Origin of the sequence: Bacteroides faecis MAJ27 (assembly GCF_900106755.1) — a bacterium.
Taxonomy (GTDB): domain Bacteria; phylum Bacteroidota; class Bacteroidia; order Bacteroidales; family Bacteroidaceae; genus Bacteroides; species Bacteroides faecis.
Genome location: NZ_FNNN01000002.1, coordinates 115,344 through 173,014, shown reverse-complemented (window position 1 = coordinate 173,014; position 57,671 = coordinate 115,344). Strand labels below are relative to the sequence as shown.

The window sequence follows — 57,671 nt, the reverse complement described above, 5'->3', positions numbered from 1 at the left end:
AGGAAACGTGTACCCTGCCCATCAAAGTAGTGGATAACTACGAAGATATAAATCTGATTCGCAACTCTATACGTCCCAACATAGACAAGAATCTCCTGCCCGGCATCGACGACATCTTTCTCATCAGCAACGCTGCCCGGGACGCTTACTTCTTCAAACAAGGAAAGCAAACTGCCTTTTCATCAGGACTGGAGTTAATCACCAAGGGAAGTTATGCATTGGAACAAGGAACGGAGGATAGACTGACATTAAGCCTTACTTTTTCGCTGGACGCAGCACCGCCCTCAGAACATAAATTCATCTTATGGGGAACTCCCTACTTATCTCACCGACTGGACAAGAACCTGCAACTGAACTGGGGGACACCGCCTCTCGAAGATACCCGGACATCGCCCGAGCCGCCTCCATCCTATACATTGGAAGAAATTACGGAAGGAGGAGAACCGGGAACAGGCAGACAAATCGGTTTCATGCTGAATTATAAGGAAATACCTACCGGAATACTTCCTTAAGAATGAACTAAATGAAGAATGATGAATGAAGAATTACTGTGCAGCGTGATAGCGCAGCCCATTCTTCATTCAAAACTGTACAGAAATGAACTAAATTATAAATTGAGGATTAGGCACGGATTACACGGATTTCACGGTTTTAGTGCTATGATTACGTAAAACAACCGTGTTAATCCGTGTAATCCGTGCCTAAATATATTCTTTTCTGATAAAGAATGAACTAAATGAAGAATTACTGTGCAGCGTGGATAGCGCAGCCCATTCTTCATTCTTCATTTTAAAAAGTCCGTATTTCCTCCGGCAAATACCCGCTACGGATGCGCCATTCCTGCGGATAAAGATTATTGGCCCGATTACCGATATTCTTCACAAATCCGAGAGGAATATTCCGGTAAGTAAGCAATACATAACCGCGAGGGGCTGTTTCCGACAAGGCGATAGCCTCTTTTCGTAAATAAGCGATAGCTTGTTCATAACTCACTTCTTCCGTATCAAAAGCATCCTGCCGCAAAAGTGAAGCACTCATAGCCAACGCATGAGCAGGACTCAGATCCTTTCCCTTCACCTCACCTATCAGTACACCTGCCTGCACCACTTTCAAATACTGCTTCATGGCAGCCAGCTCATCCATATATTGCTGCGGAAAGGCTTTTACCTCTTTTTCTTCCGCCAACAGAGCATATCTTTCAGCATTTTCACTGTTCAGCCAACTGCCTGCCAACGTCCTATTTTCTTTCGAAACAGGAGAAGAAGTCACCGCCCCTCCTTTCTTATCTTTCTTCTTTGCAGCCTTCACTTTGGAAAAAGAAAATACAACATTCTCCTCCTCTTCCACTTCCGGTTTGCGAAGTGCGGCCAAAAAGAAACCTTCGCCTTTTGTCTTATGGGGAAGGAAATGATAGACAGGAAAACCCTTCAGAGACTCGCCCTCTCCACCGAGTAAATTCCCCGTTATATTCCACTCTTCCCGGACATCCAAAGGCAGCAGTTCGGCACCAAATTCTTCCTGAATCCAGCGTACGTTCTCTTCATCTTCTTTGGTATTATAGGTACACGTACTATAGATCAATATACCTCCCGGTTTCAGACAAGGCCAAATGTCCGCAATAATCCGCCGCTGACGCTGCCAGCAGATTTCTACGTTTTCCGGGCTCCACTCCTCCACAGCTACGGGATCTTTACGAAACATTCCCTCACCCGAACAGGGAACATCAGTCAGAATGACGTCAAAGAAAGACGAAAGTGCCGAGAAATCAGCCGGATCATTATTGGTTACGACCACATCCGGATGTCCCCACTTAGTCAGATTCTCCGCCAGCACCTGAGAACGGTTTCGGATCACCTCATTCGCCACAAGCAGACTTCCTTCGGGAAGCACACTACGCGCATGAGTAGACTTCCCGCCGGGCGCCGCACAAAGATCGAGCATCATCACCGGAGCACTGACATATTGCCGCAACACCTGCTCCACAAACATGGACGACGCCTCCTGCACGTAATAACAACCGGCATGAAACAACGGATCGAACGTAAACGTCAGACGCTCATCAAGGTAGTAGCCGCCGGATGCCCAAGGAACTTTGTTTAATGAAGAATGATGAATGAAGAATGAAGAATGGGCTGCGCCGGCATTTTGTGAAAGTGCTCCCAACTTTTCATTCAATCGAATGCTGACAGGAGGTTCTTGCTGCAAGGCGACAGCCAGTTTTTCATATTCTTCGTTGCCCAACAAGGCGCGGGTGTAGTCGATAAAAGAAGCGGGTAAATTCATTTTTCATTTATTAATTCCTGCAAATATCAAAAATATTTCGTCTCTTTGCAACTTTCTGACATACGAACTACGTCTAACAGACAAAGAAACAAATAAAAAATAATCATATGAAACGAATTGTAATTGCTTTACTGGTCCTGATGACCATTTTTTCTCTGGCAAATGCCCAGAAACAGACCACTGTTATCAACGATTCTACCGGAAACGTAAAAGTGACCGTAACCAAGGACAAAGATGCAAAAACAAATGCCGGCAATACTGCCGTGACAGTAGTCGGTATGGATGACGAAGACGCCGATACCACCCATGTAAGTACAAGCAAAGCGAGCACCCCTCGCGGACCGCACGGAAAAGCAAGTATCTCCATCGTTTCTGACGATGACGACTTCCCGTTCAATAATTTCGGAAATGCAGTCGGAGGAGGCATTCTGGTAGCCATTATCAGCATCATTGCCATTTTCGGAATGCCGGTATTCATCATATTTGTAGTCTTCTTCTTCCGCTACAAGAACCGGAAGGCACGTTATCGCCTTGCCGAACAGGCACTTGCAGCCGGACAGCCGCTGCCGGAAGGATTCATCCGGGAAAGCAAACCGACGGATCAACGCACGCAAGGTATCAGAAACACCTTCACAGGCATCGGACTCTTCATATTCCTCTGGGCGATTACCGGCGAATTCGGAATCGGAGCGATCGGACTGCTCGTTATGTTCATGGGAATCGGGCAATGGCTGGTCGGCTACAAACAACAAAATAACCAAGAGTCCACCTACCGGACCTCATTCACAGACAGAGAGAAAAACGGCAGGAACACCGGAACCGGCAATTTCAACACTCGCTTCACCGAAGAAAAAAACGAAGCTGTCAATACAGAGTCAGAGTCCGCCACCGAGAGGAACGAAACAAGAATCCCGGAGAAAAACGACGAAGAGAAGAACGAAGAAAATAAATGAGCCAACTCAACGATATATCACTAGTCGCACAGGTCGTGGTGTTCAAAAACACCAGGGCCTTCGACCAGTTGGTGCAAAAGTACCAGTCGCCTGTCAGACGTTTCTTCCTGCATCTGACCTGCGGTGACAACGAATTGAGTGACGATCTGGCGCAAGATACCTTCATCAAAGCATACACCAATCTGGCTTCTTTCCGAAACTTGTCGAGTTTCTCTACGTGGCTGTATCGTATTGCTTATAATATATTTTATGACTATATTCGCAGCCGAAAGGAGATGGCGGACCTGGATACCAGGGAAGTAGACGCTGCCAACTACACGGAACAAGCGAACATAGGGCAGACAATGGATGTTTATCAGTCACTCAAATCGCTGAAGGAAGTGGAACGAACCTGCATCACGCTGTTTTACATGGAAGATGTAAGCATCGACAAGATTGCAGGAATCATGGGAATACCGGCAGGAACAGTGAAAAGCCACCTGTCGCGTGGAAAAGAGAAATTAGCAACGTATTTAACAAGAAACGGTTATGACGGAAATAGATAATGATAAACTTCTGAAAGATTTCTTCGCAGAGAACAAGCGGGAAATAGCCGACAACGGATTCAGCCGTCGCGTCATGCACCAACTGCCCGATCGCAGCAATCGACTGGCACGTCTTTGGACGCTATTTGTAATGACAGTAGGAGCAGTGCTCTTCATCACTCTGGGCGGACTGCAAGCTGTATGGGAAACACTGAGGGAAGTACTGATCGGCATGATCAACCACGGTGCAGCCAGCCTCGATCCGAAATCAATCATCATTGCAACGGTCGTCCTGCTTTTCATGGCCGGACGGAAAGTAGTATCGCTGGCATAACAAGCATTGCCGTACCTTGTGCCAACGGCTTGTCACAGTTGTGCCATTGCATTGGCACAGCAGTGCCATCGCGGTGGCACAACTGTGACAGCCCGTTGGCACAACCCTGACACCCGAAGGGAACAGCCGTGACAAACCTTGGCACTGCTGTGACACTACGACGGAAGCAGAAACAGAAAGCTTTGTAAACAGGTAAAGAACTTATTGACACCTATTTACAAAGCTTTTACCGGATCAATCTGAAACCCCGGTTGTTTTCTGATTGTTTCTTTCTGTACGGAAATGAACTAAATTATAAATTGAGGATTAGGCACGGATTACACGGATTAACACGGTTGTTTTACGTAATCATAGCACTAAAACCGTGAAATCCGTGTAATCCGTGCCTAAATATATTCTTTTCCGATTCGTTTTGAATCGACTTTAGACATAAGAACAAAAGAACATATTTCCTGCATAGCTTTTATAGCAAATTTGTTCTTTGGGGCTTATGTCTAAAAAAAGAATCATTAGTTCATATCAGCACAGTATGGAGTTCAAACAGGGTTTCCGGACTGCCCCCTTTTACCTTTTCCTTTCCCCCCCAAAAAAAGGAAAAAACAGACGAGTGCTTATTACATCGGACTCAAGTTATCATTGAAGAAACATTAGAATAGAGAGCAGTCTGATCAGCTCCTATTACACCGGGCTCCGTTATTATTGAAGAGATTCCCTGTTGTTTTTTCTGTTAAATTATAATAAATATATCCTTATCTCCCGATAGCTCCAAACATAGATGTTGTATCTTTGTTACCTTGTAAACTAAAATAGCGAGAAGAGTTTTGAAACTACGTATATTTATTTTATTCCTGTTTTTGTCTTTATTCCGTGCTCAAGCGGATGTCATCGACAGTTTGATGACACACCCCAGAGACTCTATAGCCCTGACAAGCGATTCCCTTGTATTACGTTTCTTGTCAGAGTCGGGGATTCCTATATCCGACAATAACAAAGTCAAGCTGCTAAAAAGCGGACGAGAGAAGTTTATCGATTTATTCAGCGCCATCCGTGAGGCCAAACATCATATCCACCTGGAATATTTTAATTTCCGCAACGATTCGATAGCCAATGCGTTATTTGCCCTACTGGCCGAAAAAGTGAAAGAAGGGGTGGAAGTACGGGCCATGTTCGATGCGTTCGGCAACTGGTCGAACAACAAACCGCTCAAAAAAAAGCATCTCAAGAAAATACGCGAACAGGGAATCGAGATTGTCAAATTCGATCCGTTCACCTTCCCATATATCAACCATGCGGCCCACCGCGACCACCGGAAAATAGCCGTTATCGACGGTGAAGTCGCCTATACGGGAGGAATGAACATCGCCGACTATTACATCAACGGACTCCCCAAAATCGGTACATGGCGTGATATGCACATGAGAATCGAAGGGGATGCTGTCAATGATCTGCAAGAAATATTTCTCACCATATGGAACAAAGAGACTAAACAAAACATCGGTGGCGAAGCCTACTTCCCCCTCCACAAGGGGCAGTCGGACAGCACCCAGGTAGTAGTCGCCATTGTCGACCGTACACCGAAGAAAAACAGCCGCATGCTCAGTCATGCTTATGCGATGTCCATCTATTCGGCACAAAAGAACGTGCACATCGTCAATCCGTATTTCGTACCGACTTCCTCCATCAACAAAGCGCTCCAGCGCACGATCGAACGTGGTGTAGATGTGACAATCATGGTTTCTTCCGCCTCCGACATCCCGTTTACACCGGATGCCGCCCTCTACAAACTCCATAAACTGATGAAGAGAGGAGCCACTGTATATATGTATAATGGCGGCTTCCATCATTCTAAAATAATGATGGTCGATGACATTTTTTGCACAGTAGGCACCGCCAACCTGAACAGCCGCAGCCTCCGGTACGACTACGAAACGAATGCTTTCATCTTTAACAAGGAAATCACAGGGGAACTGAACGAAATGTTCCGGAACGATATAGAGCATTGTACGCAACTGACACCCGAGTTCTGGAAAAAGCGCTCACCGTGGAAGAAGTTCGTCGGATGGTTTGCCAATTTATTCACTCCATTTTTGTAATTTTGCATCGCACCCATTTATTGGAAAATTATTCGCTATGAAACAATATTTAGATTTACTCCATCGCGTACTAACCGAAGGAACGGAAAAAAGTGACCGCACAGGAACCGGAACGATCAGCGTATTCGGGCATCAGATGCGTTTCAACCTCGACGAGGGTTTCCCATGTCTGACGACTAAAAAACTACATCTGAAATCAATCATCTACGAGTTGCTCTGGTTTCTGCAAGGGGATACGAATGCGAAATATCTGCAAGAACACGGCGTGCGCATCTGGAACGAATGGGCGGACGAAAACGGTGACTTAGGACATATCTATGGCTATCAATGGCGTTCGTGGCCCGACTACGACGGTGGATTCATCGACCAGATCAGCGAAGCCGTAGAGACCATCAAGCACAATCCCGACTCCCGCCGTATCATTGTAAGTGCTTGGAATGTAGCTGATTTAAAGAACATGAATCTCCCTCCTTGCCATGCCTTCTTCCAGTTTTATGTGGCAGACGGTCGGCTGAGTCTGCAACTTTATCAGCGCAGCGCGGACATATTTCTCGGAGTTCCGTTCAACATCGCATCATACGCGCTCCTGTTGCAAATGATGGCGCAAGTAACAGGACTGAAACCGGGAGACTTCATTCATACACTCGGTGATGCCCATATCTACCTGAACCATCTGGAACAGGTTAAATTACAGCTCAGCCGCGAACCACGCGCATTGCCTCAAATGAAGATTAATCCGGATGTGAAGAGTATTTACGACTTTAAGTTCGAAGACTTCGAACTGGTGAATTACGACCCGCATCCACATATTGCCGGAATAGTAGCGGTATAAAAAAGACATGAGTAAAGTATCAATCATCGCCGCCGTAGACCGTCGAATGGCTATCGGCTTTCAGAATAAACTGCTTTTCTGGTTGCCCAACGACTTGAAACGTTTCAAAGCATTGACCACCGGAAACACGATTATCATGGGAAGAAAAACCTTTGAATCGCTCCCGAAAGGGGCGCTGCCCAACCGCAGGAATATTGTGTTATCCTCCCGACCGGAAACAGTATGTCCCGGTGCAGAAGTCTTTCCATCACTGGAAGCAGCCTTGCAAAGTTGCAAGGAAGACGAGCATATATATATCATCGGAGGCGCAAGCGTTTATAGACAGGCACTTCCCTTTGCCGATGAGCTTTGCCTGACGGAAATAAATGACCTTGCTCCCGAAGCTGATGCCTTCTTCCCGGAAGTATCTCCCGCTCAATGGCACGAAAAAAGCAGAGAGGCTCATCCTGTGGATGAGAAACATCTCTGCCCGTATGCTTTTGTAGATTACGTGAAACAGTAAGTCTGTTATTTAATACAATTAATCTTCATCTTCTATGTCGACCATAATGGGCATCTGCCGCTTTATGGCTTCATGGAAGGAGATCAATGTTTCAGTACGCGCCAACCCCAGAGGCTGCAACTTATCATGGATGATACTCAGCAAGTGGTGATTGTTCTTCGCGTAAATCTTGATAAACATATCATATTTACCTGTAGTGAAATGACATTCGACTACTTCCGGAATTGCTTCCAAAGCTCTTGTTACCGAATCAAAGGATTCCGGATCTTTCAGATATATACCGATATAAGCACAAGTTTCATATCCTATCTTCTCAGGATCGATGACATATTCCGACCCTTTCAATATTCCCAGATTAGTCAACTTCTGAATGCGCTGGTGGATAGCCGCCCCGGAAACGTTACATGCTCTGGCTACTTCCAGAAAAGGAATACGCGCGTTCCCTGCTATTAATTTCAGAATTTGCTCATCTAAAGCATCTAATTGATGATGTCCCATTTTTGAATCAAATTGTTTTAATCAATGAATCTTTCATGCAAAGTTAGCTATTTTTCGGCAACAAATACTATGATTTATTACTTTTATTTGCAAATATCGAATAAGTCAACAATAGTTCGTACCTTTGTGAAAAACATAAATATACTATTTATATGAAACAAATTTGCAGTATTCTTCTTTTTTTCCTGGCATCAGCAGGAAGTTATGCGCAAAACTTTGCAGATTATTTTCAGAATAAAACGCTGAGGGTGGACTACATTTTCACCGGAAACAATAAACAGCAAGCCATCTATCTGGATGAGTTATCACAACTTCCTTCCTGGGCAGGTCGTGAGCATCATCTGTCCGAGCTTCCGCTGGAAGGCAACGGGCAGATCATCGTAAAAGATCTCGCTACGGGACAATGTATTTATAAGCATTCCTTTTCTTCACTGTTTCAAGAGTGGTTGTCCACCGATGAAGCCAAAGAAACGGCACGGGGCTTCGAAAACAGTTTCTTACTTCCCTATCCCAAACAGCCGGCAGAAGTAGAAGTTGTTCTATTTACTCCCCGCAAGGAAGTGATGACCAGTTTTAAGCATATTGTCCGCCCGGAAGATATTTTGATTCACAAACGCGGAACAACACATGTCACCCCACATCGATACATGCTTCGCAGCGGTAACGAAAAAGAGTGCATAGATGTAGCTATCTTGGCAGAGGGATATACGGAAAAAGAAATGAATGTATTCTATCAGGATGCGCAGAAAGCCTGTGAAAGCCTGTTTTCTCATGAACCATTCCGGTCAATGAAAAACAAGTTCAACATAGTGGCTGTAGCCAGCCCGTCTATTGACAGCGGAGTCAGTGTGCCCCGCGAGAATCAATGGAAGCACACGGCTGTTCATTCCCATTTTGATACTTTTTACTCAGACCGTTATCTGACTACAAGCCGGGTGAAAGCCATCCATAATGCCTTGGCAGGTATTCCTTACGAACACATTATTATTCTTGCCAATACAGATGTGTACGGTGGAGGAGGAATCTACAACTCATATACGCTGACTACTGCTCACCATGCCATGTTCAAGCCAGTAGTAGTCCACGAATTCGGACATAGTTTTGCGGGCTTGGCGGATGAGTATTTTTATGAAGACGATGTAATGACGGACACCTATCCGCTGGATGTAGAACCATGGGAACAAAATATCAGTACGCGGGTAAACTTCGCCTCAAAATGGGAGGATATGCTTGCACCGAATACACCTGTCCCCACCCCTGCCACACAGCACCAAAGCTATCCGGTAGGTGTATATGAAGGCGGTGGTTACTCAGCCAAAGGCATATACCGTCCCGCATTCAATTGCCGTATGAAAACGAACGAATATCCCGAATTTTGCCCGGTCTGCCGGCGTGCTATCCAACGGATTATCGAGTTCTATGTTCCTTAGTCACAGGCAGTCATAAGAATTCGATCAGAAATCTTATGTATCCGATATAAAAAAACAACCGATATAAAAACAACCGGCATCATAACAACTGGTATAAAAACAACTAATATAAAAACAACTGATATAATAACAGAAAAGCAATATTGTCAAACTTAAAAACCCAAACCGTATGATCAGATTTCAACCGATTACTACATCGGACGTGCAACATTACAAATTTATGGAAGAACTTCTTGTCGAATCGTTTCCACCGGAAGAATACCGCCAACTGGAGCATCTTCGTGAATACACAGACCGGATAGGCAACTTCCATAATAATATCATTTTTGATGATGACCTGCCTATCGGCTTTATCACATATTGGGACTTCGACAGATTCTACTATGTAGAGCATTTCGCCACCAATCCGGCATTGCGCAACGGAGGTTACGGCAAACGCACTTTAGAGCACCTGTGTGAACACCTAAAATACCCCATTGTTCTGGAAGTGGAACGCCCGGTAGAGGAGATGGCTAAACGCCGTATCAATTTCTACCAACGCCATGGATTCACACTTTGGGAAAAAGATTACTATCAACCACCCTACAAAGCAGGAGATGACTTCCTGCCCATGTATCTGATGGTGCACGGTAATCTGGATGCAGAAAAGGATTATGAAGAAATAAGACATAAACTTCACACAGTAGTTTATGGAGTCAAAGAATAAAGCAACTTGAAATATAAGTTCAGGCAAAACCTGACAAAATACAAACAGCATCAAAAAAGAAAGGGTGTCCAATTGCTTGGACACCCTTCTCTTATATATCAAATTAACTGTTTATTTCTCACCACGTTTAGTAGACGAATAGTTAATCTTCAAAGCGTAAGATTTTCTAAGAGCATTCTTCACGTCAGTGATAATACCCATTTTTGTTTTTTGGTCTACTTTCAGAGACACAGTCATCTTAGCTTGGTCACCCTCATTCATACTTGCGCGTTCCTGGAAAATGAAGTCTTGTACTTCGCCCACTTCAGCGTAGCTGTCGTTGAGCTGAATACGACTTTCAGTACCCATTTTCGCACGATATTCCTGAGTCGGTTCACCCACATAAATGAATGTTACCAGTGATTTCTTCTCCAGTTTTTCGAGCTCAGTACCTTCCGGAAGTGTGAACTGTACTTTTAAAGTAACCTCACGCATTGTTGTTACAATCATAAAGAAGAACAACAAAGTAAAGATAAGGTCAGGCAATGAAGAAGTATTCAATGCCGGCATTTCACGTTTACCAGTTTTATTAAATTTTCCCATTACTTACCTCCTTTCTCCGTATTTTTTAGGTTCTGCCTCAGAAATTCTCTGCGGATAGATTTCACGAATTGCTTTTTGCTGTTCGTCATTCAATTCCTCATAAGGTCTCTGCCATTTCTGAAGAGCTAATTCATTTCTCAATTCATTGTATGCAGCAACAAGTTCGTTCTGCACGCTGATATATGCCTGATAAGAAGACCCGCGGTCATTCTGCAAAGAAATTACGTGCTTGTCGTTAACGAGAGTCGTACCAAAAAATTCCACATTCTTCTGTGTCTTTTCAGGCATATGCTCCGCATTACCGGCATTCGCAATAAATTCTTTAGCTCTTTCTCTCAGCTGATCAACACCGATATAATCATTACCGCACATCAAAGCATCATCCTTATTCAAGTATACCTGCAAAATGTTACGTTCTTTAATCTTATCCGTATTCTTTTGATCTTGATCTTCGGGTGGTGGAGGCAAAAGTCTTGCCAAACCACGGTCTGTATCCATTGATGTTGTAATCAAGAAGAAGATCAGCAACAAGAAAGCGATATCCGCCGTAGAACTTGAGTTAATATCAGGAACTTTTCTTTTTCCTCTTGCCATTGTTATTACTTATTAAATTGAGTATCCTCAATTGATTATGATATTTTTTTCTTTATGCCACTCGCGATGATTGCAACGATTGTTACAAACAACAGGATGTAGATGGAATAAAGGAACATATCAGTTATTTTCAGCCAGAAAGGAACGTTGTCACTACCATCATAACCAGGAATATTCATCGGTGTTCCGTCACCCATAGCCCAAGCTACAACTAAAACAACAACCAAAAGAACCAAACCAAGCAAAGACTTGATAGCGCCTGCCGGATTATCTTTCAAAGCTGCACCAAATTGGAATACAGCAGCAATAATAGTGGCTGCAACAGCTAAACCAAACAAAACATACATCAAGTAGAGTAAGGCATCTGTTTGAGCCGGCTGCCACATTTCGGGATCTACTCCCGGAATTACTGCATCGCCTGTAGCGTCTCCTCCGAAGAAGAAGATACCCATTACGATCAGTATGATGGCAAACATCGCATACAGCGCGTAGTACGATGCTTTATATGTTAACTTACTCATTTCGAATTATTTTTTGTATTTCAGATCATATTTGATTACCATGTCAAGCAAAGAGATAGAAGAATCTTCCATTTCGCTTGTAAGAGCTTCAATCTTAGCAAGTACGTAGTTGTAGAATACCTGAAGAATCAAAGCAACGATCAAACCGAAGATAGTTGTAATCAAGGCAACTTTCATACCACCTGCAACAACCGTCGGAGAGATATCACCTACCTGCTGGATCTTATCAAATGCCTGCACCATACCGATTACAGTTCCCAAGAATCCGAGTGACGGAGCCATTGCGATAAACAGTGTGATCCATGAACATCCTTTTTCAAGGTAACCAGCCTGTACACCACCGTAAGATACTACTGACTTCTCAACTACGTCGATACCCTGGTCGATTCTCATCAAACCCTGATAGTAGATAGAAGCAACAGGACCTCTGGTGTTACGTGCGATGTCTTTAGCAGCTTCAACATCACCTTTTTCCAAAGCAGCTTCGATAGATGCCATGAATTTTTTTGTGTTGATTTCAGCCAAGCTCAAATAGATGATACGTTCGATACAGAAAGCCAAACCGATTACCAAAGCAATAGCAACCAAACTCATGAAAGATGCAGTACCTTCGATGAATTTAACTTTGATTTCTTTGTGAATACCACCTTCTTCTGCAGCAGGGGCAGCAGCCGGAGCAGCTTGAGCAGCAGCAGGAGCAGCTTGTTGTTCAGTTTGTTCTGCTGCAGGAGCGTCTTGAGCCTGAGCAAGTTGAATTGAGCCAAATGTAAAGGCCCCAATCACAGCAACAATTGCAAATAACTTTTTCATTGTGTGTCTAATTTTTAAGATTAATTAATTGATTATTATTTATTGTATTTACTTCACGTTTCAACTTTTGTTTTGCGGAGAGACGGGGATTCGAACCCCGGATACACTTTTGGCGTATACACGCTTTCCAGGCGTGCCTCTTCAACCACTCGAGCACCTCTCCTTATGAGTTTTCCGCATTTTCAGCTACAAATGTATCCTTTTTTTTCTTTTCCTAAAGCATTATCCCTTTTTTATCTTAAATAAATACTGCAAATTAATATAATTTAAAACCTTTGGAACCTTATTTGACCATTCCGAACACTTTTAGTGCATTTTCGGAAGTGGCTTGTGAAAGGTACTCCGGGGTGGTCTGATATATTTCAACCAGCTTCAGGAAGGTATCGCGCACATTCGCGCTTTCATTTCTTTTTCCCCGATTGGGTACAGGGGTCAGATAGGGGGAATCCGTTTCAAGCACTATTCGCTCCAAAGGTACCGTCAACAAGGCTTCCGGCAGAGAGGATTTCTTGAAGGTGACCACTCCGTTGATTCCCAACATAAAACCGTCAAACTCCAGTAATCGGGCTGCTTCTTCCGCACTCCCGGTGAAACTATGAAAAATACCGGTCAAAGCTGTGTTTTTATAAGGTTGCATCACCTTATATATATAGTCGGATGCTTCCCGCGAATGGATCACAATAGGTAATTTATATTCGAGCGCCCACTCTATCTGTTTCTCAAAAACGTACAATTGTTCGTTCAAAAATGTTTTATCCCAATACAAGTCAAGTCCGATTTCTCCAATGGCCACAAAGTGATGAGGGGCTTCCAAACGCTCCCGGACAATTGCCATCTCCTGTTTATACGACTCGTTCACCGAAGTAGGATGGAGCCCGATCATCGGATAACAATATTCCGGATAATCCGCGCAGACCGACAGCATCGGTTCAATTGTCGTACTGTCAATATTGGGCATGAAAATACGCGAAACGCCGGCTTGCCGCGCACGCTCCATTACCTGTGGCAGGTCATCGGAAAATTCTTCTAAAAACAGATGGGAATGAGTATCTATTAACATGATAATTCGCTTTCTTCTTTCACTTTCTCATTGGAGCGGTAATAATATACCAGCCCATAGTCACGACATTTTTCCAATCGGGTTTCATTGGGATTTATTCCCTGAAACTTGGCTTCCACCTGATTCCATATATCCAGAATCAGTTCATCAGCACGGTCACGCATCGAGGCCAACTCATCCAAGCTCCGGTTTGTTGCGGACTGGTATCCTTTCTGACGTTCATAGCTATCCAGAAAAATATCGTAATGCACTTTTACGCGTGCAATAGTCGGGTTATAAATGGGGATTCCCCCTTGAGAGATTCGCCGCTGCTCGCCATCAATGATTTTCCTCCCCCACTCTACCAAAGATGCTTCGCTTAATAAATCCGGCACCACATTCGCTTCGGGAAGCCCATACAGTTCTTTATGCACCGGTTTGATCTCATCACGGAGCACTGCAAGATTGAGCACCTGAATAAAGTGAGAAATATACAGCCGTGCCATTCTCACATTCGCCTGATGCTTGCGACTGGCTCTCGACTGATTATCATAACATTGTGTATAGTAAATTTGCGCAGCTTCAAACTTCAACAGAAAATTACGGGCATCAAATAATGTTTTCAATGAGATAGCCAGATCCCGCACATTATACACATCACCCTTCTCGACCGCTGCTTTCAGCGCCCGTACTCTGGCTTGATCCGTATTTGGCAATCGTCTGTAAGGCATTTCTCTCCCACTTTACTACATTTCCCGATACATTAGCAATTTCACTAAACTTTTAAGTTCTTTTTTCTTCTCTCCGGCAACCGCAACTGCCTCAAGGCTTTCCATAGCAAGTGTATAATACTCACGCATTTTGTTTTCACAAACGCTGCGGATAGCCAGCTGATTATAGATTTCGGTAACTGCCGCTATTTTTTCTGCCGGCTGACAATTCTCTGCATTCAGCCAACCGTTCAGTTCTTCCTGCTGCTTTCCATCTGCGCGTTCCAGTGCTTTGATCAGCATGTATGTCTTTTTATTGCAAAGGATGTCTCCACCGATTTTCTTTCCGAACACTTCCGGATCGCCATAAACATCCAGTAAATCATCCTGCAACTGGAATGCAACTCCTATTTGTATTCCGAAATTATAAAGATTCTCCGCGTCAGCGGCAGATGCTCCTGCCAGAATCGCGCCAATCTTCAGGCTTGCGGCAAGCAATACAGCTGTTTTCAAACGAATCATCTCAATATATTCGTCCTCTGCAACATCGCTGCGCGACTCAAATTCCATATCCAACTGCTGTCCTTCACAAATCTCCAATGCAGTCAGACTAAATAAGTCAACAACTTCTTTCAAGTGCTCCGGTGCACAGCCGGCTATATACCGGAAAGCCAATATTAACATGGTATCGCCCGACAAAATAGCAGTATTATCGTTCCAGACTTTATGCACAGTCGGCTTTCCCCGACGCATATCCGAGCGATCCATCAAATCATCATGCAACAAAGTGTGGTTATGATAAACTTCGATACCAGTAGCTGGGTCATAAATAGACGAAATATCTTCCTTATACAGATTATATGCCATCAGCATCAATACAGGACGTATCCGCTTCCCCCCCAAAGAAAGGATGTATTCGATTGGTTCATAGAGTCCTTTCGGAGTCCGGGTTATCTGAAGTTCAGAAATATGGTTATTTATTTTATCAAGTAATTGAGATGCTGTAAACATGATGAAAATGAAGATTAATGAATAAAAAGAGGCTGCATTCGCAGCCTCTTAAATGTATTGGTGTTACAAATTACTGCAATCTGAACATTACAGGAACTGTAAATTTAACGCGAACCGGTTTACCACGCTGCATACCTGGTTTCCACTTCGGCATCGTGTTGATCACACGGAGAGCTTCTTTATCCAGATACGGGTCTACACTACGTACAACTTTTGCATCTACGATACTACCGTCTCTGTTCACAACGAACTGTACGATAACACGACCTTGAGTACCATTTTCCTGTGCGATAGTCGGATATTTAATGTTTTTAGCCAGATACTGCATCAATGCTGCTTGTCCACCCGGGAAGTCCGGCATGTTTTCTACCACTTCAAAGATAGTCTGTTCTTCCGGCTCTTCTTCAACTACTTGCACCGGTACGTATTTTACTTCTACTTTCGGTGTGTTATCCTCATTAAGAATGGTAGTTGATTCTTCAATATCTGCCTTATCATCGACAATTTCCAGCAATTCGGCCACCTTCGGAGCCTCGGGTGGTGGTGGTGCTGCTTGTTCAGGGGTTTCGGTAATAGGAATGATTTCCTCTTCAAAAACGACATCAGCTACTGCCTGGCTTGTATCGATTTTCACATCACGCTGGGTCCATTCGAACGCCACGAACATAAAAGCCAATACCACCACGTAACCGATCAGCAGCCATGTGGACTTCTTTCCTTCCAGGTCTGCCTTGGGTGATTTTTTAACTTCCATAATTTTGTTAATATAATGATTAATAAAAAAAAGTGTCTTCCTATGTGTCTCTGGGCAAATATAGTACATTTTCAGATAACCGTCCGTCTCTTCGTCTCTTTTTATCCGGCTTTTTAACTTTTTTAATTCTTTCATACTCATTCAGTTGCTTTTACAGTCAAATCTATGGCGGATTTTCAAAATAAGCGTATCTTTGGCGAGTAAAATAAGAACCAGATAAATATGAAAAAGATAACAATCGCAATCGACGGTTTTTCGTCCTGCGGAAAAAGTACAATGGCCAAAGACCTCGCCCGCGAAGTAGGATACATTTATATAGACAGTGGAGCCATGTACCGCGCAGTCACCTTATATAGTATTGAGAACGGGATATTCGACGGAGATGTCATCGATACGGAGAAGTTGAAAAAAGCAATCAAGGATATTCAGATTTCCTTCCGTCCGAATCCGGAAACGGGACGCCCGGACACTTACCTCAACGGGGTGAATGTGGAGAATAAAATCCGTACAATGGGGGTTTCGTCAAAGGTCAGTCCTATCAGTGCGCTTGATTTTGTACGCGAAGCGATGGTGGCACAGCAGCAGGCCATGGGAAAAGAAAAGGGAATTGTGATGGACGGACGTGACATCGGGACCACCGTTTTTCCGGATGCGGAACTGAAAATATTCGTAACGGCTACTCCGGAGATTCGTGCCCAACGCCGTTTTGACGAACTGAAAGCAAAGGGACAGGAAGGCAGTTTTGAAGAAATTCTGGAAAACGTAAAGCAACGGGATTATATCGACCAGCACCGCGAAGTGAGCCCATTGCGTAAGGCAGATGACGCTTTACTGCTCGACAACTCCAATCTGAGTATTGAGCAACAGAAAGAATGGCTGTCGGAACAGTTCGGGAAAATTGTTAATAAGTAGAGGACAGAAGTTGAGTGTATGATAAAAGTAGAGATAGATGAAGGGTCCGGCTTCTGCTTCGGGGTGGTCACAGCCATCCACAAAGCGGAAGAAGAACTGGCAAAAGGAGAAACCCTCTATTGCCTGGGGGATATTGTACACAACAGCCGGGAAGTAGACAGGCTGAAAGCGATGGGACTGATTACCATCAACCGCGATGAATTCAGACAATTACGCAATGCCAAAGTGTTGCTCCGTGCGCACGGAGAGCCACCGGAAACTTACCAGATTGCCCAAGAAAATAACATTGAAATCATCGATGCTACCTGCCCGGTTGTACTGAGACTCCAAAAGCGCATCAAGCAAGAGTTCCGAAAAGAAGACTTTGAAGAAAAGCAAATTGTTATCTACGGCAAAAACGGTCACGCGGAAGTGCTGGGACTGGTGGGACAAACGGGTGGCCAAGCCATTGTCATCGAAAGTGCGGAAGAAGCCAAAAAGCTTGATTTCAGCAAAAGTATCCGGCTTTTCTCGCAGACCACCAAATCTTTGGATGAGTTTCAGGAGATTGTGGAATACATCAAACACCACATTTCACCGGATGCCACTTTCGAATATTATGATACGATTTGCCGCCAAGTTGCCAACCGTATGCCCAATCTCAGAGAGTTTGCGGCTACACACGATCTTATCTTTTTCGTCAGCGGAAAAAAGAGTTCGAATGGGAAAATGCTTTTTGAAGAATGCCTGAAAGTGAATGCGAACTCACACCTGATCGACAATGAGAAAGAAATCGACCCTTCTTTGCTTCAGAATGTGGAATCTATCGGAGTATGCGGGGCGACTTCCACTCCCAAATGGCTGATGGAAAAAATACATGACCATATCCGGCTATTAATAAAAGATTAACAATGTGTCAAAGGACCGGTATTTTCTCCCTCCCAAAAGAATAAAAAGAAAGAAAGAAGGAACAATTTGAATATTTTTAATGGTTTCGACACACGAAAAAAAACTTATGAAACACCGCTTTCAACTTTTTGTTGTACATTTGCCACGTCAAACTAATTAATGAAAGATTGTTATGGGAACAGTTAAATGTATCGGTATTTTGACTTCCGGAGGTGATGCCCCGGGTATGAATGCGGCTATCCGCGCAGTAACACGTGCGGCTATCTACAACGGACTACAAGTAAAAGGTATATATAGAGGATACAAAGGTCTGGTGACAGGCGAAATCAAAGAGTTCAAGAGCCAAAACGTAAGTAATATCATCCAACTGGGCGGAACGATTCTGAAAACAGCCCGTTGTAAGGAGTTCACTACACCGGAAGGTCGCCAGCTGGCTTATGATAATATGAAGAGAGAAGGCATTGATGCTTTGGTCATCATTGGTGGTGACGGTTCACTGACAGGTGCCCGAATCTTTGCGCAGGAATTTGACGTTCCGTGTATCGGACTTCCGGGAACGATTGACAATGACCTCTATGGCACAGATACCACCATCGGATACGATACAGCATTGAATACCATTCTGGATGCAGTAGATAAAATCCGCGACACCGCCACTTCACACGAACGTCTGTTCTTTGTAGAGGTGATGGGACGTGATGCCGGATTCCTCGCACTGAATGGTGCCATCGCGTCGGGAGCTGAAGCAGCCATCATACCGGAATTTAGTACGGAAGTCGACCAACTGGAAGAATTTATCAAGAACGGATTCCGTAAATCAAAAAACAGTAGTATCGTGTTGGTAGCGGAAAGCGAACTGACAGGTGGTGCCATGCACTATGCGGAACGTGTAAAAAATGAATATCCGCAATATGACGTACGTGTAACGATCCTGGGACACTTGCAGCGCGGTGGCAGTCCTACAGCTCACGACCGTATTCTGGCAAGCCGCTTGGGTGCCGCTGCTATCGACGCTATCATGGAAGACCAGCGTAATGTAATGATAGGTATCGAACATGATGAAATCGTTTATGTACCATTCAGCAAGGCTATCAAAAACGATAAGCCAGTCAAGAGAGATCTGGTCAATGTACTGAAAGAACTTTCTATTTAATAGAGACTGTCAATAGAACAGAAGCTTATTTTTATAAAGGTAATATAAAGAACGGTGGACGAATTGAGCTATTCAATTGTCCACCGTTCTTATTTCAATCCATCCTATATCCGGATCAATCCGAAAACCCGGTTGTTTTCAGTTTGTTTCTTTCTGTACAGAAATGAACTAAATTATAAATTGAGGATTAGGCACGGATTACACGGATTTCACGGTTTTAGTGCTATGATTACGTAAAACAACCGTGTTAATCCGTGTAATCCGTGCCTAAATATATTCTTTTCCGTACAATATGGAGCTCAAGCCGGTTTTTCGGACTGACTCCTATATCCATGCCACAGATTCCAAGCGGTTTCTTTTTCTCCGGCAGAAGACAGAACAGTCATTTTTTCTTACTCATCATTTGCGCTGTATCAAACGGATAACGATCAGATGCACGTGCGATCTCCCAAATGATTAAATCATGTGAACCATTGCGCCAGCAATTGCTCCGTTATTTCCCATAACTGTTCTTTCTGTACATGATGAACGTAGTTGTCCGGCAACTCTTTCCGGTGATTGCCAGCATACAGTTGACCGGTCACTCCAGTTTCCTTCTCATCAAGCAAAAGACCGATGGCAGTAGAAGCCCCCTTCCGTGGCGTACGAATAAAAGGACGGAAAAAGAGATCCGTCAGTGGATCGAACCATTGATGCATAGTAATCATATTGGTAGAAACAATTCCGGGATCGGCAGCATTGACCGTGATTCCTTTCCCGCGAAGACGTTCCGCAAGTTCCATTGTAAACAGCAGCAGAGCCAGTTTCGTATTGCTATAAACAGGGATACGCCAGAAACCTCCCTTTCTTCCCTGCAAGAAGAAATCCGGAAAATCGAGACGGCCAATCGCGTACGTGCAGGAAACCATATTTACAATACGCGCTCCACGCGTCATTACCGGAAGGAGTTTCCGGGTAAGCAAATACGGTCCCAGATAATTGACGCTCACCGTACGTTCGAAGCCGTCAGCGGTGATGTGAAGTCCGGTTTCCATCGTTCCGGCATTATTCATCAGCAAAGAAACGGGGAGATGACGTTCCAAAATCTGATCGGCCAAAGAGGCTGCCGATGACATGGAAGACAGATCGACTGCCATGACTTCCAGTTTTGTGTTTCCCGTCTCGTTCACTAAACGTTGCCGTACCAACTCTGCTTTTTCTGGGTGATAGCAAGCCATTATAACGTGGTAATCGGCTGCGGCTACGGCACGGGTTATTTCCGTTCCCATGCCACCATCGGCGCCGGTGATGATTGCCCATTTCTCTTCACTCATCGTTTTTCCAGTTTTTCAATCTCCCGTTGCAGGCAGGGAGGCAGTTTTTCTTTCAGATGTTGGTGGCACGCCATCTCAATGGTATACATGCGACCAATGCAATAGTTGCTGTGTCCACAGCTACAACGCGCCTGCTCTTCCCGCCTCATCCGATTGACAAACCCTGGCTCGTTGAGCAGAGCACGTGCCATCTGAACGGCATCAAAGCCGGCATCCAAGACTTCATCTATCTTTTTACGGGACACCAGTCCCCCCACATAAATCAACGGAGCTTCCGGAAGTGCTGCCCGAAACTTCAGCGCATCTTCCAGAAAATAAGCTTCCCGAAAAGGAACAGTCGGAATCATCCACTTTCCAAACATCCGGACTCCATATTTCAGCCACCAGCAATCCATGTAATAAGCCATCGAACGAACAGGCATGGCCCCCCGCATCACGTACATCGGAGCTCTGCTGACAAAACCTCCACTCAGGACCAGCGCGTGTACTCCCAGTTGCAACAGGCGTTTTGCTACTTGCAGGGTTTCGTCGATCTCCATTCCTCCTTTGAAGCCATCACGCATATTCATTTTCACAATGACAGCCATATCGGTTCCCACCGCTTTCATCACCTCATCCATCACCATTCCCATAAAGCGCATCCGGTTTTCGAGCGAGCCGCCATATTCATCTTTTCTGTGGTTGGTATAGGAAGATAAGAACTGGCTGATCAGATATCCGTGTCCGGCATGTACCTCAACAGCATCAAAGCCGGCTTCGCGTGCCAAGTTAACAGCCTGTCCGTAGGCTTTCGCCATCTCCGGCAATTCTTCCCTTTTCATGCCGCGTACAAATGTGGGAGAATATAAATTGAAGCCGGTAGAAGCTGAAACCGGGGTGGTCCCGCAAATCTTTTTATGAGACATATTTCCACAATGCCCTATCTGGATGCCGGCAGCCGCCCCTTCCGCATGTATCGCCCCGGTCACTTCACGCAAGCCGGAGATAATTTCCGGACGCAGCCACAACTGACGGTCAAAAGAAAGTCCGCTTTGCGTCACAGCTGCATAAGCAACAGTCGTCATCCCGACTCCGCCGGCAGCTACCGAACGGTGATAGTCGAGCAACATCTGCGAAGGAGCATTCCCCGGACACATGCTCTCAAAAGCGGCAGAGCGGATAGTACGATTCCGCAGCGTCAACGGACCGAAAGTGACAGGAGTAAAAAGTTTAGATTCCATAGTACGCTATTTTAAGTCAATATATAAAAGGAAATACACGTTTGCGCGCTCCCACCTCCGAACCGAATTCTTCGCGGTAACGATGCCATATCGCATTGGCGCGGGGAACGAGGTTGGCCATTGTCCACCAAAAGAATACAAGTCCGGAAAGCGAACAGGTAAGTATTGCCCAGCCTGCCCATTCGATAATCTCGCCCAGATAGTTGGCGGAAGTAACATAGCGGTACATGCCCTTTTGAGGCAGATAATGACGGGTGTCACCCGGCTTGCGCAAGTGACGGATGATATAGTCCGAATGCCAGTTCATAAACATGCCTGCAAAAAAAAGCAGACTGCCCGTTATAAACCATGCAGAAGTAAACCACCCGGAGTGATACATCCCTTCGGGTGCCAGATAAAAAATCCATTCACCTTGCATATAGCCATTCAACAAATTAAAAAGAATTCCCATCGACATGATTGCCAACGGCATCTTGCTCTTTCCGGTCAGCAACAGAGGGAAGACGAAAGCACGCTGAAAATAATGAATCTGAAAAAATACAAAGAATGTTAGTATGACCGGATCAAAACGACGTTCCGAATGCATCCACATCCAGCACATGACCAGAAATACGGGAGCTTCCATCAGCACCCAAGCCAGCTTGTTGGAAATAGCGGCTCCCCAGGAAGCGGTGCGAAATATCCCGTAACCGGCTTTCACAAAGTAGAGGGCAATGAAAACAATCAGAGCTATCAGACTCATGACGCCCAAAAATAGATTAAAGGCAGCTATACTCATCTTGATTTTCTTTTGAGATTCACAAAAATAACAAAAAAAGAAAAGAATGGCCACAAAAATAACTCAAATAAAAAACAAATCAAACGACAACAGACTTCCGGCATTCTTTGTTTATTCATTAAAAATCAGCTATCTTTGCAATTGGTTATGAACTAAATAAAAAGAAAAAGCAATGGCAATGGAAATTAAAGCCATACCGACCTTAAAAGGAAAAGAAGCGGAACACTTCGTTAAGGCAGCGGACAAGGCTTATAAAAATCAAAACAAACAAGACTTCAGCAAACATGTGCTGGAAGCCCGTGCTGTGCTCAAAAAGGCTAAAATGTTATAAAACATGGGATTTCTTTTTGAGAAATGTACTTTTGCCGTACTTGATGAGGATACGATTAAAGAATGTGACCCTTTCTCATGTGGGCACCAAGACTTAGACGACTTCTTTCATAACGATGCTCCTCTCTATAATGCACAACTATTAGGAAAAAGTTACTGTTTTCGTTCAGATAAAAATCCTTCGGACATAGTGTGTGCCTTCACTGTTTCTAACGATAGTATCAGAGTAAATATCCTCCCCAACAGCAGGGAAAAGAAAGTTCAGAAAGACATTCCCCGAGCCAAACAAATGCGCCGCTATCCGGGTGTATTAATCGGCAGACTTGGAATCAATAAAGAATACAAGCATCAGGGTATAGGTAGTGATCTGATGACTTTCATAAAATCATGGTTCATTGATGCGGGAAACAAAACAGGGTGTCGCTTTTTAATTGTTGACGCTTACAATGAAAATATTCCTCTGAACTATTATCTGAAAAACGGTTTCAAATACCTTTTCTCTACGGAAGCGCAAGAAGTGGAATATACAGGCTTTGAAACCGGAACGCATCTAAAAACACGCTTAATGTATTTTGATTTAATAGACATTATGCCTTATCCCAATAATAGCAGCAAAGACTCAATCGACGGTAATTATTAAAATAACAAGTTTGTTCTCAACAGGTCACCTGTCCATAATCTCTCCTCCAGCAAAGGGAAAGATCATAGTTCACTGATATACAAAGAAATAGAATATATAATTCCTCGTATGTAGAAACGCCCTTTTAACGCTGTGTTAAAAGGGCGTTTCTACATACGAGGCTGCGCCTTTTCTACCAACGATAAATGCCTTAGCCTCCATCGGGAGAGAAACACGACAGCCGCAAAGTGTTAAATGTTAATAGAACATCGGATGTTCTTTCTAAAAACAAGCCATTATTGCATAAAAAGGATTTGTTCTTATCAGCGTTTCTTAATGGGAATATAAGCCAAATCATCAAGAACATTTTTATAAGCCGGACGGATAATGCGTTTGCCTTCGAAGTTCAATTCTTCATTGCGGTGCGCACACCAGCCCACGATACGGGCCATGGCAAACAGCGGAGTGAAAATCTCCTGCGGCAAGCCGATCATCTCATAGACAAAGCCCGAATAGAAATCGATATTGCTGGACACCGTCTTTCCGTTGTTCTTTACCCGCCCGAAGGTAGCGATAGCACGCTCTTCAAGTAGTTCGAGGAAAGCAAATTCTTCTTCTTTCCCTTTTTCACGGGCGAGGTCGCGAGCCAGTTCTTTCAGCAGCAGCGCGCGAGGGTCAGAAATCGTATAGACAGCATGACCGATACCGTAAATCAGCCCGGTCTTATTATATACTTCTTTATTCAGCATCCGTGTGAAATAAGTATCTATTTCGTCCACGCTTTTCCAGTCTTTGATGTTTTCCTGCAAATGATGGAACATGTCGGCAACCTGAATATTCGCGCCTCCATGAAGCGGACCCTTCAACGAACCGATACCTGCGGCGATTGCCGAATACGTATCCGTCCCTGTGGAAGAAGTAACGCGAACCGTGAAAGTCGAGTTATTACCACCACCGTGTTCCGCCTGTAGAATCAACAGCAAGTCGAGCGTACGGGCATCCAGTTCCGTATAGTCTTTTTTAAGCATATAGAGGAAATTCTCAGCGATGGACAGCTTTTCCTGCGGATGGCGGATGTGCAGCGAACGTCCGAATGTAGCATGGCGAAGCATATTATAAGCATACGCAATGATAGTGGGGAACTTGGAGATAAGGTCAATGCTCTGACGCATCAGGTTATCCCGCGAAGTATCATCGGCATCGGGGTCGAAACGGTACATTTCGAGCACACTACGCGACAGGATATTCATGATATTATTTCCTTCCAGCTCGATAATATTCATTTTCGTCTTCTGTTCGAGCGCCATATTGTCGTTAATCAGTTCGCCGAATGAAGCCAGCTCTTCCTTGTCCGGCAGGCGACCGGAAAGCAGCAGATAAGCCACTTCTTCGAAGCCGAAACGTTTCTCTTTGATGATGGCATGAGAAATATCCTCCACGTCGTAGCCCCGATAGAACAACTTTCCCGGAATAGGTTTCAGTCCACCGCCGGGGACCCGTTCGTAACCTACTACATTACCTATTTTAGTGAGACCTACCAACACGCCGGTGCCATCTTCATTACGCAGTCCACGTTTCACATCAAACTTGGGGAACAATTCATTGTCGATCCGGGTAGCCTCTTTCATCTCCTCGGAGAGTTTGTAAATCAAATACTCTTTCTTCATAATACTTCGTTTTTAATCGTTACATTTACTTTTCGATTCTTTCCACAATTTCGCGTGTGAAAGCGGTAGTAGACAGGGAGGTACCTCCCGGCATAAAGCGAGCCAGATCGTGCGTGGCACGGGCATCGAGGAAACTTTGTTCCAAAGCCTTTTCGATAAGGACAGCCGCTTCTTTCCATCCCAGATATTCAAGCATCATCACTGCCGAAAGAATAATAGAACAAGGATTCACGATGTCCTTTCCGGCAATGTTCGGGGCAGTTCCATGCGTCGCTTCAAAAATGGCATGCCCCGTTTTATAGTTGATATTTGCTCCCGGAGCAATGCCGATGCCGCCTACCATTGCAGCCAACTGGTCGGAAACGTAGTCTCCGTTCAGGTTCAGGGTAGCTATCACGGAATATTCCTCGGGAATCAGTAACGTATTTTGCAGGAAAGCGTCGGCGATGCAGTCCTTTATCACCAGTCTGCCGTCTGCCAGAGCATCGCCAAACTCACGTTGCGCCAGTTCATAGCCCCATTTTTTGAAGCCTCCTTCGGTGAACTTCATAATGTTTCCCTTGTGCACCAAAGTCACAGAAGGCAGGTGATGGTCGAGGGCATACTGACAAGCGGCCCGCACAAGGCGTTCCGTGCCTTCACGGGAAACAGGTTTCACTCCAAAAGAAGAGGTCTCCGGGAAACGGATTTTCGTCACTCCCATCTCATTTTTCAGAAACTGACAGAACTTTTCTGCTTCGGGAGTACCTGCCTCCCACTCGATGCCTGCATAGATATCTTCCGTATTTTCACGGAACACGCACATATTCACCTTTTCCGGAGCTTTCACCGGAGAATGAACGCCTTGATACCAACGAACAGGACGCAGACAGACATACAAATCCAACGTTTGGCGCAAAGCTACGTTCAAAGAACGGATTCCACCGCCGACAGGAGTTGTCAACGGCCCTTTGATGCCAATCAGATATTCCTGAAAAGCCTTCATCGTTTCATCCGGCAACCACGAACCTGTCTCGTTAAAAGCGCGTTCGCCCGCCAGCACTTCTTTCCATTCAATCCGGCGTTTGCCACCGTATGCTTTCTGAACAGCCGCATTCACAACGGCTTGCATCGACGGAGTCACTTCGGCTCCTACTCCATCTCCGGTAATATAAGGTACGACAGGCACATCGGGCACTAAAAGCGTACCATCTTTTTGCATGGTTATTTTGCTCATTTCTATCTTTTTAATTATCTGGCATTCAATGCAGAACCGGCACGGAACCAAGCGATCTGCTGTTCGTTGTATGTATGTTGCGCTTCAAAACTCTCTTTCGTGCCGTCTTCGTGATGAAGAACGATGGTCAGATTGCGCCCCGGTGCAAAATCTATCAGGCCAATGACCGAAAGGAGGTCGTGCTCCTGTATCTTGTCATAATCCGCTTTGTCTGCAAACGTAAGAGCAAGCATACCCTGCTTTTTCAGGTTCGTTTCGTGAATACGGGCGAAGCTCTTGGCAAGAATCACACGCACATTGAGGAAACGGGGCTCCATAGCGGCATGCTCGCGACTGGAACCCTCGCCATAATTTTCTTCGGCCACGACGATAGAAGGCACTCCTTCGGATTTATACATTTTGGCTGTGCCGGAAACGGTCCCGTATGTATTTGTCGAACGGTTCCACACGTTATTGGTCTCTCCATTGAACGCATTCACGGCTCCCATCAACATATTATCCGAAATATTCTCCAGATGTCCGCGGAAACGCAGCCACGGCCCTGCCATCGAAATATGGTCGGTAGTGCATTTGCCCTGTGCCTTCATCAGCAGAGGCATATTGAGTATATCTTGTCCGTCCCACGCCGGGAAAGGAGTCAGCAATTGCAGGCGCTGCGATTCCGGGTTGACATTGATCGCTGTTTTTGCTCCACCGGGGGCGATATAGCCTTCATCACCGGAAGCAAAGCCCCTTAATGGCAGCTCGTCTCCTACCGGTTCTGTCAGTTTCACCTTCTCGCCGTCATGGTTCATAAGCCTGTCTTTCAAAGGATTGAAACATAAGTCACCGGCAATTGTCAGTGCCATCGCCAGTTCGGGAGAAGCGACAAAGGCATACGTATTCGGATTGCCGTCCGCACGCTTGGCAAAGTTACGGTTGAAAGAAGTAACAATTGAATTCTTTCGCGTCGGGTCGTCCGTGTGGCGTTTCCACTGACCGATGCAAGGTCCGCAGGCATTTGCCATAATGACGGCTCCGATTTCCGTAAAGGTATCCATCATTCCGTCTCTTTCGGCAGTAGCGCGTATTTGTTCGGAACCCGGATTGATGATCAGCGGAGCAGCTACACTCAGATTCTTTTCCTTTACTTGCCTTGCCAACGAAGCGGCACGGCTCAAGTCCTGATAAGAAGAGTTGGTACACGAACCGATCAGTCCGACTTCCATTTTACGCGGATAGCCATTCAGCAATACTTTTTCTGCAAATTCAGAGATAGGTGTAGCAGCGTCCGGTGTGAAAGGTCCGTTGATGTAAGGTTCAAGCGTGGACAAATCGATGTCGATGACACGGTCGTAGTACTTATCCGGTTCATCCGTTACTTGCTCATCCGCACGGAGTTCACAGTCAACGGCCTCTGCCAGTTCCACGACACGATCTCTGCCGGTAGCCCTCAGATAAGTAGCCATGCGCCCGTCGAACGGGAAAAGTGAAGTGGTAGCTCCCACTTCGGCACCCATATTGCAAATGGTCGCTTTGCCGGTAGCCGACAAAGAAGCCGTTCCCGGTCCGAAATATTCGATGATGGAATTGGTTCCTCCTTTTACGGTCAGAATCCCCGCGAGTTTCAGAATCACATCTTTCGGAGAAGTCCAGCCACTCAGTTTTCCGGTCAGGCGGACACCGATTATTTTCGGCATTTTCAGCTCCCACTCCATGCCCGTCATCACGTCTACGGCATCCGCGCCGCCTACGCCGATAGCTACCATGCCCAGTCCTCCGGCATTCGGAGTATGTGAGTCGGTTCCCACCATCATTCCACCGGGAAAAGCGTAATTCTCGAGCACTACTTGGTGAATGATGCCGGCCCCCGGTTTCCAGAAACCGATACCGTAGCGAGAGGATACATCGCGCAAAAAGTCGTAAACTTCTTCGTTTGTTTTGGTTGCAGTAGCGATATCTTCTTTCGCTCCTTTGTATGCCTGTATCAAGTGATCACAGTGCACAGTGGAAGGAACAGCTACTTTTTCTTTTCCTGCATTCATGAACTGAAGCAATGCCATCTGAGCAGTCGCATCCTGCATGGCAACACGGTCGGGACGGAAATTTACATAGTCTTCACCCCGCTTGTAATTTTTCAAGTCACCCTCATTGAATAAGTGAGCATACAGAATTTTCTCGGCTAACGTCAAAGGCCGTTTCAAAACAGCCCGTACGTGTTCTACTTTTCCTTTATAAGCAGAATAAAAAGCCTCTAACATAGTCAAATCATACACCATATTGCTTTTGTTTTTTTAGTCTATCTATAAAAATAACGAACGGCATTCGAGGAATGTTTAACAAAATGAAATATATTTTCGTCTCAGGAAGAAGATTTATTACCTTTGCACCTATTATGAGTAATCATCCGAAAAGTCCAATCATCGACCTTCAACAACAGCAACTCCTGCTACGCATGGAGTATGAATACGAAAAGGAGGAATTCAAGCGGCAGACTGAAACAATGGGAGTCGCCCGCAAAGTAAAACGTGGTCTTTGTTGGTATCCCACCTCTCCCGGTCGAAGTTACTACAATTCTCTGAATCAACTTGTAATAGATATTACACGAACCGAAAATAAAGAAATCGAGCACTCCTTCGAATTCGGTCGTCCCGTCTGTTTTTTCCGGCAGTCCTTTGATGGAAAAGTGAGTTATATGAATTTCATTGCAACGGTCAGTTATGCGGACGAAGAGCGGATGGTAGTCGTACTTCCCGGAGCAGGCGCGTTGATGGAACTGCAGACAGAAGATGTGCTGGGAGTACAACTTTATTTCGATGAAACTTCTTATCGTGCCATGTTCGAAGCACTGGAAGATACCATCCGTGCCAAAGGAAACCGCCTTGCCGATCTACGGGATACATTGCTGGGAACACAAAAACCCGGATTTCGTGAATTGTACCCCGTCCGCTTTCCGTGGCTCAACAGTACGCAGGAAACGGCTGTAAATAAAGTATTATGTACGCGCGATGTCGCCATTGTCCACGGTCCTCCGGGAACCGGAAAGACTACCACCCTCGTGGAAGCGATTTACGAAACGCTTCACCGCGAACCGCAAGTGCTGGTCTGCGCTCAAAGTAATACTGCTGTGGACTGGATCTGCGAGAAACTGGCAGACCGGGGAGTAGCCGTACTTCGTATTGGCAACCCCACGCGTGTAAACGACAAAATGCTCTCTTCTACCTACGAACGCCGCTTTGAAAGCCATCCGGCATACCCCGAACTCTGGGGAATCCGTAAATCAATCCGTGAAATGGGTAGCCGGATGCGTCGGGGAAGTTATTCCGAAAGGGAAGGTATGCGCAGCAGAATGAGCCGTCTCCGCGACCGTGCCACGGAACTGGAAATCTTAATCAATGCCGATCTTTTCGACAGTGCCCGTGTGATAGCTTCTACTCTGGTCAGCAGCAACCATCGTTTGCTCAACGGACGGCGCTTTCCCACTCTGTTTATAGATGAAGCCGCCCAGGCACTCGAAGCTGCCTGTTGGATCGCCATCCGGAAAGCGGACCGCGTAATCCTTGCCGGAGATCATTGCCAACTTCCTCCTACAATCAAATGTATCGAAGCTGCCCGTGGCGGACTGGATCACACTTTGATGGAAAAAGTCGTGCAGCAAAAACCTTCTGCCGTTTCGCTGCTCAAAGTGCAATACCGGATGCATGAGGCAATCATGCGCTTTCCTTCCGAATGGTTCTACAACGGGGAACTGGAAGCCGCACCGGAAGTGCGCAACCGGGGTATTCTTGATTTCGACACTCCCATGAACTGGATAGATACCTCGGAAATGGATTTCCATGAGGAATTTGTAGGCGAAAGTTTCGGACGCATCAACAAGCAGGAAGCCAACTTATTGCTGCAGGAACTGGAAGCTTATATTAACCGGATCGGCAAAACACGCATATTGGACGAGCGTATCGACTTCGGTCTGATTTCTCCCTACAAGGCACAAGTGCAATACTTAAGAAGCAAAATCAGAGGAAACAGCTTTCTACGCCCTTTTCGCAGCCTCATCACAGTCAATACGGTCGATGGCTTTCAAGGGCAGGAACGGGATGTCATCTTTATCAGCCTCGTACGGGCAAACGAAGATGGACAGATCGGCTTTCTCAATGATTTAAGACGAATGAATGTTGCCATTACCCGCGCCCGGATGAAACTTGTAATTCTGGGAGATGCAACGACTCTTGCCCAACATCCATTCTACCGTAAACTGATGCAATATATCCGTCAGTCCGGAACCCCTGTTTGAGCTCCATACTGTACGGAAATGAAGAATGAAGAATTGGCTGCGCTATCACGCTGCAAAGTAATTCTTCATTCATCATTCAAAACCGTACCGAAAGAAACAAACTGAAAACGACCGAGATTTCGGATTGATCCCCTATTTCATATAGAGAAATCAACGGGTCCGAGTTGCTTCTACATAAAGAGTTTTTCGGGCATTCTATTGTCATCTGTCAGCTTTTAGTGTTTAAACATCTACAAAACAGGCGTTTATATCATGACAATAAGACCTGATAATAAGGCTGACAGTAGAAAAACAGGCGTTTTATTGTCAGCCCATTACCCAAAGATAAATCCTGCAATTTAAATATCCTCTCCTTCTCCTTGTATTTTTTGAGCGCTCACTTTGCTCATGACAACCAATCAAAGCAGTTGTGCCATACCGGTAAAACAGTTGTGCCAACGTAGTGACACAACCGTGCCAACACGATGGCACAACTGTGCCAAGCCTTTGGCACAACCGTTTCCAATAGAAGAAACAACAGTTCCAAGCAAGGAAACGACAATTCTATAAACACGAAACAGCAGCTTTCTACAGATGAGCAAGCAAAAACATCCGCCCAGTCATTTATCCCCTTCAAGATTCGCAAGAATAAGAGAAATCATTGATGCCTCCTATCAGAATTGAAAAAAGAGGCTGACAATAAAACGCCTGTTTTTCTATTGTCAGCCTTATTATCAGGTCTTATTGTCATGATATAAACGACTGTTTTGTAGATGTTTAAATACTAAAAGCTGACAGATGACAATAGAATCTACTTAATTCTCGAATGTATATATCCCCTATAATAGATGTTTTTAACTTCTGATTTGTAACAAGAGGATGCGAAGGACTAATATACTCACCTACCACCTCCCCCTACGGGTACTCCTCCTTCCCGAAGGGAGAAGATTTAAGATACTAACGACTTTTTAGTCGGCCCCAATAAAGATACTGCCTACTTTTTTATTTAATTCATTTCCATACAGAAATGAATCAAACTTTTGATGTTGCTTAGAATTTGACGGTTACTTCTGCAATTTTGTTTCCATAAGTCCAGTCTGGTCCTTCCAGAATCAGGCGTATAGCTTCCTTATCTAATGATTTGCAAAGACTTTCTTTGACTCTGATAAAGTAAGGACGCCCTTCCTTGTTTACGCGGAAAGTCAATACAACCTTTCCTTTGACTTTAGCGCAAGCTTCGTCTGTGGGATGAATCAAGTTCTTTTTGAGATACTTTTTATACTGTTTCATTCCCATCACGGGCTTCGGAGCAACAGAACTCTGCGAATTGCCAGAGCCTTTTAATGTATCAGATTCTTTTGATGTATCGGAGTTTTGCAAGATACCCGGAGCCTTTTTCAAGTCTTCTATTGAAACGGTGGAGACGGCTCCTGTTACAGTCCTTTTTTTCTGTGTGCCATATCCTACTACCACGACTTCATCCAGTGTTTGTCTGTCACTTTCATTCATAGCTATGAGCATTGTCTGACTGGTGTCTACTTGCATATCAATGCGATTATAACCGATATAATTGATGGTTAAATCTTCATTACCTTTCATTTTGATCAATGAGAATTCTCCGTTGAGGTCTGTTATGGTTCCGATATTGGTTCCTTTATAACAGATATTAGCTCCAACGAGTGGTTCTCCATTTTCATCTGTTACCTTTCCTCTGATGATGTTGTTGGCTTGGGCAGTCAATTTAGTAATTTTCATCTTTTTTCTGTCAGACTCGGAGACTGAAGTATCTGTAGCCATCGCTACAGTCACCTCTTCCGAAACTTCAGCTGGAGTAATCACTTCTTCCATGACCGGAGCTGGTGTAGGAACGGTCGTAGATGCTTTGGCAGGTATTGTTGCGGGAGTTGCTGCGGCAGGAATCTCTCGGGATTTAGAAGCTTCTTTGGTCTTGGCCACTATATCTTTTCCGACTATTTCCTTTTCGGTAGGGATGTGGCTGGAATCTGGGGTCATCTTTTGTATGGATACGGAAGAAACTTGCTCTAATACATTATCTTCTATACTCTGTTTCAGTAACAGAAAATAGCTGCTGATTCCGATTCCTATCATCAGACAGGCAGCGATGCTCCAGGTGATGGCATACTTATTTCTTTTCTTGGCCGAATGAGCGTTTACCCTCATCCGCAATTGACGAATCTGCTGTTCGTGATCCCCTTCTACTTGGTGGTACCCATCCATAGCATCGGCCAGAAAAGGATCTTTCATCGACTCTTTTTCCAGTCGATGCGCCTCTTTTCCTTTGCGGAGTCCTCGTATGTAGTCCAATAGTTTCATAGGGTTTGTTTCTTGATACAAATTTTTAAGTTTCGCTTTCCGTTCTGGATATAGCTTTTCACGTTATTGAGCGTAAATCCGGTTTGTTCCACAATATCCGCATACGACATTTCTTCTAAGAAGAAACGTGTAATGCTGGTCCGTTGTTCTTCGGGCAGCTTTTCCAGACAATGATGCAATGCCTTTAGCTGATCTTCCGAACTTTCCTCTTCACTTAATAGATGCAGAAATTCGTCGGATTCCATAATATTAATGGTGTAATCTAACGGAATTTCTTTGTTTTCCTTTCGTAACAGTTGCAGACAGTGATTCTTCGCTACCCGGTAGAGCCACGGCCTGAACACTTTTATTTCATAGTTACTAATCTTAGGCAGCAAGTCCTCGAACATCTGCATGACTGCTTCTTGCGCCCGGTCCTCATCTTGCAGATATTTCAGGCACAGTCCGTACGTTAACGGGATATAACGGTTGTATAATTCACCGAAATATTCCGAATCCCCGGACTTCATGTAGTGCGTCAGTAGTTCCTCGTCCGTTAACTTTGATATGTTTCTTTTGAAAAACAGAACTTTTTTTGCTGTCAAAGATAGACATAGCAATTAGAAATAGCAACGTGTAGAAGAAAAATAAAAAAAACTTCGATTGGTTTATGGAATCCGTGTGGAATCTGCATCTCTATAGTAAAAGCGAATTAGTTGTAACATTTTAAAAAGATAAAGTTATGAAGACAAACCAATTCAGAGCAATGATGCTCGCAATGATGTTAGTGATTACCACATTGGGTACGGTATGGGCACAACCTTTGATTGTAAAGGGAACGGTGACAGATGGATCGGACGGTTCTCCGTTAGTAGGATGTGCGGTGACTGTAAAAGGAACCTCTCGCGGGGCTATTACAAACCTGCAAGGGCGGTATAGTATTGAGGCAAAAAAGGGAGAAACGCTTGTTTTTAGTTATATTGGTTTTGAAAAAGCAGAAAGGGTCGTGCGTTCGGAAAAGATCAATGTAAGCCTTAAAGTAAGTTCGTCGGAAATACTGGAAGAATGTGTTGTCGTTGGATACGGCACTCAACGGAAGATGACAGTCACCGGAGCTGTCTCGACCGTAGATCTGGCAAGCCTCAGACAACCGGCTGTATATATGGACGCGGTAAATACGGAAGAATATCAATCAATCCATGAAAATGGTTTCAAGCAAGTGGGCGAGTTTCCGCTTTCTACTTTTTCCATTGATGTGGATGCTGCTTCTTACAGTAATATGCGCCGCTTTATCAACAGCGGTACATTACCCGTTGCCGATGCTGTCCGTACAGAAGAATTAGTGAATTATTTCTCTTACGATTACGCAAAGCCGACCGGAACTGATCCGGTGAAGATAACCATGGAAGCAGGTGTTTGCCCTTGGAATACGGCTCACCGTCTGGTACGTATCGGACTGAAAGCGAAAGAAATACCGACTGACAACCTGCCGGAATCCAATCTGGTGTTTCTGATTGATGTTTCCGGCTCGATGTGGGGACCTACCCGTTTGGACTTGGTAAAGTCGTCTCTGAAGTTATTGGTGAACAACTTGCGTGATAAGGATAGGGTAGCGATTGTAGTGTATGCAGGCAATGCCAGTGTGAAACTGGAATCGACTCCGGGCAGTGACAAACAGAAAATACGAGATGCGATAGACGAGCTTACATCCGGTGGCTCTACCGCTGGTGGTGCAGGTATCCAACTGGCTTATAAGGTGGCTAAGCAAAACTTCCTTCCTAAAGGAAACAATCGTATTATTCTTTGTTCCGACGGCGATTTCAATGTGGGTGTTTCTTCTGTGGAAGGCTTGGAGCAACTGATAGAAAGAGAACGTAAAAGCGGAGTATTTCTGAGTGTGTTGGGCTATGGAATGGGTAACTACAAAGATAACAAAGGACAGGCTTTGGCTGAAAAAGGAAATGGAAATCATGCCTATATAGACAACTTGCAGGAAGCCAATCGCGTTTTGGTGGGTGAGTTTGGAGCTACACTTCATACGGTAGCCAAGGACGTGAAACTGCAAGTCGAATTTAATCCTGCTCAGGTACAGGCATATCGTCTGGTTGGTTATGAGAGTCGTTTGCTGAAAGATGAAGATTTTAATAATGACGCCAAGGATGCCGGTGAACTGGGAGCCGGACATACGGTAACCGCTTTCTATGAAGTGATTCCCGTAGGCGTGAAGAATGACTATGTAGGAAAGGTGGATGATCTGAAATATCAAAAGAAACAAAAAGAAACGGTGAAACCAACCGGTTCCAATGAATTGCTGACCGTAAAATTACGCTATAAAGCTCCGGATAAAGACGTCAGCAAAAAGATGGAGCTTCCCTTCGTGGATAACAAAGGAAATAATGTTTCTTCCGATTTCCGCTTTGCCTCTGCCGTAGCTATGTTCGGTCAGTTGCTCCGGAACTCTGATTTCAAAGGGGATGCAAGCTATGATAAGGTGATTGAACTAGCCAAACAAGGACTGAATAATGATGATAAAGGATACAGAAGAGAATTTGTCCGTCTGGTTGAGACTGCTAAAGGGATAACACCTAAGGATTAAAGCCTACATGAGTCGATTGATAGAACACTGGTAAAAACAGATGTAATCATCGAATAGATAACTATTTCGTTTAACTAATTTGAGTTCGTTCCAAAATCAGTATGAAATAAGAATGAATATTGCAATGCGGATGAAAGGAAGTGGTAATAAAAAGAAAAACCGCAAATAGTCATGGACTGTTTGCGGTTTACTTCTGCACGGGAGGAGAGGCTCGAACTCCCGACACCCGGTTTTGGAGACCGGTGCTCTACCAACTGAGCTACTCCCGTGTTTGCGGCTGCAAAGGTAGTATAAACTTCCGAACCTGCAAATGTTAGGGTAAATAAATTTCCAATTATTTTAATTTTTCCCATTCATCGGGCTTAAAACCTACCAGAACGAAGCTGTCGGTCACTACTAACGGACGTTTCACCAATTTACCGTTAGTTGCCAATAAGGTGATTTGCTCTTCTTCGGTCATAGTTGGCAGCTTCTCACTCAGTTTCAGCTCTTTATATACCAAACCACTAGTGTTGAAGAATTTCTTTATCGGTAGTCCGCTTCGCGGAATCCATGCTTTCAACTCCTCCACCGTAGGGTTATCTTCCACAATAAGCCGGTTAGTGTACTCAATGTTATTTTCTGTTAGCCATTTCTTGGCTTTTTGGCATGTGCTGCATGCCGGATATTGCAAAAATAAAGGTGTCATACTATATGTTGTTTATTGATTCATACTTAAAAACTCAAACCTCAGAACTTAATACTTAAACAAGCATCTGCAAATCTTGATACATAATCCGATAGGCAGCCGTTTTTTTGTCTAAGGCAAGAGGGTATGCCCGTGAGGAAGAAGGCATCCTGTAGAGTCTCATCGCTCGTCCTTCGAATACGAATTCTGCATAATCGCCTACTTTGGGTTCGCCTACTTCCAATTGTTCACGGAGTGTGTCCGTCGCTTTTTGTCCGGTGGTGACGATGGCCCTGCATTCGGGCAGTTGGCGGAGTAATGCTGCAATATCCGTCGGCTGTACTACTTCGAGGAACTTGTCCGAAGCATTATCCTGCAAACGCCGGATAGAGGAGGCGGTATCGAACAGGGCGATTCCTTTTTCGTTTAGAAAATCAACGATCTGTTCCCGGCAGAATGCTTTCCGGCTCTCATTCAGAAAGTGTTCTTTGTCTCCGAAAAATAAAAGTCCGACAATGCGCCACATATCATTATTCAGGTTCGGATAGTAAAAATCCATCGACCACCGTTTCCTTTGTGGCGGAAAGCTTCCCAGCATCAGCAGCTTTGCTTTCGGGGGAAGAAAAGGTTCCAGCGGATGTTTTTCGATTTCAATTTCCATGCTTCTGTAATTTCTTACAAAAATAACGAATCTATTCTTTTCATTCAAAATAGTTACAGAAAAAAACAGTTTTAAAAAATTTTGGCTATTTTTGCACGGTAATGACAAAACAACATATTGGAATACTTTTGAAAACAAGAATACTTATAAGTTGCTGTTTTATAGGCTTGTTATTTTTCTTTGAAGAAGGTTGTTATGCTTCGCAGTCAGAACCGAAAGAAAATGTGAGAGTCTCTTCTGTTAATTTTACGGTGAGGGGACGGGTTATTGATGTGTATGGTGAACCGTTGATCGGAGCGACAATCAGAGAGAAAGGCGGAGCGAATGGAACAGTGACAGATGTTGAGGGGAATTTCTTCTTATCCGTTCCGGATAGTGCTATACTGCAAATTTCTTTCGTGGGTTACGAGTCTCAGGAAGTCGGCGTACAGGGCAGGTCGATGCTTGAAATATGTCTGAAGGAAAGCATTCAGCTGCTTGATCATGTGATTGTTACCGCTTTGGGGCTTGAAAAGAAAGAATCTTCTTTGGCCTATGCTGTGCAGAAGGTGAGGGGAGGAGAATTGAATCGCGTGAAAGAAGTGAATATGATCACTGCTTTGGCGGGGAAGGCAGCCGGTGTGCAGGTCAGCAAGAACTCTTCCGGTATGGGCGGGTCGGCGAAAGTCAGTATTCGTGGGGTGCGCTCGGTAGCCGGAGACAATCAGCCTTTGTATGTGATAGATGGAGTTCCTATGTCGAACTCCACTTCGGAACAGGCTTATTCGGCTATTGGCGGTACGGCAAATGCCGGAAACAGGGACGGAGGCGACGGTATCTCCAATCTGAATCCGGAAGATGTGGAAAGTATCAGCATCCTGAAAGGAGCTCCAGCCGCAGCCTTGTATGGTAGTCAGGCAGCCAACGGAGTTATTCTTATTACGACCAAAAAAGGAAACTCCGTAGGGCGGAGAGATATTCATTTCTCTACCGGATTGACTTTTGAGAAGGCTTTCTGTCTGCCCAAAATGCAGAATAACTATGGGGTAAGTGATGTGACAGACAGTTGGGGGGAGAAAGAAAACCTCATGGCTTATGATAATCTGAATAACTTTTTCCGTACCGGACTGACGTCGATCACTTCCGTATCCGTCAACTCCGGAAACGATAGACTGCAAACTTACTTCTCCTATGCCAATACGACCGGGCGTGGCATTCTGAATGAAAACAAACTCTCCAAGCACAATATCAATCTGAGGGAGACCGCTGTACTCTTCAATAGCCTGCTGAAACTGGATGGTAATGTGAACGTCATGAGGCAGACGGTGAAGAATAAACCTGTATCGGGAGGTTTCTATATGAATCCGCTGGTAGGGCTTTACCGCTTTCCTCGTGGCGAAGACTTGTCATATTATAAAGATAACTATGAACACTATGATGAGGAAAGAAAACTGAATACACAAAACTGGCATACTTTTACTGAGGACTTCGAGCAGAACCCGTATTGGATACAAAACCGTATACAGAGTAAGGAAGCGCGTACGCGATTGATCCTCTCTCTTTCCGCCAATTTGAAAGTGACCGGTTGGCTGACGCTTCAAGCTCGTGGTAATATGGATTATTCAGCCGATAAACTACGTCAGAAATTCTATGCCTCTACCGCTACGGCACTGTGTGGAATGAACGGGCGTTATATTGAAATGGATTATCAGGAAACGCTGATGTATGGAGACGTGATGGCGATGGCTAAGAAGAAACTGAATGATTTTACGTTGGATATAGCTATTGGCGGCAGTATCAATGATAAGGTTGTTAACTCCACCCGTATTGATTCGAAGAATGCTTCTCTAAAATTTGCCAATGTGTTCAACCTTGCCAATATCGTGATGAGCAGTTCTGCCAGTATTGACCAGAAAATAGATGCTCACTACCAACTGCAATCTGTCTTTGCAACAGCACAGGCTGGTTATAAAGAAGGAGTCTTTCTAGATCTGACCGCACGTAACGACTGGTCATCTACACTAGCTTATACAAAATACGAAAAGAAGGGATTCTTTTATCCTTCCATCGGAGTATCTTTTCTCCCCGATAAGTGGGTGAAGATGCCCGAATGGGTTTCGTTCTCAAAGTTACGCGGAGCTTATAGCATTGTAGGCAACGGGGTACCTCCCTTCATTACTTATCCCGTATCGTATGTGACTGCCGGCGGAGGAATGCTGGCAAGTGATGCCGCTCCTTTTGCGGAGATGAAACCGGAAATGACACATTCTGTCGAACTGGGTATGGAATGGAAATTCTTGCAGCACCGCTTGGGATTGAACCTGACTTATTATCGTACCAACACTTATGAACAGTTTTTCAAACTCCCGGCACTTGCTGGAGATAAATACGCCTATCGATATGTAAATGCGGGAGACATTCAGAATCAGGGATGGGAGATCACGCTGGATGCCACTCCGGTACTGACTTCTGACTTTACATGGAAGACTTCCATGAACTTTTCTGCCAATAAGAATAAGATCGTAGAACTTCATGAAGAGTTGAAGGAGTTTGCTTACGGACCTACCAGCTTCTCTTCCAGTTATGCGATGAAACTGGTGAAAGGCGGTTCGATCGGCGACATTTACGGTAAAGCCTTTATACGTGATGAAGAAGGTCATATTCTGTATGGAACGGAGGGAGATTATAAAGGACTTCCGTTGGTAGAGGGTGACGGGAATACCGTAAAAGTGGGAAATGCCAATCCTGTTTTTATGTTGGGATGGGATCATTCTTTCTCTTACAAAGGTTTTAGCCTTTACTTCCTGCTCGACTGGCGATATGGAGGTGAAATCCTTTCGCAGACTCAGGCGGAGATGGATCTTTATGGAGTTTCGAAGGTTACGGCACAAGCCCGTGATAAAGGATATGTCTCGTTGGAAGGCCGGCAGATAAGCGATGTAAAGGGATTCTATAAGAATGTGGTCGGCGGACGTGCCGGAGTGACCGAATACTATATGTATGATGCGACCAACCTCCGTCTGCGGGAAGTCTCACTGAGTTATAGCTTCCCCCGAAAATGGATACAGAAAACGAACGTACTGAAGGACCTGCAACTTTCCTTTGTAGCCCGTAACCTTTGTTTCTTGTACAAGAAAGCCCCTTTCGATCCTGATCTGGTACTTTCTACGGGAAATGACAATCAGGGAATTGAAGTGTTTGGCATGCCTACCACCCGCAGTCTGGGCTTTACGTTGAAATGTGAATTTTAAGAGCAGGAGGGAAGATGATGAAAGGACATATTTATATATACTTGTTGGGTATTCTGCTGCTCTCTGTCAGCTGTACAGGGAAGTTCCGTGAATTTAATACCGATCAGTCGGGTATTACGGATGAGGATTTGGTGATTGATGATAATGGCTTCGGCATCCGTCTGGGAATTATCCAGCAAGGTATTTACTTTAACTACGATTTCGGTAAAGGCAAGAACTGGCCTTTCCAATTGATACAGAATCTGAACGCGGATATGTTCTCCGGCTATATGCACGATGCCAAACCGCTGAACGGAGGTACGCATAACTCGGACTATAACATGCAGGATGGCTGGAACAGTGCCATGTGGACACATATGTATTCGTATATTTTTCCACAAATCTATCAGTCGGAGAATGCCACCCGTGATACAGAACCTGCTTTATTCGGTATCACCAAAGTGCTGAAAGTAGAAGTTATGCATCGGGTGACGGACTATTACGGCCCTATTATTTATAAGAACTTTGCGAATGCCCGAAATCAATATCGCCCTGATACGCAGAAAGAAGTTTACTATGAGTTCTTTAATGAACTAGATTCGGCTGTTGTCTCTCTTGTCGGTTACATAGAAAAGAGGCCTGAATCCAACGGATTCTCCCGTTTTGATCTGTTGCTGGACGGTCAGTATTCTTCTTGGGTCAAGTTTGCCAATTCTTTGCGTCTGCGTCTGGCAATGCGTATTTCGGCAGTTGATCCGGATAAGGCATATACCGAGTTTCGGAAAGGATTGGAGAACGAATTTGGTGTTTTTGAAGCCGAAGATGAGCGGGTAGCGGTCTCGACACAATCCGGATTTACCAATCCGTTGGGAGAACTCAACCGTGTATGGAACGAAACTTATATGAGCGCTGCAATGGAATCTATTCTCACAGGCTATGATGATCCCCGGCTGAAAGTCTACTTTGAAGCCTGTACCGACAAGGCTTATGCAGGGGAGTATCGTGGAATCCGTCAGGGAACTTGTTTTGCACACAATCATTATGCAGGATTATCTAAATTGGCTGTCGATCAGAGTACGGATGCTCCTTTAATGAACTCTGCCGAAATCTGGTTTCTCCGTGCCGAAGCGGCTTTGCGTGGCTGGACTCCGGAAGATGAAGAAGAATGTTATCTGAATGGTATAAAAGCATCCTTGCACCAGCACGGGATTTATCAGATGGACGACTATCTGAACAGCGAACGAACAGCCGCTGACTTTACTGATACGTATGATGCTGAAAACAACATTCCTGCCCGTTGCCGGGTTTCTCCTAAATGGAATCCGGCAGATGATAAAGAAGTGAAACTGGAGAAGATCATTACACAGAAATGGATTGCCATGTTTCCGGAGGGCTGTGAGGCATGGGCTGAACAACGTCGTACGGGATATCCGCGTCTGTTTCCGGTACGCTTTAACCATAGCAGAAACGGGTGTATCGATACGGAGACGATGATACGCCGTCTCAACTTCCCCGGTACCCTGCAGACAGAAGATAAAGAACAATACTCAGCTCTTGTTGAGGCCTTGAACGGACCGGATCATGGAGGTACCCGACTTTGGTGGGATACAGGAAATAATCGTCTGGATTAAAATAGTAGTGTCAGAATGTGAATATATGTATAGGTTTAACTATTTTTGCACCTTCATTTAAACACATTTGTCATGAAAAAGATCATTTCTGCTCTTTTCCTGTGTATGCTGCTTTCTGCCGTACCGGAATTACAGGCACAAAACATTCAGTTACATTATGATTTCGGACGTTCCCTGTATGATAAAGACTTGAAAGGGCGTCCATTGTAAACTTCTACAGTGGAGAAGTTCCATCCCGATAACTGGGGAAGTACTTATTTCTTTATTGATATGGACTATACTTCCGAAGGTGTCGCTGCCGCATACTGGGAGATAGCCCGCGAACTGAAATTCTGGAAGGGTCCTTTCTCTGCCCATCTCGAATACAATGGCGGATTAGCAAAAGGATTCTCCTACAATAACGCTTATCTGGCAGGAGCCACCTATACCTATAATAACGCTTCTTTTTCAAGAGGCTTCACCTTGACAGCCATGTACAAGTATATTCAGAAACATCGCTCTCCGAATAACTTCCAGTTGACAGGAACCTGGTACATGAACTTTTGCAAGAACCTGCTCACCTTCTCCGGCTTTGCCGACTGGTGGCGAGAAGAAACGAACTATGGAAAAACAATCTTCCTGTCCGAACCTCAATTCTGGGTAAACCTGAACCGTATAAAAGGAGTAAATAAAAACTTTAACCTGAGTGTTGGCTCCGAAGTGGAACTGAGCAATAACTTCGGTGGTCGTGACGGCTTCTATGTGATTCCGACACTGGCTCTGAAGTGGACGTTAAACTAAACTTTAAGATACGAAATCCCGAAACGGATATACATAAATTATTGAATAAAATATCGAATGAAAACAGATTTGATCTATGGCGTAGAAGACCGCCCTCCATTTAAAGATGCCCTGTTTGCTGCCTTGCAACATCTGCTGGCCATCTTTGTAGCCATCATAACACCTCCTCTTATCATTGCAGGTGCGTTGAAACTGGATGTTGAAAAAACAAGCTTTCTGGTATCTATGTCCCTTTTTGCTTCGGGTGTATCCACGTTTATACAATGCCGTCGAATTGGTCCGATAGGGGCCAGGTTACTTTGTATTCAAGGCACTAGTTTCTCTTTTATCGGGCCCATTATAGCTACCGGATTGGTAGGCGGACTTCCCCTTATATTCGGTTCCTGTATAGCTGCCGCTCCCATCGAAATGGTTGTCAGCCGTACTTTCAAGTATCTTCGCAATATTATCACTCCGCTGGTGTCCGGTATTGTCGTGCTGCTCATCGGATTGAGTCTGATTAAAGTCGGTATTGTTTCTTGTGGCGGCGGATATAGTGCAATGGATGACGGCTCCTTCGGCTCGTGGGAAAATCTCTCTATTGCAGCACTCGTCTTGCTGAGCGTCTTATTCTTCAATCGATGCAAAAACAAATACCTGCGCATGAGTTCCATTGTTTTCGGTCTCTGTCTGGGCTATGGATTGGCTTTCGCTTTGGGCAAAGTGAATATGAGTGCGCTCAATGTTGAGATGCTGATGAGTTTCAACATCCCTCAGCCCTTTAAATATGGTGTTGACTTTAATATCTCTTCGTTTATCGCCATCGGTCTGGTCTATCTGATTACCGCCATTGAAGCTACGGGGGATGTGACAGCCAACTCCATGATTTCCGGACTTCCGATTGAAGGGGATTCATACCTGAAACGTGTTTCCGGCGGTGTGATGGCAGATGGATTCAACTCTCTCCTGGCAGGCGTTTTCAACTCCTTCCCGAACTCCATCTTCGCACAGAATAACGGTATCATTCAATTGACCGGAGTTGCCAGTCGCTATGTAGGCTATTATATTGCTGGCATGCTTGTCCTGCTCGGATTATTCCCCATTGTAGGAGCCGTCTTTTCCCTGATGCCCGATCCGGTATTGGGTGGTGCTACCTTATTGATGTTCGGTACCGTAGCAGCCGCAGGTATCCGTATCGTCTCTTCGCAGGAAATAGGACGCAAAGAAACCCTGGTATTGGCAGTCAGCCTCTCTTTAGGTCTGGGTGTAGAATTGATGCCGGATGTTTTAAAACAAGCTCCAGAAGCGATTCGGAGTATATTCTCCTCAGGAATCACCACTGGAGGTTTGACTGCAATTATTGCTAATATAGTAATACGGGTGAAGAACTAGGTATTAGGTATTAATACCTAAATTACTCATTTTATCCGTGATACGGAAGGGGAAATCGGGGTATTCGTAAAGGCTGAAACGAGGTTCGGTTTCTCCTTTTGTATAGCTCCAGATGGATGCGTAGTCTTCCGGATCTTCCCCCATTTTGCCAAGTTGGCGCAGATAGGCAGCCAATGATTTGTTCTCTACGATATAGATCTGTCCCATCTGGTCAATAATAGGACTGTGATGACGGGTACTGTCATGCTCGAAACGCAGAATACGTTTTCCTTCTTCTGTCAATCCGACTAGCTGGAAAGTCATGCTCTTGCCGATGGCGGGTAAATTCAATACACTACGGTCTGTAGCAAGGAAAGGCAGATGATGTTTTCTCATAAAGCGCCTTATCTGTCTGGCAACATCCTCTTTTTCTTCCGCATCCACTTTGGTTTCCAGCAGCTTATACAACTCTTCCGCCTGTTCAGGATTCATCTGACCGTAGATCTTTTCCTCCTGTTGTTCCTGCATCGAACGGCTGTTCGGTGCAAACACTGCATAATTCTCATTGAATCCCTTCACAGAGAAAGTATAATAACATACCACTCCCAACGAATTAAGCACTTGGCGAAGCCGTGTCGTATGTCCCCTTCTCGAAGCAGCCACCGTATATACCAACTGATTCGTAATGATCCATCCGGCAGAAAGAATTTTCCGGATCGCCTCTTTGGCTTCAGGAGTCACCTCTAGCGGTGTCTGAAAATGCGTCTGAATGATAAACTGCTTCACACCAATAGCCGAAGCCTTCTCCTTAAACTCACGTAAAATATCGACCAGTTCATCATTGATACGCATCGGCAAATAAGCCAGCAAGCGAGAACCTAACCTTACCCGTTGCAGTTCCGCATACTTTTCTCCTTCCGGACGTTCGAGATTCGCCCTTTGTTTACGTACTGCCATGCGGTAGACAGCCTCCAATATATTCCGGAGCGTCTTATTCTGACTCATCAACGCATCTCCGCCAGTGATAAGAATATCCCTCAACTGCGTATCTTTCTCGAAATACGTCATCAACCGTCGCAGCTTACTGTCCCAAGCTTCCTTCGGACGTAACGTTTCAAATTCAAAGTTTAACCGCTCGCTCTGGAAATCATACATACGCTGGCAAGACGCACAAAGACCTCCGCAAGCCCGTCCCATCGTATCAGGAATAAGGATCGCCACTTCCGGATAACGCCGGTGAATATTATGTCCGTCAGGCAAAAGCCATCCTGCCGCGTTAGGTTTCCCTTCCTCTACAATATCCTCCTTCTCCCATGCACGAATATTGCCATACGTTTCCACCAACCGCGGTGAATAAAGAATATAACTCCGGATCGCATCATCATTGTACCCATATCCCGTAATATTCAGCAACGACAGATAATAAGGGGTAGCAAAGAACGGCATCCCCTTTTTGCGAGCCCTATTCAGCAAATACATCGTCTCCGACGAAAGCGAATTCCCCAAAAAACGATTCAGCTCTGCCGGACTCTTTACCGCCATCGACAAATGGAAACGGAAATCATTCCACCACTTGCTCACCAATTCATACTTCTCCTCATAACTCATCCCCTCCTCAAAATGGAACCGTACCGAAGGCTTCGACTTCCGGTTCTCTATCTTCTGAATCAGCAAATGCAACATCCGCTCCTTGTTCTCATCGCGTTCTTCACGCACCTCTTCATCCAGCCCCGTAGCCCACCGGTCATTCCGGCTCTTGATACGTTGCGGCGACGGCAAAGGAACAGTCTCCCCCTGCAAGCGTTTAAACAACTGGAACAATTCAATAAACAAATCCGTCGGCATCTCTATATTCTCCAACCTTTCCGTCAGAAACTGATATAGCAACCGAATCGTCTGTACTGACATATCCTGTCCCGTAGACAGTTCATGGACATCCTGTCCATCATAATGGAGTAAGAGTCGAATTTGCTCCCTCGCCTCCTTCGCCGTCTCGTTCACTACCTCACAAGCATCCAGATACATCAGCAACCCGGCCTTAAAATCCTCCACCGTAGGACTCTTTACAGCCATCTTCACCAACTCCGGCATCTCCTGATTATAGATTTGTTTCAACTGCGAAAAAGTAAGTACAAGCATTTTCTTTTGTTTCATAAGCATCCTATCTTTTTATCGACTAGCAAATTATTGACTAGTGTAGTAAATTATCGACTAATAAATTAACGACCAGCAGCCCCAACACCTCCAACACCCCGCAGGTCCCCCCCCCCGGCCTCGTCTGCCCGGCGTCAAGCGAAGGTCTTATTCACGGCGTCAAGAAGGGCAGACTGTTTGAGCGTAGCGAGTTTCTGCCCTTTAGCCGGGAATGAGACCTGAGTAGCCGGGCAGACGCAGCCTTGATTTTTTCTTTTTGGTACTTTTTCTTTTGCATCAAGGCAAAAGAGAAAAGTACATAAAGATAATAAAAAAAGCGAAGCCCCAAAAGCCCCGCTTTTCCAATCGTGTATTTCTTTACGATTTATTTTTTCTTTCTAACATTTCGAGCGACTTATTTTTTCGTCTCCGTGTCATCCTCTTTCCGTTTCGGTTCCTTCTTGGCCAGAAGAACGATATTATACACATAATCCGTCATCCATTGTTCCGAATATCCCAGACGTTCCTTGTATTGACGTACGGTAGCAGCTGTCTTGTGTACATCATCCGCCTTCCATACCTGCTTGGTGCAAACATCGTGAACCGTCTTCTGCGTCATCCCGTATAAAGCCTTCTTGAAGATAGACGGCATACGGAATTTCCATTGCATCAGGTTACCCATTAGCATCATCAAATCATTCGAGAAGCCCTGATACATAAACAGATAAGACTGAATATCATTTTGTGTGCGGCAGTTACGTTTGACAGAAGCATCTATCTCTTTGAAGAAACTCTCGTTCAATCCGTAGTCCTGCATCAACATTTTGCGTGAAGCCGATTTCTCTGCCAGTCCCAGTTTGCCGCCTTGCGTCGGTATTTTGAACAAACGTTTGAAGTTTGCTACATCCGGCAAGAAACGGATATTAGTGATACCTAAGTTGGTAGCGATGACTGACTGGAAATAAACCCTTGTCAGTGATATAAAATCTTCTACGTTGCCGACTTTTGTTTCATCGGATTTTTTTTTAAATAAACCAAATAAGCTCATTGTCCTATATCTAATTTTATGATTTACAAATTACAGATAGAGTCTGCGGAAAGATACTATCAAACAAGTCGTCCGCTAAATTGCCGCAAAGGTAGTAAAAACTGTTGGTTTTCACCAACATTCCAAGTCCTTTTCGATCTCCGGCATAGTCTCTTTCTTGAAAACGGGACTTTGGATGCCTGCTTTCTTTTGGGCGCGATAGTCGGAGAGCAGCCGTACTGCGTACTTCCCGAGAAAAAGAATGGCAATCAGGTTGCAGATAGCCATCAGCGCCATCGTGATATCTGCCAGGCTCCATACCATATCAAGAGTCGCAACAGAGCCAAAGAGTACCATGCCGCCTACCAATATCCGGTAGGAGTGCAGTACCCATTTCTTTTCGGTGATGAAGCGAATGTTTGCCTCTCCATAATAATAATTCCCCAGAATACTGCTGAATGCGAAGAAGAACAGTGCTACGGCAACAAATACCCCTCCGGATGCGCCGATCTCATTGGTCAGCGCCTGCTGAGTTAGTTGAACACCGTTGGCAGAACCGTCCAGCGGAGCACCGCTAAAAAGAATGATAAACGCCGTGCAAGTACAAATCAGTAGTGTATCGGTGAATACAGCCAGCGTTTGTATCAGCCCCTGCTTCACAGGATGAGTGACGTTTGCCGTTGCCGCCGCGTTCGGTGCCGATCCCATACCCGCCTCATTGCTGAAAAGTCCCCGCTTGATGCCTTGCATCAGTGCCATTCCGACTCCTCCTCCCAATGCCTGTTCCCAGCCGAAAGCGTGGCTTACGATCAGTGAGATGACTCCCGGCAACTGAGTAATATTGAGTAATACGATGACCAATGCCAGTCCTACGTATCCCAATGCCATAATCGGTACGATAATACTGCTTACCCGGGCAATGCGGCGAATTCCTCCGAAGATGATGAGAAGAGTCAGTGCGGTAAGTATCCCTCCCAACACCGTATGGTCGAAACCAAAAGCATGTTCGGCAGCGGCACAGATTGTATTGCTTTGTACCGAGTTAAAGGCAAAACCGAACGTAATACTGATAAGTACGGCGAAGAGCATCCCCATCCAAGGCTGTTTCAATCCCTTCTTCATATAATAGGCAGGGCCTCCGACGAAAGAATCCTTTCCGCGTATTTTATACAGCTGCGCCAGTGTAGATTCGATGAATGCGCTTGAAGCTCCCAGCAGGGCAATGACCCACATCCAGAAAACGGCTCCCGGTCCTCCGATAGCGATGGCGGTGGCAACCCCTGCCAAGTTTCCCGTACCTACGCGGCTGGCAATGGAGATGGCAAACGCTTGAAAAGAAGACACATGCTTTTCTCCGTGCTTTCCTTTTCCGGCAGATTCGCTGAGCAATACAATCATTTCGCGAATCATGCGGAACTGTACGAATCTTGTCCGCACGCTGAACCAGATTGCGCAGCCTAGCAACATGATAATCAGGATATAAGTCCAGAGAATATCGTTAATCTCGTTGATAAAGTTCATATTTGTATGGAAAAGAATATATTTAGGCACGGATTACACGGATTAACACGGTTTTAGTGCTATGATTACGTAAAATAACCGTGTTAATCCGTGTAATCCGTGCCTAATCCTCAATTTATAATTTAGTTCATTTCTAAAATGATAACTCTTGCATTATTCGCTTTTTATCCGAAAATAGAATTTATGATTTTCGAATACAGGCTCTACTATTTCATAACGAACAAATTTGGCGAGCAGATGTTCGGCTGCCCGTCGGGAAAGTCCGGTCTGGCGACAATAACGGTTGAGAGAAAGCAAAGTACCCTGTTCCAGCAGGTCGAGCAGGAGCTGTTCCCGTTCCGTGTATCGGATCAGTTCTCCCCGTGGACTGTCACTTTGCTGCCATACACGCAGATGAATAGGCGTCGCCAGGATATTCTCGTCCTTGATGCGGAGATAGGCGAGAGGTTTCCCGTTTTCATCTTTTGCATACACAGGCTTGTGCGGGCTTTCTTCGATGGTGGCCACCAGTACCTGCTTGCCTTCCACGATAAATGTCTGTAAAGTATATTCAACTTCCGGAATACAATAAAGTTGTGCAGCGGCTTCTATCATATATTTTTCTTCTTCAGATCGTACTCCGGCTATCCGTCCGTTGTCTTTAACGCCTATCAATAACCGCCCTCCGTCGGTATTGGCAAATGCCGAGAGGCTTTTTGCGATTTTCCGTGCGTCTGAAATTTCAAATTTGAAGTCCTGTTGCTGATGCTCTCCTTCAGCTATCAAACTATGTATATAATCCGTATCTGTAAGCGTTTTCATGGCTACAAAGGTAGGGAAAAATGGCGAAAAGCCCTTTTTTTAGTTTATTTTCGCAGATAAATTCAAAAAAAATATCGTTTTTATGCGTTTATTTCGGGAAACAGTGTATTTTTGCGGCACATTATTAACGAAAAAAATAAAAGGATTATGAAAGAATTGGTAGAAAAAGTAGCAGCTCTGTATGCTGACTTCGCAAAAGATGCTAACGCTCAGATTGAAAACGGTAACAAAGCAGCAGGAACTCGCGCTCGTAAAGCTTCTTTGGAAATCGAAAAAGCAATGAAAGAATTCCGTAAAGCATCTTTGGAAGCTTCTAAGAAATAAGATTTGGAAGTCTACTAAGATATCAGAAAAAAGAAAATTCCCCTTATCTCACAACCGGACAGGCGAGAGATAAGGGGAATTCTTTTATTTACTCCCGGTTCCACTCCTTACTTGCCTCAAAGCAAGGACACGCCTTGATCCATTCTTCCGGCTCTATCTCACCGTTCCCGTTGAGATCGGGACTGAGATCACGATGCCCGCAAATGCGGCAACCGGGAAAATCTTTCAGCAATGTGAGGATAAGCACCCGTAGCGAATGTTTCTGCCACGAAGTACGCGTATCTTTGGGCACTCCCCGACAGTCCAACCCACCTTCATAGCAGATCCCTATACTCTCCTTGTTGAAACCTCGTGCGTGAGCACCGATACGTCCGATAGGGCGGGTAGATTTGATATCACCGTTTCTGCGGATATAAAAATGATACCCCGTTCCGTTGAATCCGCGACGGCGGTGACACGTCTCCAAGTCATGCTCGGTGAAGCTCTTGTCCTCCCGGGTGGCGGAGCAGTGGACGACAATTAGATTGATTGTCCTCATGCGTCCGTACTGTTTTTGCGTTGGATACACTCCTTGTTGACGCACTGCAATGCCATCGCTTCCGACAACCTGCCTTTCAAGGAAAATATCTCCGCATGCATCTCCTTCACCCGGTCGCTCAGGTCGAAGTAATCTTTCAATACCTTTTCGAGCTGTGCCATCAGGAAGCCGTATTGTTCCTTCACAAGTTCGCTGAACTCTTTCACTTCCTGCGCCATTTGCTGGCGTTTCTTGCGACCTCCGAAGAAAGGGAGAATCGTCATAATAATATCAAGTATTTTGTCTAACATATATTTATTGAATCATTGGTGAATAAAGAAAATAGAATCGGGTAGAGTGATCAATCATATTAGTGAAAAAAACATGGCGGAGCTGAAATCTCCCCGCCATGTGTAGTTTACAGTCTTAAACTGTCGGGTCCGGTGCCTCGTCTCCATCATCCCCTCCGGGAGTGTTGCCGCCCGAACCGCCGTTTCCACCATTGCCGCCGTTTCCGCCTCCGTCTTCGTCACTCTTACCACCCAGCACGAAATCCACATTATTCTCGCTTCGGGTACTGGTGTGACTTGCGTTCATCAGCTTCAGCGCCTTGTCCGCAACGAACCGCACATTGACACGGCGAATGCTGCGTACCGTACACTCCTTCATCAGCTCCGTACCGTCACTGGTCAGCGTGATGTGGAACGTACCCAGTCCGTCAATTTTCACTTTGTCGCCTTGTGTGAGCGATGCCCGCAGTTGTTCCACAAAAGCCTCGATGGTATGCTTCACATCTCCGGCGGTCAGTGCCGACTTGCTTTCGATAGCGGTAGCTATCGTGTCGATGTCCATCACCCTCACATTGCCCGACTTCTGACGGATGTAATACAACATGGGAGCATTCTCCTGGTTTACATACTTTCTGCGTTGATAGCGTTCTACTAATACATTCATAATTTCTAAAAAGTTAAGGTTTGGTTAATACTTATGTGATGCTTTTTTCTAACAATACAAAGATACGAAATCTGAGAGGCGAAGTCAAGTAAATAGCACTTTATTTTCCCCTAATATATAAAATAAAATAGAAAAGAAAAGAGCCGGTATTTATACTATAAAATGTAATAATATATATAACTTGATATCTCCCTATCTGGCATGTTTCATCATATATTCCAATGGCGGAACGTAATCATATATTTTTGTCATAGACTGGTTGTGCCCGAAGTAGACGTTTCCTGTCTCCCCGTTGCGTTGTTTGGCTACGATGACCACTCCCAATCCTTCTGTCGGATACCCGCTTTCCTTGTCGATGGTGATGCGCTGCTGTGCCGGACGGTAGAGCAGCATTACAACATCCGCATCTTGCTCGATAGCCCCGCTCTCACGTAAGTGTGCCAGCTCCGGACGGCCTCCGGGACGGTTCTCCGACTCACGGTTCAACTGGCTCAGCAGTACGACCGGAATATGCAGCTCTTTGGCAAGCGACTTCGCTTTTCGGGTAGCTTGCGCTACTTCCTGTTCACGATTCCGGTTGAGCTGCTTGGTAGTCATGTCGCAAAGTTGCAGGTAGTCGATGATGACCATGTCACATTGTTTGCGGCTTTTCAGCAGTCGTGCGCTGGAGCGGACGTGCTCCATGCTGACAGAGGAGTTGTCGTCCACGTAAATGGGCAGTTGCGACAACTCGCCGGAGGTGGTATGTGCTTCCGCTACTTCCTGCGGATTGGCAAGCCCGTTTCGCCACCGGTATGGATTGATGTTGCTGGCAGCGAGTAACCACCGGTCGGCAAGGCGTTCCCCTTCCATTTCGAGGCTGTACACGGCTACCGCTTTTCCTGCTGATGCTGCACTGCGTGCCAGATGGAGGGCGAAGGCCGTCTTTCCTACCGAGGGACGGGCGGCGATAACCACCATCTCTCCGTCTTGCAGACCGCCTGTTTTCTTGTCCAGTTCGTTCAAACCGGTGGGAATGCCGGTGACGCCGTTCACGCTTTTGGCGATGCGGTCTTCGGCTTCTTTGAGGGCGTCGGCCATCAGTGTTTCCATATCCCGCATGTGGTCTTGGTGGCCGGATTCGCCTTCGAGCCGGTCGAGGAGGTTGTGGGCGTCTATCAGTGTGTCGCCGATGTCCATTGTTTCGTCCATGGCGCAGGCGAGGAGCTTGTTGAAGCCGAGAACGGCTTCGCGTGCCAGGTATTTCTGATGGACGATCTGCGCATGGTATTCGATGTGGGCGGAAGAGGCGACTTTGCTGCTCAGCTGTGCGATGGCGAATGCGCCGCCTGCTTCTTCCAGGTTGCCCCGGTGGACGAGTTCTTCCTTGACGGTGAGTATGTCGATCTTTTTGCCGGCCTGATACATGGCTGTCAGACAGGCGAAGATCAGTTGGTGACGGTTGTCGTAGAACATTTCGGGACGTAGTTTGTCGGCGACGAGTGGCAGGGCTTCCTGCTCTATCAGGCAGGCGCCTATGATGGCTTCTTCGAGTTCGGTGGCTTGTTGGTTCATGATGTTTGAGGTGTCGGGGTTAGTCTATGTATTCGTTCAGGAAAGCTTTGTCTTTCAGGTAAGTGGAGGCGTGGGCGATGAAGCGGGTGTCGTTGGTGTGGTAGTAGACATCTTCGATACGGTCGATGGCAAGTTGCCATTCTTCTTTCGTGAGCTTCTCCCATTCGTGGCGGGCACGGGCGACGTTGACTTTGGGCTTCCGCATGATCTGATGGTAGTTGTCCCAAAAGGTGTGGAAAGCTTTGGATGATTCTTCCTCTTTCTGAGAGGAGTCGGCAGGCTGTGCACTTCCAGTCCATAGGTCGTAGTTGATGATGCGGATATGGAAAGTCTTCTCCGGGTGGGGGAGGATCTCGATGATGCCTTCGCGTTCCAGCCTTTTGAAGAAACGGGCGGTCTTATACCGGGTCCATCCAAATAAAATACTCCAATGCAGGTTGCTGATAAGTGATTCGCCACGTTGGCAAAAGATCGTCAGTCCGTGAATGTTGTAGGTTGTTTCCGAATAGTTGGCGTGCGAGAGGACTTGGAAGAAAGCTCCCATATTTTCCAGCTGTCCGCTTCCTGTCTGTTGTTTTAGTAGTGTTCTGGGAATTTTGAAATAGCCTTGTTGAAAGGATGTCTCGGTAATTTGTTTCATTGAATCGTTATTAAATTAATATTATTGGTTGTGGACAAATGATCTTTAAATCCGGCCCGAAGGTACGAAATTGAGAATCTTTTGTCAAGTTCGTATGGACGGTTTTGGCGAATATGGACGGTGCTGGCGTATTTGGACGGAACGAGTTGAAAATAATGTTGGAATGTAATGAGAATAGCATTCGGTTTATGTCGAAAACAGGGGAGAGTGACAGGAAGGAAGACTTGAATGGTATGGGGAAAAGCCAAAAAGAGGAGATGGAGTGTAAACTTGTATTTGAGGGCAGGAGGGTTGCGGTGAAAGTCGCCGGGAAAAATAGAGGTTCTATTGGCTAAGAATAGAACCTCTATTGAGTAGAAATGGAGGTTCTGTTTGATGAAATTAGAGCCTCTATTTTGAGGATTTGCAGAAAAATAAGCCGCCCATACAACCGCCCGTTTTTGAGTGGATGCAACTGATTGAAATCTAGTCTGTTATGAGCATTAAAAAAAGAGACCCGCCCATACACCCGCCCATATATTATTAATAAATATAATTATCTATATTAATATTGTTCGGACGACTCACTTTTTCTGTGTTTTTTGCCCCTTTCATTCTTCCCCTGTTTCTTGCGTGCCGAAGCGGAAGTGCAGATGAATGTGAGACGGTCCCCAGAGGGATATCAGTATATATTGCTGGTTAGGGCTGAGACGTGTGGTGTTGTGCGTATAGTGTGCCTGTTTTAGGGCATTGAATAGTGATTCGTCATTTTCTATTTCTGCGCGCATTCTTTTGCTTGCCGCGTCTATGTTACTGTATTCCGGAAAGAATGTCATCGCCAGGTCGGAGAAAGCCTTGAATCCTTTGATGTCCCATGTAATCTCTCCGTTTTCGTTTTCTAAGTTCATTTTAATATAATTTTATTGTTACAAATATGTAGTGCAATTCTGTAAAGACATTGCAAAATTACTAAAAATATATTTGTTACAATAAAATATTTAAATTATTTTCTGGTTAATTCTTATATTTGTAATTAAAAATATATTTTAAATTTCACCTCTGTAAGCATAGCTTTCAATTCTTCTTTTTCCCTGTTGTTTTGTGTAGATATATTCATGATTTTTTTCTTTAGTCCCTGTTCGCATGTTCGTAGACTGGGAGTTTAGGGCTTTTAGGGGTATCGTGAACTCAACCTCTCTCTCGTTTGTTCTTTTCTTTTCTGCCGGATCAAATCCATCTGTCCGGCGAAAGTCAAAACAATGAATAAAATATACATATATAAGGTTCCAAGTTACTAAAATATTTGTATATTTAGAGTGTAAATTTTAATACTTAGTACAATGTTAAAAGTAGTAGCATTTATGAAGCAGGTAGCCGAAGAGCTACGGATGGGGGGAAGCTTTGGTACTGCGCACGTGTATCGTAGCAGTACCAATGCCATCATTGCTTATTGTGGGAAAGGGGATTTTTCTTTTGATAAAGTTACCCCGGAGTGGCTAAAAGGGTTTGAGGTACACCTTCGTGGGAGAGGATGTAGCTGGAATACCGTTTCTACCTATCTAAGGACATTCCGTGCGGTGTACAACCGTGCGGTTAATAGTCGGATGATTATTTATACACCTCATCTGTTCCGTTACGTCTATACAGGTACGCGTGCAGACCATAAGAGGGCACTGTGTGATGAAGACATGAAGAAAGTCTTTACTAAACTATCTTCATCTTCTGCCGTACCTACTACTGTACGGCGCGCACAAGAACTGTTTATATTAATGTTTTTGCTTCGCGGCTTGCCGTTTGTCGATCTTGCCTATCTGCGTAAAAGTGATTTGAGGGATAACGTGATCACTTACCGCAGGCGGAAGACGGGGCGCCCTTTGTCGGTGACACTTACACCGGAAGCGATGATCTTGTTGAAAAGGTATATGAGTCGTGATACCGATTCTCCTTATCTTTTCCCGCTGTTGAAAAGCGGTGAAGGAACGAAGGAAGCCTATCACGAGTATCAGTTGGCCTTGCGCAGCTTCAACCAGCAACTCATGTTGTTGGGCAAAATGCTGGGGTTGAATGATAGGTTGAGCTCGTACGCAGCCCGCCATACATGGGCCACGACAGCCTACTATTGTGAGATTCATCCGGGTATTATCTCTGAAGCGATGGGGCATTCCTCGATTACGGTGACCGAGACGTATCTTAAGCCTTTCCGTAGTAAGAAAATTGATGAAGCTAATAATCAGATTATTAATTTTGTAAAACGATCTATTATAGGAGTAGGCTGCTGATAACTAGACCGTTACTTTGTAGGTAACGGAGCCAAATGGCGTTGCAAAGATGGATATATTTTGGAAAACATGCAAACAAAAAAGATATTTTTTCTGATAAACTACTAAAAAAAGAGAAATAATACGATAAAACGACGGATTTCTTTTGCCAGGGCCTTATTAACCTTTGATTAAGATACAAAGAATTTCCTCCCCTCTGCCGTAGCTCAAAAGCAGGGGTAAAAATGTTTCATGATCAAAATGCTTGGTTTTTCATAAAAGCGGCTTTTCGGAAGCCGGGACAAAGGTGTGCCCGTTACCTACAAAGTAACGGGCTGAAGTTGTATGGTGAATATGCTTTTAAGTGTATTGTATAAGGGAAATAAAGGTCGAATGAATTAAGAAAAGGAGGTCGCACAAGGAATGAAAGGAATGAGAAATGAATTTTGAGAAGAAGAATTTGAAGACTATATTTTTATTATTTTTTTAATTTATAAATTAAAAGTTTTTTTATTATGAACAAAAAGTATTTAAGTGTCGTCCTGTTTGGAGCGCTATTAGCGGCTTCAGCGGGTACATTTACTTCTTGTAAAGACTATGATGACGACATCAAGGGGCTACAAGAACAAATTGACGGAAATCAAAGCTCCGTTACAGCTCTTGAAAAACAGCTGGCTACGTTAGATGCTGCTGCTAAGGCTGCACAAACGGCTGCCGATGCCGCCAAAGAAGCTGCTGATGCTGCTAAGGCTGAAGCTGAAGCTGCTAAGGCTGCCGGTGACCAGGCTGCTGCTGATGCTGCTCAGGCGAAAGCTGATGCTGCTGCCGCTCAGGAGGCTGCTGCTAATGCTAAAGCTGAAGCAATAGAAGAAGCTAAAAAGCAGGTGGAAGCGTTGAAGGTACTGTTGCAAGAGTCTATCGACGGAAAAGTTGACAGGGAAGTTTTTGAAGCAGCCCAAACTGCAATTGCAGGTAAAATTGAGGGTATCGAAGAAAGATTGAACAATCTGGATCCGGATCAGGTGGCCGAAGACATGCGCGATGCGAAGCAGGCTATTGCAACTTTGATGGCGGCATATGAAAACTTGAAAATTCAGTCGGCTACATTAGAAGAATATAAAGAAGCTTGTCTTGATTACACTGCTAATGCTGAAGCTATAAAGAAAGCCGTAGAAGATATCGCCACTGCTCAAACAGAAATTGAGAAACTGTGGAATGAAATCAACGGTGAAGGCGGACTGAAAGAACTGATTAACGGTAATGCAGAAGCTATTACAAATCTGAAGAACCAGACTGCTACAGATATGGCTAATCTGGAAGAACGTATCAATAATCAGTTGACTGATATTAAAAATGATATCAAGGACAATATCAAACCGGCTATTGCTGAAATTCAGAAACAAATCAGAGAAGAAATCAAACCTGACTTGGATCAATTGCACATATTGGTTGTAGCTCGTTTGTCAAGCATCACATTTGCTCCTGATTATATTGTAGACGGTGTTGAAGCTATTAAGTTCAGCTCGTTGAAGTATGGTGCGATGGACAAGAGTGAAAATGCAGAAATCCCTACTACTTATAAATTCTCTACAGCTGCTTTGGCAACTGCCAGCTACCACTTCAATCCGGCTAGCTTCAAGTTGGCTAACGCTGACTATAGCTACATTGATCGCACTGTTACAGTGATCAACACTCGTGCTGCTGCCAGCAAATGGGTTGAAATCAGTGGCGAACCGGTTGCTAATGCTGAAAAGGGTACAGTTGACTTCAAACTGCTTCGTCTGAACGCTCACTCAACTCAGCCGGAAAAGAGCGATGTGAATATGATCGCTTTGCAGGCTACATTGAAAGGTGAAGCTGTTGATAAAGACGAAACAGGTGCAGTGGTAACTTCTCCATACGTATCTATCTACGATGATATATTGGATGCATCAGATGTACGTATTGCCGATGATGCTACTTTAACAGAATGGGGAGCTGATGCTCATTACGCAACAACATTTGATGCTTGTAAACTAGAAGAACCTCGATACAAGATGTATTACAACGAAGTATTCAACTTGAAAGACTTGGTTGCAACTTGTTTCGGTGACAATGAAGAAACTAATATTCACCGTAAATTCCCGATCGAGGACTACAGCTTATCATATAGATTTGCTGTAGCAAGTTCTAAATATGAGATTGAAACAGGTGCTACTACTACTGACCAGCAGAAATGGATCAAATGTAATGATG

General features: G+C 44.9%; 52 protein-coding genes, 2 tRNA genes and 1 pseudogene (2 of these 55 cut by a window edge). 23 read left to right on the top strand and 32 right to left on the bottom strand.

From position 1 onward, the window contains the following. Window positions 1-512, top strand: partial view of a hypothetical protein gene (locus BLW31_RS02620; protein WP_010539274.1) — the 3' portion only. Its footprint begins 307 nt before the window's first position; only the last 512 of its 819 coding nucleotides appear in the window; its start codon lies beyond the left edge, outside the window; its stop codon occupies window positions 510-512. Window positions 513-789: 277 nt separating this feature from the next. Here the strand turns inward: BLW31_RS02620 and BLW31_RS02615 are convergent, their stop codons facing one another. Beyond that, the gene (locus BLW31_RS02615) at window positions 790-2,283 is read right to left on the bottom strand and encodes a methyltransferase RsmF C-terminal domain-like protein (RefSeq protein WP_010539275.1); all 1,494 of its coding nucleotides are present in this window, start codon (window positions 2,281-2,283) and stop codon (window positions 790-792) included. A gap of 107 nt (window positions 2,284-2,390) precedes the next feature. On the opposite strand from BLW31_RS02615, the gene BLW31_RS02610 reads away from it, so the two are divergent. The 6 genes from BLW31_RS02610 to BLW31_RS02585 all read left to right on the top strand — a co-directional run bounded on the left by BLW31_RS02610 (window position 2,391) and on the right by BLW31_RS02585 (window position 7,521). Further along, entirely contained in the window at window positions 2,391-3,236 is an 846-nt protein-coding gene (locus tag BLW31_RS02610) for a DUF6249 domain-containing protein (protein WP_010539276.1), read from the top strand. Then, window positions 3,233-3,781 carry an RNA polymerase sigma factor gene (locus tag BLW31_RS02605; protein ID WP_010539277.1) on the top strand — a complete coding sequence of 183 codons (549 nt, stop codon included), beginning with the start codon at window positions 3,233-3,235 and terminating at the stop codon, window positions 3,779-3,781. The genes BLW31_RS02610 and BLW31_RS02605 overlap by 4 nt, the downstream gene beginning before the upstream one ends. Next, on the top strand, window positions 3,765-4,094 hold the full coding sequence (locus tag BLW31_RS02600) for a DUF5056 domain-containing protein (RefSeq protein ID WP_010539278.1): 330 nt from the start codon (window positions 3,765-3,767) through the stop codon (window positions 4,092-4,094). Before BLW31_RS02605 ends, BLW31_RS02600 begins: the two co-directional genes overlap by 17 nt. A gap of 821 nt (window positions 4,095-4,915) precedes the next feature. After that, window positions 4,916-6,187, top strand: a complete 1,272-nt coding sequence (gene cls / locus BLW31_RS02595) for a cardiolipin synthase (RefSeq protein WP_010539279.1) — start codon at window positions 4,916-4,918, stop codon at window positions 6,185-6,187. Window positions 6,188-6,224: 37 nt separating this feature from the next. Further along, entirely contained in the window at window positions 6,225-7,019 is a 795-nt protein-coding gene (locus BLW31_RS02590; protein WP_010539280.1) for a thymidylate synthase, read from the top strand. A 7-nt stretch (window positions 7,020-7,026) separates the two neighbouring features. After that, entirely contained in the window at window positions 7,027-7,521 is a 495-nt protein-coding gene (locus BLW31_RS02585; RefSeq protein ID WP_010539281.1) for a dihydrofolate reductase, read from the top strand. A gap of 18 nt (window positions 7,522-7,539) precedes the next feature. On the opposite strand, the gene BLW31_RS02580 is transcribed toward BLW31_RS02585, so the two are convergent. After that, window positions 7,540-8,019 (bottom strand): Lrp/AsnC family transcriptional regulator, encoded by a 480-nt coding sequence (locus tag BLW31_RS02580; protein WP_008761061.1) that lies wholly within the window; start codon window positions 8,017-8,019, stop codon window positions 7,540-7,542. 152 nt (window positions 8,020-8,171) lie between these two features. Between BLW31_RS02580 and BLW31_RS02575 the strand changes: the two genes are divergently transcribed. Further along, window positions 8,172-9,449 (top strand): IgA Peptidase M64, encoded by a 1,278-nt coding sequence (locus tag BLW31_RS02575; RefSeq protein ID WP_010539282.1) that lies wholly within the window; start codon window positions 8,172-8,174, stop codon window positions 9,447-9,449. Window positions 9,450-9,618: 169 nt separating this feature from the next. Further along, a complete protein-coding gene (locus BLW31_RS02570; RefSeq protein ID WP_010539283.1) occupies window positions 9,619-10,155 on the top strand; it encodes a GNAT family N-acetyltransferase in 537 nt (178 codons plus the stop codon). A 111-nt stretch (window positions 10,156-10,266) separates the two neighbouring features. Here the strand turns inward: BLW31_RS02570 and BLW31_RS02565 are convergent, their stop codons facing one another. The 9 genes from BLW31_RS02565 to BLW31_RS02525 form a co-directional block, all read right to left on the bottom strand. Beyond that, window positions 10,267-10,737 (bottom strand): ExbD/TolR family protein, encoded by a 471-nt coding sequence (locus BLW31_RS02565; RefSeq protein ID WP_010539284.1) that lies wholly within the window; start codon window positions 10,735-10,737, stop codon window positions 10,267-10,269. Between the two features lie 3 nt (window positions 10,738-10,740). Further along, a complete protein-coding gene (locus BLW31_RS02560; RefSeq protein ID WP_010539285.1) occupies window positions 10,741-11,331 on the bottom strand; it encodes an ExbD/TolR family protein in 591 nt (196 codons plus the stop codon). Window positions 11,332-11,366: 35 nt separating this feature from the next. Beyond that, a complete protein-coding gene (locus BLW31_RS02555) occupies window positions 11,367-11,852 on the bottom strand; it encodes a hypothetical protein (protein ID WP_010539286.1) in 486 nt (161 codons plus the stop codon). Between the two features lie 6 nt (window positions 11,853-11,858). Beyond that, window positions 11,859-12,662 carry a MotA/TolQ/ExbB proton channel family protein gene (locus BLW31_RS02550; protein WP_008766463.1) on the bottom strand — a complete coding sequence of 268 codons (804 nt, stop codon included), beginning with the start codon at window positions 12,660-12,662 and terminating at the stop codon, window positions 11,859-11,861. A 75-nt stretch (window positions 12,663-12,737) separates the two neighbouring features. Further along, window positions 12,738-12,825, bottom strand: a tRNA-Ser gene (locus BLW31_RS02545). Window positions 12,826-12,945: 120 nt separating this feature from the next. Continuing rightward, window positions 12,946-13,722, bottom strand: coding sequence for a TatD family hydrolase (locus BLW31_RS02540; RefSeq protein ID WP_010539287.1), 777 nt, complete (start codon window positions 13,720-13,722; stop codon window positions 12,946-12,948). Beyond that, window positions 13,716-14,432, bottom strand: a complete 717-nt coding sequence (locus BLW31_RS02535) for a hypothetical protein (RefSeq protein ID WP_022302133.1) — start codon at window positions 14,430-14,432, stop codon at window positions 13,716-13,718. Before BLW31_RS02535 ends, BLW31_RS02540 begins: the two co-directional genes overlap by 7 nt. A gap of 15 nt (window positions 14,433-14,447) precedes the next feature. Then, window positions 14,448-15,422 (bottom strand): polyprenyl synthetase family protein, encoded by a 975-nt coding sequence (locus BLW31_RS02530; protein WP_010539289.1) that lies wholly within the window; start codon window positions 15,420-15,422, stop codon window positions 14,448-14,450. Between the two features lie 70 nt (window positions 15,423-15,492). Beyond that, window positions 15,493-16,176 (bottom strand): energy transducer TonB, encoded by a 684-nt coding sequence (locus BLW31_RS02525; protein ID WP_010539290.1) that lies wholly within the window; start codon window positions 16,174-16,176, stop codon window positions 15,493-15,495. A gap of 222 nt (window positions 16,177-16,398) precedes the next feature. Between BLW31_RS02525 and cmk the strand changes: the two genes are divergently transcribed. The 3 genes from cmk to pfkA all read left to right on the top strand — a co-directional run bounded on the left by cmk (window position 16,399) and on the right by pfkA (window position 19,129). Then, on the top strand, window positions 16,399-17,088 hold the full coding sequence (gene cmk / locus BLW31_RS02520) for a (d)CMP kinase (RefSeq protein WP_010539291.1): 690 nt from the start codon (window positions 16,399-16,401) through the stop codon (window positions 17,086-17,088). 18 nt (window positions 17,089-17,106) lie between these two features. Continuing rightward, window positions 17,107-17,976 (top strand): 4-hydroxy-3-methylbut-2-enyl diphosphate reductase, encoded by an 870-nt coding sequence (locus BLW31_RS02515; RefSeq protein WP_010539292.1) that lies wholly within the window; start codon window positions 17,107-17,109, stop codon window positions 17,974-17,976. A gap of 172 nt (window positions 17,977-18,148) precedes the next feature. After that, the gene (gene pfkA / locus BLW31_RS02510; RefSeq protein WP_008761048.1) at window positions 18,149-19,129 is read left to right on the top strand and encodes a 6-phosphofructokinase; all 981 of its coding nucleotides are present in this window, start codon (window positions 18,149-18,151) and stop codon (window positions 19,127-19,129) included. Between the two features lie 461 nt (window positions 19,130-19,590). Here pfkA and BLW31_RS02505 read toward each other — a convergent pair whose 3' ends face one another. The 3 genes from BLW31_RS02505 to BLW31_RS02495 are packed head-to-tail and all read right to left on the bottom strand — an operon-like array spanning window position 19,591 to window position 22,440. Further along, window positions 19,591-20,442, bottom strand: coding sequence for an SDR family oxidoreductase (locus BLW31_RS02505; protein WP_010539293.1), 852 nt, complete (start codon window positions 20,440-20,442; stop codon window positions 19,591-19,593). Then, entirely contained in the window at window positions 20,439-21,662 is a 1,224-nt protein-coding gene (locus BLW31_RS02500) for an NADH:flavin oxidoreductase (RefSeq protein ID WP_010539294.1), read from the bottom strand. The genes BLW31_RS02505 and BLW31_RS02500 overlap by 4 nt, the downstream gene beginning before the upstream one ends. A gap of 16 nt (window positions 21,663-21,678) precedes the next feature. Then, complete coding sequence (locus BLW31_RS02495; RefSeq protein ID WP_010539295.1) at window positions 21,679-22,440, bottom strand: DUF1295 domain-containing protein; 762 nt, start codon at window positions 22,438-22,440, stop codon at window positions 21,679-21,681. Window positions 22,441-22,612: 172 nt separating this feature from the next. On the opposite strand from BLW31_RS02495, the gene BLW31_RS24300 reads away from it, so the two are divergent. Together BLW31_RS24300 and BLW31_RS02490 are read left to right on the top strand one after the other, a co-directional pair. Further along, the gene (locus tag BLW31_RS24300) at window positions 22,613-22,771 is read left to right on the top strand and encodes a hypothetical protein (protein ID WP_008761044.1); all 159 of its coding nucleotides are present in this window, start codon (window positions 22,613-22,615) and stop codon (window positions 22,769-22,771) included. A gap of 3 nt (window positions 22,772-22,774) precedes the next feature. After that, window positions 22,775-23,410: a GNAT family N-acetyltransferase gene (locus tag BLW31_RS02490; protein ID WP_010539296.1), complete on the top strand. Its 636-nt coding sequence runs from the start codon at window positions 22,775-22,777 to the stop codon at window positions 23,408-23,410. A gap of 302 nt (window positions 23,411-23,712) precedes the next feature. Here BLW31_RS02490 and BLW31_RS02485 read toward each other — a convergent pair whose 3' ends face one another. The 3 genes from BLW31_RS02485 to BLW31_RS02475 are packed head-to-tail and all read right to left on the bottom strand — an operon-like array spanning window position 23,713 to window position 28,530. Beyond that, the gene (locus tag BLW31_RS02485; protein WP_010539297.1) at window positions 23,713-25,056 is read right to left on the bottom strand and encodes a citrate/2-methylcitrate synthase; all 1,344 of its coding nucleotides are present in this window, start codon (window positions 25,054-25,056) and stop codon (window positions 23,713-23,715) included. Between the two features lie 25 nt (window positions 25,057-25,081). Next, window positions 25,082-26,272, bottom strand: coding sequence for an NADP-dependent isocitrate dehydrogenase (gene icd / locus BLW31_RS02480; protein ID WP_010539298.1), 1,191 nt, complete (start codon window positions 26,270-26,272; stop codon window positions 25,082-25,084). 14 nt (window positions 26,273-26,286) lie between these two features. After that, window positions 26,287-28,530 (bottom strand): aconitate hydratase, encoded by a 2,244-nt coding sequence (locus BLW31_RS02475; protein WP_010539299.1) that lies wholly within the window; start codon window positions 28,528-28,530, stop codon window positions 26,287-26,289. A 65-nt stretch (window positions 28,531-28,595) separates the two neighbouring features. Between BLW31_RS02475 and BLW31_RS02470 the strand changes: the two genes are divergently transcribed. After that, a complete protein-coding gene (locus tag BLW31_RS02470) occupies window positions 28,596-30,542 on the top strand; it encodes an AAA domain-containing protein (RefSeq protein ID WP_050544953.1) in 1,947 nt (648 codons plus the stop codon). A 1,029-nt stretch (window positions 30,543-31,571) separates the two neighbouring features. Here BLW31_RS02470 and BLW31_RS02465 read toward each other — a convergent pair. After that, window positions 31,572-32,855 carry an energy transducer TonB gene (locus BLW31_RS02465; RefSeq protein WP_010537031.1) on the bottom strand — a complete coding sequence of 428 codons (1,284 nt, stop codon included), beginning with the start codon at window positions 32,853-32,855 and terminating at the stop codon, window positions 31,572-31,574. Next, window positions 32,852-33,364 (bottom strand): RNA polymerase sigma factor, encoded by a 513-nt coding sequence (locus BLW31_RS02460; protein WP_010537032.1) that lies wholly within the window; start codon window positions 33,362-33,364, stop codon window positions 32,852-32,854. The genes BLW31_RS02465 and BLW31_RS02460 overlap by 4 nt, the downstream gene beginning before the upstream one ends. A 212-nt stretch (window positions 33,365-33,576) precedes the next feature. On the opposite strand from BLW31_RS02460, the gene BLW31_RS02455 reads away from it, so the two are divergent. Next, window positions 33,577-35,430, top strand: a complete 1,854-nt coding sequence (locus tag BLW31_RS02455; protein WP_010537033.1) for a vWA domain-containing protein — start codon at window positions 33,577-33,579, stop codon at window positions 35,428-35,430. A gap of 196 nt (window positions 35,431-35,626) precedes the next feature. Here BLW31_RS02455 and BLW31_RS02450 read toward each other — a convergent pair. The 3 genes from BLW31_RS02450 to BLW31_RS02440 form a co-directional block, all read right to left on the bottom strand. Beyond that, a tRNA-Trp gene (locus tag BLW31_RS02450) sits at window positions 35,627-35,699 on the bottom strand. Between the two features lie 65 nt (window positions 35,700-35,764). Continuing rightward, window positions 35,765-36,118 (bottom strand): arsenate reductase family protein, encoded by a 354-nt coding sequence (locus BLW31_RS02445; protein ID WP_010537034.1) that lies wholly within the window; start codon window positions 36,116-36,118, stop codon window positions 35,765-35,767. Window positions 36,119-36,173: 55 nt separating this feature from the next. Further along, window positions 36,174-36,758: a uracil-DNA glycosylase family protein gene (locus tag BLW31_RS02440; RefSeq protein WP_010537035.1), complete on the bottom strand. Its 585-nt coding sequence runs from the start codon at window positions 36,756-36,758 to the stop codon at window positions 36,174-36,176. 101 nt (window positions 36,759-36,859) lie between these two features. Between BLW31_RS02440 and BLW31_RS02435 the strand changes: the two genes are divergently transcribed. The 4 genes and pseudogenes from BLW31_RS02435 to BLW31_RS02420 all read left to right on the top strand — a co-directional run bounded on the left by BLW31_RS02435 (window position 36,860) and on the right by BLW31_RS02420 (window position 43,749). After that, window positions 36,860-39,988 carry a SusC/RagA family TonB-linked outer membrane protein gene (locus BLW31_RS02435; RefSeq protein WP_010537036.1) on the top strand — a complete coding sequence of 1,043 codons (3,129 nt, stop codon included), beginning with the start codon at window positions 36,860-36,862 and terminating at the stop codon, window positions 39,986-39,988. A gap of 14 nt (window positions 39,989-40,002) precedes the next feature. Next, a complete protein-coding gene (locus BLW31_RS02430; protein WP_010537037.1) occupies window positions 40,003-41,598 on the top strand; it encodes a SusD/RagB family nutrient-binding outer membrane lipoprotein in 1,596 nt (531 codons plus the stop codon). A 72-nt stretch (window positions 41,599-41,670) separates the two neighbouring features. Continuing rightward, window positions 41,671-42,378: pseudogene (locus BLW31_RS02425) on the top strand (nucleoside-specific channel-forming Tsx family protein). A 57-nt stretch (window positions 42,379-42,435) separates the two neighbouring features. After that, the gene (locus BLW31_RS02420) at window positions 42,436-43,749 is read left to right on the top strand and encodes a nucleobase:cation symporter-2 family protein (protein WP_010537038.1); all 1,314 of its coding nucleotides are present in this window, start codon (window positions 42,436-42,438) and stop codon (window positions 43,747-43,749) included. 3 nt (window positions 43,750-43,752) lie between these two features. Here BLW31_RS02420 and BLW31_RS02415 read toward each other — a convergent pair whose 3' ends face one another. The 4 genes from BLW31_RS02415 to BLW31_RS02395 all read right to left on the bottom strand — a co-directional run bounded on the left by BLW31_RS02415 (window position 43,753) and on the right by BLW31_RS02395 (window position 49,210). After that, window positions 43,753-45,882: a KamA family radical SAM protein gene (locus BLW31_RS02415; protein ID WP_010537039.1), complete on the bottom strand. Its 2,130-nt coding sequence runs from the start codon at window positions 45,880-45,882 to the stop codon at window positions 43,753-43,755. 394 nt (window positions 45,883-46,276) lie between these two features. After that, window positions 46,277-46,909 carry a DUF8491 family protein gene (locus BLW31_RS02405; RefSeq protein ID WP_010537040.1) on the bottom strand — a complete coding sequence of 211 codons (633 nt, stop codon included), beginning with the start codon at window positions 46,907-46,909 and terminating at the stop codon, window positions 46,277-46,279. A gap of 111 nt (window positions 46,910-47,020) precedes the next feature. Further along, window positions 47,021-48,409: an alanine/glycine:cation symporter family protein gene (locus BLW31_RS02400; protein ID WP_010537041.1), complete on the bottom strand. Its 1,389-nt coding sequence runs from the start codon at window positions 48,407-48,409 to the stop codon at window positions 47,021-47,023. A gap of 153 nt (window positions 48,410-48,562) precedes the next feature. Further along, window positions 48,563-49,210 (bottom strand): AlbA family DNA-binding domain-containing protein, encoded by a 648-nt coding sequence (locus BLW31_RS02395; RefSeq protein ID WP_029425374.1) that lies wholly within the window; start codon window positions 49,208-49,210, stop codon window positions 48,563-48,565. A gap of 147 nt (window positions 49,211-49,357) precedes the next feature. Between BLW31_RS02395 and BLW31_RS02390 the strand changes: the two genes are divergently transcribed. Beyond that, on the top strand, window positions 49,358-49,534 hold the full coding sequence (locus BLW31_RS02390; protein ID WP_007750534.1) for a BF3379 family histone-like protein: 177 nt from the start codon (window positions 49,358-49,360) through the stop codon (window positions 49,532-49,534). An 88-nt stretch (window positions 49,535-49,622) separates the two neighbouring features. Here BLW31_RS02390 and BLW31_RS02385 read toward each other — a convergent pair whose 3' ends face one another. The 6 genes from BLW31_RS02385 to BLW31_RS02355 form a co-directional block, all read right to left on the bottom strand. Then, window positions 49,623-50,072, bottom strand: coding sequence for an N-acetylmuramoyl-L-alanine amidase (locus tag BLW31_RS02385; protein ID WP_010537043.1), 450 nt, complete (start codon window positions 50,070-50,072; stop codon window positions 49,623-49,625). Beyond that, on the bottom strand, window positions 50,069-50,362 hold the full coding sequence (locus tag BLW31_RS02380) for a hypothetical protein (protein WP_010537044.1): 294 nt from the start codon (window positions 50,360-50,362) through the stop codon (window positions 50,069-50,071). Before BLW31_RS02380 ends, BLW31_RS02385 begins: the two co-directional genes overlap by 4 nt. Before the next feature lie 115 nt (window positions 50,363-50,477). Next, window positions 50,478-51,005, bottom strand: coding sequence for an HU family DNA-binding protein (locus BLW31_RS02375; RefSeq protein WP_010537045.1), 528 nt, complete (start codon window positions 51,003-51,005; stop codon window positions 50,478-50,480). 192 nt (window positions 51,006-51,197) lie between these two features. Continuing rightward, window positions 51,198-52,559, bottom strand: coding sequence for a replicative DNA helicase (gene dnaB, locus BLW31_RS02370; protein WP_010537046.1), 1,362 nt, complete (start codon window positions 52,557-52,559; stop codon window positions 51,198-51,200). Between the two features lie 19 nt (window positions 52,560-52,578). Further along, window positions 52,579-53,199: an LvrA C-terminal domain-related protein gene (locus tag BLW31_RS02365; protein WP_010537047.1), complete on the bottom strand. Its 621-nt coding sequence runs from the start codon at window positions 53,197-53,199 to the stop codon at window positions 52,579-52,581. Between the two features lie 590 nt (window positions 53,200-53,789). Beyond that, window positions 53,790-54,086 (bottom strand): DUF4248 domain-containing protein, encoded by a 297-nt coding sequence (locus tag BLW31_RS02355; protein WP_010537049.1) that lies wholly within the window; start codon window positions 54,084-54,086, stop codon window positions 53,790-53,792. A 432-nt stretch (window positions 54,087-54,518) separates the two neighbouring features. Here BLW31_RS02355 and BLW31_RS02350 point away from each other — a divergent pair, with 432 nt between their 5' ends. Together BLW31_RS02350 and BLW31_RS02345 are read left to right on the top strand one after the other, a co-directional pair. After that, window positions 54,519-55,457 carry a tyrosine-type recombinase/integrase gene (locus BLW31_RS02350; protein WP_029425377.1) on the top strand — a complete coding sequence of 313 codons (939 nt, stop codon included), beginning with the start codon at window positions 54,519-54,521 and terminating at the stop codon, window positions 55,455-55,457. A gap of 494 nt (window positions 55,458-55,951) precedes the next feature. Next, on the top strand, window positions 55,952-57,671 hold the 5' portion of the coding sequence (locus tag BLW31_RS02345; RefSeq protein ID WP_010537051.1) for a hypothetical protein. 1,937 nt of this gene lie beyond the right edge of the window; only the first 1,720 of its 3,657 coding nucleotides appear in the window; it begins with the start codon at window positions 55,952-55,954; the stop codon falls past the right edge of the window.

Excerpts from the sequence above, each read along its gene's own strand:
- BLW31_RS02525 (WP_010539290.1), bottom strand. The coding sequence starts at position 16,176 with ATGGAAGTTAAAAAATCACCCAAGGCAGACCTGGAAGGAAAGAAGTCC.
- pfkA (WP_008761048.1), top strand. The coding sequence starts at position 18,149 with ATGGGAACAGTTAAATGTATCGGTATTTTGACTTCCGGAGGTGATGCC.
- BLW31_RS02415 (WP_010537039.1), bottom strand. The coding sequence starts at position 45,882 with ATGAAACAAAAGAAAATGCTTGTACTTACTTTTTCGCAGTTGAAACAA.
- BLW31_RS02475 (WP_010539299.1), bottom strand. The coding sequence starts at position 28,530 with ATGGTGTATGATTTGACTATGTTAGAGGCTTTTTATTCTGCTTATAAA.
- BLW31_RS02605 (WP_010539277.1), top strand. The coding sequence starts at position 3,233 with ATGAGCCAACTCAACGATATATCACTAGTCGCACAGGTCGTGGTGTTC.
- BLW31_RS02400 (WP_010537041.1), bottom strand. The coding sequence starts at position 48,409 with ATGAACTTTATCAACGAGATTAACGATATTCTCTGGACTTATATCCTG.
- BLW31_RS02505 (WP_010539293.1), bottom strand. The coding sequence starts at position 20,442 with ATGAGTGAAGAGAAATGGGCAATCATCACCGGCGCCGATGGTGGCATG.
- BLW31_RS02380 (WP_010537044.1), bottom strand. The coding sequence starts at position 50,362 with ATGTTAGACAAAATACTTGATATTATTATGACGATTCTCCCTTTCTTC.
- icd (WP_010539298.1), bottom strand. The coding sequence starts at position 26,272 with ATGAGCAAAATAACCATGCAAAAAGATGGTACGCTTTTAGTGCCCGAT.
- BLW31_RS02550 (WP_008766463.1), bottom strand. The coding sequence starts at position 12,662 with ATGAAAAAGTTATTTGCAATTGTTGCTGTGATTGGGGCCTTTACATTT.
- BLW31_RS02530 (WP_010539289.1), bottom strand. The coding sequence starts at position 15,422 with ATGTTTACAGCATCTCAATTACTTGATAAAATAAATAACCATATTTCT.
- BLW31_RS02535 (WP_022302133.1), bottom strand. The coding sequence starts at position 14,432 with ATGCCTTACAGACGATTGCCAAATACGGATCAAGCCAGAGTACGGGCG.
- BLW31_RS02500 (WP_010539294.1), bottom strand. The coding sequence starts at position 21,662 with ATGGAATCTAAACTTTTTACTCCTGTCACTTTCGGTCCGTTGACGCTG.
- BLW31_RS02590 (WP_010539280.1), top strand. The coding sequence starts at position 6,225 with ATGAAACAATATTTAGATTTACTCCATCGCGTACTAACCGAAGGAACG.
- BLW31_RS02490 (WP_010539296.1), top strand. The coding sequence starts at position 22,775 with ATGGGATTTCTTTTTGAGAAATGTACTTTTGCCGTACTTGATGAGGAT.
- BLW31_RS24300 (WP_008761044.1), top strand. The coding sequence starts at position 22,613 with ATGGCAATGGAAATTAAAGCCATACCGACCTTAAAAGGAAAAGAAGCG.
- BLW31_RS02430 (WP_010537037.1), top strand. The coding sequence starts at position 40,003 with ATGATGAAAGGACATATTTATATATACTTGTTGGGTATTCTGCTGCTC.
- BLW31_RS02585 (WP_010539281.1), top strand. The coding sequence starts at position 7,027 with ATGAGTAAAGTATCAATCATCGCCGCCGTAGACCGTCGAATGGCTATC.
- BLW31_RS02365 (WP_010537047.1), bottom strand. The coding sequence starts at position 53,199 with ATGAAACAAATTACCGAGACATCCTTTCAACAAGGCTATTTCAAAATT.
- BLW31_RS02350 (WP_029425377.1), top strand. The coding sequence starts at position 54,519 with ATGTTAAAAGTAGTAGCATTTATGAAGCAGGTAGCCGAAGAGCTACGG.
- dnaB (WP_010537046.1), bottom strand. The coding sequence starts at position 52,559 with ATGAACCAACAAGCCACCGAACTCGAAGAAGCCATCATAGGCGCCTGC.
- BLW31_RS02385 (WP_010537043.1), bottom strand. The coding sequence starts at position 50,072 with ATGAGGACAATCAATCTAATTGTCGTCCACTGCTCCGCCACCCGGGAG.
- BLW31_RS02515 (WP_010539292.1), top strand. The coding sequence starts at position 17,107 with ATGATAAAAGTAGAGATAGATGAAGGGTCCGGCTTCTGCTTCGGGGTG.
- BLW31_RS02565 (WP_010539284.1), bottom strand. The coding sequence starts at position 10,737 with ATGGGAAAATTTAATAAAACTGGTAAACGTGAAATGCCGGCATTGAAT.
- BLW31_RS02395 (WP_029425374.1), bottom strand. The coding sequence starts at position 49,210 with ATGAAAACGCTTACAGATACGGATTATATACATAGTTTGATAGCTGAA.
- BLW31_RS02460 (WP_010537032.1), bottom strand. The coding sequence starts at position 33,364 with ATGAAGTCCGGGGATTCGGAATATTTCGGTGAATTATACAACCGTTAT.
- BLW31_RS02420 (WP_010537038.1), top strand. The coding sequence starts at position 42,436 with ATGAAAACAGATTTGATCTATGGCGTAGAAGACCGCCCTCCATTTAAA.
- BLW31_RS02405 (WP_010537040.1), bottom strand. The coding sequence starts at position 46,909 with ATGAGCTTATTTGGTTTATTTAAAAAAAAATCCGATGAAACAAAAGTC.
- BLW31_RS02575 (WP_010539282.1), top strand. The coding sequence starts at position 8,172 with ATGAAACAAATTTGCAGTATTCTTCTTTTTTTCCTGGCATCAGCAGGA.
- BLW31_RS02465 (WP_010537031.1), bottom strand. The coding sequence starts at position 32,855 with ATGAAACTATTGGACTACATACGAGGACTCCGCAAAGGAAAAGAGGCG.
- BLW31_RS02445 (WP_010537034.1), bottom strand. The coding sequence starts at position 36,118 with ATGACACCTTTATTTTTGCAATATCCGGCATGCAGCACATGCCAAAAA.
- BLW31_RS02390 (WP_007750534.1), top strand. The coding sequence starts at position 49,358 with ATGAAAGAATTGGTAGAAAAAGTAGCAGCTCTGTATGCTGACTTCGCA.
- BLW31_RS02470 (WP_050544953.1), top strand. The coding sequence starts at position 28,596 with ATGAAATATATTTTCGTCTCAGGAAGAAGATTTATTACCTTTGCACCT.
- BLW31_RS02455 (WP_010537033.1), top strand. The coding sequence starts at position 33,577 with ATGAAGACAAACCAATTCAGAGCAATGATGCTCGCAATGATGTTAGTG.
- BLW31_RS02560 (WP_010539285.1), bottom strand. The coding sequence starts at position 11,331 with ATGGCAAGAGGAAAAAGAAAAGTTCCTGATATTAACTCAAGTTCTACG.
- cmk (WP_010539291.1), top strand. The coding sequence starts at position 16,399 with ATGAAAAAGATAACAATCGCAATCGACGGTTTTTCGTCCTGCGGAAAA.
- BLW31_RS02615 (WP_010539275.1), bottom strand. The coding sequence starts at position 2,283 with ATGAATTTACCCGCTTCTTTTATCGACTACACCCGCGCCTTGTTGGGC.
- BLW31_RS02600 (WP_010539278.1), top strand. The coding sequence starts at position 3,765 with ATGACGGAAATAGATAATGATAAACTTCTGAAAGATTTCTTCGCAGAG.
- BLW31_RS02580 (WP_008761061.1), bottom strand. The coding sequence starts at position 8,019 with ATGGGACATCATCAATTAGATGCTTTAGATGAGCAAATTCTGAAATTA.
- BLW31_RS02540 (WP_010539287.1), bottom strand. The coding sequence starts at position 13,722 with ATGTTAATAGATACTCATTCCCATCTGTTTTTAGAAGAATTTTCCGAT.
- BLW31_RS02485 (WP_010539297.1), bottom strand. The coding sequence starts at position 25,056 with ATGAAGAAAGAGTATTTGATTTACAAACTCTCCGAGGAGATGAAAGAG.
- BLW31_RS02440 (WP_010537035.1), bottom strand. The coding sequence starts at position 36,758 with ATGGAAATTGAAATCGAAAAACATCCGCTGGAACCTTTTCTTCCCCCG.
- BLW31_RS02435 (WP_010537036.1), top strand. The coding sequence starts at position 36,860 with ATGACAAAACAACATATTGGAATACTTTTGAAAACAAGAATACTTATA.
- BLW31_RS02570 (WP_010539283.1), top strand. The coding sequence starts at position 9,619 with ATGATCAGATTTCAACCGATTACTACATCGGACGTGCAACATTACAAA.
- BLW31_RS02610 (WP_010539276.1), top strand. The coding sequence starts at position 2,391 with ATGAAACGAATTGTAATTGCTTTACTGGTCCTGATGACCATTTTTTCT.
- BLW31_RS02375 (WP_010537045.1), bottom strand. The coding sequence starts at position 51,005 with ATGAATGTATTAGTAGAACGCTATCAACGCAGAAAGTATGTAAACCAG.
- BLW31_RS02495 (WP_010539295.1), bottom strand. The coding sequence starts at position 22,440 with ATGAGTATAGCTGCCTTTAATCTATTTTTGGGCGTCATGAGTCTGATA.
- BLW31_RS02355 (WP_010537049.1), bottom strand. The coding sequence starts at position 54,086 with ATGAACTTAGAAAACGAAAACGGAGAGATTACATGGGACATCAAAGGA.
- BLW31_RS02555 (WP_010539286.1), bottom strand. The coding sequence starts at position 11,852 with ATGAGTAAGTTAACATATAAAGCATCGTACTACGCGCTGTATGCGATG.